This is a genomic window from Streptomyces sp. NPDC018031, from assembly GCF_044327625.1.
GTDB lineage: Bacteria > Actinomycetota > Actinomycetes > Streptomycetales > Streptomycetaceae > Streptomyces.
Map to the genome: position 1 here is coordinate 145208 of NZ_JBIRFT010000012.1, position 57671 is coordinate 202878.

Genomic DNA, 57671 nt, shown 5'->3' on the forward strand with positions numbered 1-57671 from the left:
CTTCGGGGGGCGCCCCGGGGGGGGGGGGGGGGGGGCGGGCCGGGGGCGGGGGGGGGGGGGGGGGCGCCCCCCCCCGCGCCCGGCCCCGCACGGCCCGGTCCGGTCCGGTTCGGCCACCGGACCCCGGGACGCGCCCGGGCTACTTCAGCAGCCGGGACATCCGCCGGTCCGCCAGCGGCTTGCCACCGGTCTGGCAGGTCGGGCAGTACTGGAGCGAGGAGTCCCGGTAGGACACCTCGCGGACGGTGTCGCCGCACACCGGGCAGGGCTGCCCGGTCCGGCCGTGCACCCGCAGCCCCGTCCGCTTCTCCGCCTTCAGCTCCCCGGCGGCGAGCCCGCGGGACCGCTCCACCGCCTCGGCCAGGGTGGTGCGCAGCGCCCGGTACACGGTGGCGGTCTCCGCCTCGGTGAGGTCCGCGGCCACCCGGAACGGCGACATGCGGGCGGCGTGCAGGATCTCGTCGGAGTAGGCGTTGCCGATGCCGGCGACGACGGACTGGTCGCGCAGCACTCCCTTGATCCGGTGGCGCACTCCGCGCAGCAGCCCGGCGAACACCTCCTGGGTGAACGCCTCCTCCAGCGGGTCCGGGCCCAGCCGGGCGATCCCCGGCACCCGCCCGGGGTCGGGCACGCAGTACACCGCGAGCCCCTTCCTGGTACCGGCCTCGGTGAGATCGAAACCGCTGCGCTCGGCCGGCCCCCGCCCGGAACCACCCCCGGCCAGCACGGTGCGCAGGGCCAGCGGGCCGCGGCCGGGGCGCGGCGGGGCCGCCGGCAGGTCGGTGCGCCAGCGCAGCCAGCCGGCCCGGGCCAGGTGGACCACCAGGTGCGGCCCGCCGTCGGTGGCGAGGTCCAGGAACTTGCCGTGCCGGGCCACCGCGGCGATCGTCCGCCCCTCCAGGGCGGTGAGCGGCGGATCGTAGGTCTTGAGCACGCTCACCGCGACCGGGTACACCCGCTCGATCTCCCGGCCGGCCGCGTGCTCGGCGAGGAACCGGGTGAGGGCCTCGACCTCGGGCAGTTCCGGCATGGCACCAGTGTGCCGCAGCGGGCCGCCCCGGCAACCCGCGCGCCACGGCGGCACGGGCACCGGCACCGGGTCGGCGGACCGTCGTCCGGTGGGCATGGCCGCGCGGTACCGCGCGGCGGCTTCACTCGGCGTCCGGGCTGTTCCATCATGAGCCGCCGTCAGCAGTCGGCGTCGGCGGTGAGGACACATATGCCCGGGTTCGGAAGCCCCCCTGATCGAAGTCTGGAGCACGGCCGGGGGCTGATGCGCCGCAAACCGATCGAGCACATCGAGGAACCGGAGGGCGCGACCACCGAACGGCTGACCCGGACCCTGGGGCTGTGGCAGCTGACCGCCATCGGGGTGGGCGGCATCATCGGGGCCGGGATCTTCACCCTGGCCGGCGCGGTGGCCAACGGCACCGCCGGCCCGGCGGTGCTCATCTCCTTCCTGATCGCGGGCGTGGCGAGCGCGGCGGCCGCGTTCTCCTACGCGGAGTTCGCCGGGCTGATCCCGAAGGCGGGTTCGGCGTACACCTACGGCTATGCGGTGCTGGGCGAGTTCGTGGGCTGGTTCATCGGCTGGGACCTGCTGCTGGAGTACACCGCGATCGTCGCGGTGGTGGCCATCGGTATCTCCGGCTACTTCTCCTTCCTGGTGGAGGAGGCGGGCGCCGAGCTGCCCGCCTGGATGCTGGGCGCGCCGGGCACCGGGGCGGGGCACAAGGTGGACCTGTTCGCGGTGGTGCTGTGCCTGTTCGTGGCCTACCTGCTCAACCTGGGCATCCAGAGCGCGGCCCGCTTCGAGATGGTGGTCGTGGTGCTGAAGGTCGCGGTGGTCCTGCTGGTGATCGTGGTGGGCTTCTTCCACATCGAGACCGACAACTACACGCCGTTCTTCCCGTACGGGGTGGGCGGTGCGTTCACCGGCGCGGCGACGGTGTTCTTCGCGGTCTTCGGCTACGACGCGATGAGCACCGCGGCCGAGGAGTCGAAGGACGCCCAGCGGCACATGCCCAAGGCGATCCTGTACTCGCTGGCCATCTCCATGGTGCTGTACGTGCTCGCCTGCCTGGTGCTGACCGGGATGCAGCACTACACGGAGATCGACCCGGAGAGCGGGTTCTCCACCGCGTTCAAGTCGGTGGGCCTCACCGGGGTCGCCGACGTGATCGCGGTCGGCGCGATCATCGGCATCCTCACCGTGATGTTCACGTTCATGCTGGGCGTCACCCGGGTCTGGTTCTCCATGAGCCGCGACGGGCTGCTCCCGCGCTGGTTCGCCAAGACCCACCCCACCCGGCACGTGCCCACCCGGGTGACCTGGATCGTGGGGGTGGGCTCGGCGGCCATCGCCGGCTTCGTGAAGATCGGCGAGGCGGCGGAGCTGACGAACATCGGCATTCTGCTGGCGTTCGCGGTGGTGTGCGTGGCGGTGATCCTGCTGCGCTACCGCCGTCCGGACCTGCCGCGTGAGTTCCGCTGCCCGTGGATGCCGTTCGTGCCGCTGGTCGGGGTGGGCTCCTCCATCTGGCTGATCACCTATCTGCAGTGGGAGACCTGGGTGCGGTTCGTGGTGTGGTTCGCGTTGGGCACGGTGATCTACTTCGGCTACGGCTACCGGCGGTCGGTGCTGGCGGTGGCCGAGCGCGAGCGGAGCGCCGCCGACAAGTAGCCGGCGGTGGGGCCCGCCGCGCCGCGGGCGACGTCGGCGGGGGTGCCGGTGGCCACGACGCGGCCGCCCTCGTCACCGCCGCCGGGCCCCATGTCGATGACCCAGTCGGCGCCGGCCACCACGTCCATGTCGTGCTCGACCACCACCACGGTGTGGCCGGCGTCCACCAGGGCGTGCAGCTGGCGCAGCAGCAGCTCGGTGTCGGCCGGGTGCAGACCGGTGGTGGGTTCGTCGAGCAGGTACAGGGTGTGGCCGCGGCGGGTGCGCTGGAGTTCGGTGGCGAGCTTGATGCGCTGGGCCTCGCCGCCGGACAGCTCGGTCGCCGGCTGGCCCAGCCGGAGGTAGCCCAGGCCGACGTCGCGCAGGGTGCGCAGCGCGCGGGCCGCGGCCGGGACGTCGGCGAGGAACCCGGCCGCCGTGTCCACGGTCATCGCGAGCACCTCGGCGACGGTCGCTCCCCGGTAGGTGATCTCCAGCGTCTCCGGGTGGTAGCGGGACCCCCGGCAGTCGGCGCAGGGTGCGTAGGTACCGGGCAGGAAGAGCAGTTCGACGGCGACGAAGCCCTCCCCCTGGCAGGTCTCGCAGCGGCCGCCGGCCACGTTGAAGGAGAAGCGTCCGGCGGTGTAGCCGCGGGCACGGGCGGCGTCGGTGGCGGCGAACACCTTGCGCACCGCGTCGAAGAGTCCGGTGTAGGTGGCGAGGTTGGAGCGCGGTGTGCGGCCGATGGGCTTCTGGTCGACCCGCACCAGCCGCTGGACCGCGTCCAGCCCGGTGGCGGCCGTCAGGTCCGCGGCCGTGGTGGGCGGCGGCTCGTCGGCCGGGGCGTCCTCCGGCCCGGGGCCGCCGGGCGCCTCGCCCAGGTGGGCGGCGAGCACCTCGGCGAGCACCTGGGAGATCAGCGTCGACTTGCCGGACCCGGAGACGCCGGTGACGGCGGTGAGGACCCCCAGCGGCACCTCGGCGTCCACCCCGCGCAGATTGTGCCGGGTGACCCCGTGCAGGCCCAGCCGGCCCACCGGGGCGCGCGGCGCGGGGGCGGCGGGGGCGGCGCGGCCGGGGAAGAGCCAGCGGCGGGTCGCCGAGGCCTCCACGGCGGCCAGCCCGGGGACCGGTCCGCTGTAGAGCACCTGCCCGCCGTGCTCCCCGGCGAGCGGGCCGACGTCCACCACCCAGTCGGCACGGCGCACCACGTCGAGGTGGTGCTCGACGAGGAAGAGCGTGTTGCCGGCCGCCTTCAGCCGGTCCAGCACGGTGAGCAGCGCGTCGGTGTCCGCCGGGTGCAGTCCGGCCGACGGCTCGTCGAGGACGTAGACCACGCCGAACAGCCCGGAGCGCAACTGGGTGGCCAGCCGCAGCCGCTGCAGCTCGCCGTCCGACAGGGTCGGGGTGGGGCGGTCGGTGGCGAGGTGGCCCAGGCCCAGCTCGGTGAGCACCTCGATACGGGCGAGCAGGTCGCGGGCGAGCGTGGCGGCGGTCTCGTCGTCCCCGTCGGCGGCCGGGCGCAGCGTCTCGGCGAGGCCGGTGAGCGGCAGGGCGGCCAGCGTGGCGATGTCGTGCCCGGCGAAGGTGACCGCCAGCGCCTCGGGGCGCAGCCGCTTGCCGTGGCAGGCGGGGCAGGGCGCGCTGACCATGAAGCGCTGGACGCGGGCGCGCAGCGTCCGGCTCCTGGAGTCGGCGAAGGTGTGCAGCACATAGCGCCGGGCGCTCATGTACGTGCCCTGGTACGGGCGCTGGATGCGGTTCGCCTCGCGCACCGGGTGGACCGTGACGACCGGCTGGTCGTCGGTGAACAGGATCCACTCGCGGGACTCGGCGGGCAGGTCCCGCCAGGGCCGGTCGACGTCGTGGCCGAGCGCGGCCAGGATGTCCCGCAGGTTCTTGCCCTGCCAGGCGCCTGGCCAAGCGGCGACGGCCCCCTCCCGGATGCTGAGGGCGGGGTCGGGGACGAGTGACTCCTCGGTGACCCGGTGGACGCGTCCCAGACCGTGGCACTCGGGGCAGGCCCCGGCCGCGGTGTTCGGCGAGAAGGCGTCGGAGTCCAGTCGCCCGGCTACTCCTTCCGGGTGGCTTCCGGCCCGGGAGAACAGCATCCGCAGCGAGTTGGACAGGGCGGTGACGGTGCCGACGCTGGACCGCGTGGTGGGGGCGGAGCGCCGCTGCTCCAGCGCCACGGCGGGCGGCAGTCCGGTGACCTCCTCGACCTTGGGCGCGCCGACCTGGTGGATCAGCCGGCGGGCGTACGGCGCGACGGACTCCAGATAGCGGCGCTGCGCCTCGGCGTAGAGGGTGCCGAAGGCGAGCGAGGACTTCCCGGATCCCGACACCCCGGTGAAGACGACCAGGGCGTCGCGCGGGATGTCCACGTCGACGCCCCGGAGGTTGTGCACCCGGGCGCCGCGCACCCGCACGAAGGGGTCATGTGGTGGCATCCAGGCGATCTTAGGCGATGCGGGTAACCTGCGCGGGGGCGGTGTTCCGGCCGTGCCGGGCGCGCTCGCGCCGCGGCAGCCCAGGAGGGGACCGATGACCGAGCAGCGTGTGGTGACCTGGGCGGTCACCGGGAGCGGTGGGTACGAGACGGCCTGGATCGACCTGTCGGCCACCGGGCTGCGGGCGACCGGCCGGGTGGTCGGGCTGAAGCCGGAGCCGTACTGGCTGGCGTACGAGCTGGAGACCGGGCACGGCCATGTGACCCGGCGACTGCAGGTGACGGCCGAGACGCTCACCGGCCGGAACCGCCTGGACCTGCGGCGCGACGGCGGCGAGTGGAGCATCGGCGGCAGGCCGCTGCCGGAGGTGGTGGGGGCGCTCGACTGCGACCTGGGGATGTCCCCGCTGACGAACACCATGCCCACGCTGCGCCACCAGTTGCAGACGACGCCGGGCGAGCGGGAGTTCCTGATGGCCTGGGTGTCGGTCCCCGATCTGACGGTCCGGCCGTCCCGGCAGACCTACACCCACGTCGGGCTGACCGAGCGCGGCGCCCGGGTCCGGTACGCGTCGGGCGACTTCACCAGTGACATCGAGTTCGGCCGGGACGGGCTGGTGCTCACCTACCCCGGGGTCGGCCACCTGCTCCGCGCGGACTGAGCCGGCCCGCGGCCGGGCCGGCCCGGGGAGCCGGCGTCGCCGGACGCCCGGCCCCCGGGGCGCGCCCGGGGGCACGGCCGGAAGGGGCGCGGGGACCGGTGCGGCGAGGGCGGGGCGGTCAGGCGCCCGGGACCGCACGGCCCGCCGACGCCGCCGCCACCAGCCGCGCGGTGAACGGGTGGGCGGGCCGGGCGAGCACCCGGGCGGCCGGGCCCTGTTCGACGATCTCCCCGCCGTCGAGCACGGCGACCCGTCCGGCCGGTGCCGCGGTGTCCAGGTCATGGGTGATGAGCACCACCGCCATCTCGCGGTGCTCCCGGCGCAGCCGGTCCAGCAGCGCGAGGACCTCGCGCCGGGTGACCGCGTCCAGGCCGGAGGTGATCTCGTCGCAGATCAGCACCCGGGGCCCGGCCAGCAGGGCGCGGGCCAGCGCGGCGCGCTGGAGTTCGCCGCCGGACAGCTCACCGGGCCGCCGCCGGGCGGGTCCCGCGCCGAGACCCACGCCGTCCAGCGTCCGCAGCGCCTCGGCGGTCGCCTCGGCGCGGGGCCGGCCGCGCAGCCGTACCGCCGTACGGGCCACCTGGTCCAGCACCGGGCGGTACTCGTCGAAGGCGGCCCTGGCGTCCTGGAAGACGTACTGCACCGCGGCGAGCTGTTCACGGCTGCGGCGGCGCAGGGCGGGCGGCAGCGGACGGCCGTCCAGGGTGAGCTCGCCCTTCTGGTCGCGGTGGAGCCCCGCCATGCACCGGGCCAGGGTGGTCTTGCCGCTGCCGGACCGTCCGACGACGGCCAGGAACTCCCCCGCCCGCACCGTGAGGGTGGCGTCGCGCAGTACGGTCGCCCGGCCGTGCCGCGCGGTGACGCCGCGCAGCCTCAGGACGGCCGGGCCCGGGGCGCGCGGCGGGTCCGGCGGCCGGGGCCCCGGCCGTTCGGCGGCGAGGAGTTCCCGGGTCCACGGGTGCCGCGGGGCGAGCCGGATCCGCTCCGCCGGGCCGGACTCCACCACCTTGCCGTCCCGCATCACCAGCACGTCGTCGGCCAGTTGCCGGACCACGTCCAGGTCGTGGCTGAGCAGGACCACCGCGATGCCCCGCGCGGCGACCGCCGCGAGTTCCCCGACGATCCGCTGCTTGGTCAGCGCGTCCTGACCGGTGGTGGGTTCGTCGGCGACCACCACCCGGGCGCCGAGCAGCAGCGCCTGGGCGATGACCACGCGCTGCTGCTGGCCGCCCGAGAGCTGGTGGGGGTGGCGGCGCAGCAGTTCCTCGCCGTCCGGCAGCTGGGCGGCCCGCAAGGCGCGCAGCACGCTGTCCCGGGCCGCCGTCCGCCGCCGGCCGCGGGGCAGTCCGCGCGTTCGGGTCCGGGCGATGTCGTGGAGCAGCGCGCCCACCCGCCGGGTGGGGTTGAGCACCGCCGCGGGATGCTGCGGCACGTAGCCGACCGCGCCGTCCGCCACCCGGACCCGGCCGGAGACCCGGGCCCCGGGCGGGTACTCGCCGAGCAGGGCCAGGCCGGTCGTCGTCTTGCCGCTGCCGGACGCACCGACCAGGGCGGTCACCGTGCCCGGCCGGACGGTCAGGCTCACTCCGTCGACGATCGCCCGGCCGCCGATCTCCACGCGCAGGTCCGTGACCCGAGCCACCTCGCTCACCGGCGGGTCTCCTCTCGTTCGTCTGCCGGACGGTTTCCGCCCGGTCCCCGGTCACCGCCCGGGGCCGCGGTCCGCGGGTCCCCGGCCGTCCCGCCCGGTGCGGGCCGGGCGGCGCCGGCCGCGGGCTCCTGCCGCCGGGTGGCGTCCCGGCCCGCCAGTGCGGCGTCGAAGAGCAGGTTGGTGCCCATCGAGAGGGCCACGATCAGCAGGGCGGGCACCACGACCGCCCAGGGCTGCACGAACAGGCCGGTCCGGTTGCGGTCCACCATCACCGCCCAGTCGGCGGCGTCCGGTTCCACCCCCACCCCGAGGAAGGCCGCGGTCGCCACCAGGTAGAGCACACCGGTGAGGCGGACGCCCGCGTCGGCGGCCACGGTGCGCAGCATGGTGCGTCCGACGTAGCCGAGGGCGATCCGGATCCGGCTCTCCCCCTGCATCCGCAGTGCCTCCACGGCCGGCCGGGCCGCGGCCTCCGCGGCGGTGGCCCGGACGATCCGGGCCGCGTCGGGGACGTTGACCACGGCGACCAGCAGGACCAGGCCGGCCGTCCCGGGCGCGTAGACCGAGGCGACGAGCAGCACCGCCAGCAGCGAGGGCACGGCCAGCAGCACGTCGAGCGGCCGCATCAGCACCTCCTCCAGCCACCGCCGGTGGGTCAGGGCCGCGGCCAGGCCCAGCGGCAGCGCCACGGCGTAGGCGAGCACGGTCGCGGCCAGCGCGACGAGGACCACCGACTGGCCGCCGAGCAGCACCTGCCGGAGCACGTCGCGGCCGACGAAGTCGGTGCCGAGCCAATGGCCGCCGCCGAGGGTGAAGGAGGTCGCGCGCTTCCCCGGCTCGCCGGCGAACAACGGGCCCAGCAGGGCCAGCAGCAGCGGTACGCCCGCGAGACCGGCACCGAGCGCGTAGCGGCCCGGCCCGGACGGCCAGCGCCCGGACCGGCCGGTCCGCGCCGGAGTGCCGGGGGCGTCCGGCCCGGGCCGGTGCCGCAGCCCGGCGCGGATCACGCGGCCACCCCCGCCCGGGGCGCGAGGCGGCGGGTGACCAGGTCGGCGCCGAGGTTGAGCACGACCGCGAACACGCCGAAGACCACGGCGAGTCCTTGCACCACCGGCACGTCCCGGGCGGCCACCGCGTCCATCAGGACGGTGCCGAGGCCGGGAATGGCGAACAGCGCCTCCACCACGATCACTCCGCACAGCAGCCAGTCCACGGTACGGGCGAGTTGCTGGGCGGCCGGCACCACCGCGTTGGGCAGGGCGTGGGCGTACCGCACGCGCGCCCCCGGGATGCCGTAGCGGCGCGCCTGGGCGACGTACGGCGAGGCCAGTGCGTCGATCATGCCGGCCCGTACCAGGCGGCTGATCGAGCACACCGGCCGGGAGAGCAGGACGAGCACCGGGAGGACCAGCACCGCCGGGTGGGCGGCCAGGTCGGTGCCGTAGCCGACGGCCGTGGGCGGCAGCCAGTCCAGACGCAGCGCGAACACGGTCACCAGCAGCACGCCGAAGGCGAACTCGGGCACCGCGTAGACGCCCAGGGTGACGGAGCTGATCAGCCGGTCCGCCCGGCCGCCCTCGTGGCGGGCGGCCAGCACTCCGAGTCCGACCGCCACGGGCACCAGCAGCGCCAGGGTGAGGGTGGCCAGCAGCAGGCTGGGGCCGAAGCCGCCGGACAGGTATCCGGTGACCGGGCGGCCGGAGGCGAGCGAGGTGCCGAGGTCGCCGCGGAGCAGTCCGGCCGCCCAGTCGGCGAACCGCTCGTGGGCGGGCCGGTCCAGCTCCAGCGCCCGGCGGAGCGCCGCGACGCGTTCGGGGTCGGGCTGGTCGGCGGCGAGCGAGGTGGCGGCGTCACCGGGCAGGGCCTCGGTGAGCGCGAAGACCAGCAGCACCACGGCCGCGATCTGCAGCACCCCGAGGACCAGCCGGCGCACCAGCCAGGAGCGCAGATCGCTCACCCGAGCCACACCGTGTCGAAGCGGGCCCAGTCCAGGGTGTTGGCCGGTGCGTCCCGCCGGACGCCGCCGACGTTGCGCGCGGTGCCGACGATCCAGTCGGCGAAGCCCCAGACCAGGAAACCGCCTTCGGTGTGCAGACGGCGCTGCATCCGCTCGTACACCCCGGCCCGTTCCCGGGCGTCCTCGGTGGACTGCGCCTGCTGGTAGAGGGCGTCGAAGTCCCGGTGCTTCCAGTGGGTGGCGTTGGTGGTGGAGCCGGTGAGCAGCCGCTGGGAGATGTGCGCCTCGATGGGCATGGCGCCGGAGCGGTAGCAGCACATGGTGCCGGAGTCGAGGATGTCGCTCCAGTAGCTGTCCTTGCTGCCCGTCCTGACCTTGATCCGCACGCCGGCCTTGGCCGCCTGGTCGCGGAAGATGCCGGCCGCTTCGGTGAATCCGGCGGCCACGGTGGAGGTGTCGAGGGTGACGCGCAGGTCTTCGGCGCCCGCCTGCCGGAGCAGGTGGCGGGCCCGGTCCAGGTCCTGTTCGCGCTGCGGCAGCGCGTCGGCGTAGTACTGGTACCCCTTGCCGAACAGGTCGTTGCCGATCTCGCCGGCTCCGGACAGGGCACCGGCGACCAGTTCCGCGCGGTCGGCGATGAGGAAGAACGCCTGCCGGACCCGCCTGTCGTCGAAGGGGGCGCGGTCGGTCTTGAGGGCGAACGCCTGCATGGAGCTGTTGCGGAGCCGGACGATGTCGATCCGGCCGTTGCCCTCGTGGGCACGGGCGGTGGCCGGGTTGAGTTCGTGGGCGTACTCCACCTGCCCGCCCAGCAGCGCGTTGACCCGGGCGGATTCCTCGTTGGCGACGATGAACTCCAGCTCGTCCAGGTGCGGGGCGCCGTCCCAGTAGTCGTCGTTGCGCCGGAGGAGGGTGGACCGGCCCGGAGCGAAGGAGACGAAGCGGAACGGCCCGGAGCCGATGGGCCGGCGGTCGAACTCCTCGGCGCCCTCGGGGACGATGTAGGCGCCGAAGGCCGCGAGGACGTTGGGGAATTCGGCGGTGGGGCGCTTCAGCCGGAACTCCACGGTGCGGGGACCGGTGGCGCGGCTGGCGTCCAGGTCGATGGGTTCCAGCGACGCCCTGGCCCGGTAGGTCTTCTTCGGGTCGGCGATGCGCCGGTAGCTGTACAGGACGTCCTCGGCGGTGACCGGCTTGCCGTTGTGGAAGGTGGCCGCGCGCAGGGTGACGGTCCAGCGGTCCAGGGTGGCGCCGGGCTCCCAGCCGGACGCGAGCCGGGGCACCGCGGCCATGTCGGACCCGTGGTCGGCGAGCTTGTCGAAGAGCGCCTTGGCGCGGGCGGCGTCGGCGAACAGGTTGGTGAGGTGCGGATCGAGTGTCTCCCCGGCGCCGCCCCCGGCGAACGCGGCGCGCAGCCGCCCGCCGCGCCGGGGCTTGCCGGCGCCGGCACCCCCGGAGGCGCGGTCGGGGCCGCCGCACCCGCTCAGGGCGAGGGCGCCGAGTCCGGCGGCGCCGGTCGCGGCGAGGAAGCCGCGGCGGTGCACTCCGGGCAGCTGCCGGGCCTCTTCGGCGGACGGGGCGGGGGCTTCGGGGTTCCGGTTCATGGGTTCGTCCTCACGGGGTGGGTGGTGCGTGGTGGGGCGGCGCCGGTCGCGCGCGGCGTACCGGCGGCCCCGGCGGCGGTGCTTGGGGAGTCAGAGGCCGGAGCGGGTCGCCGCTCCTCGCGCGGGGGCCGGCTCGGGCGGCGGGGCGGCCGGCAGGGCGCGCAGCCGGTGCAGCCGGGCGACGGCCGCCGCGGAGACCAGCCCGGAGCAGGCGCAGCACAGCCATGGCAGCCAGGGGGCGCCGGTCCGGCCGGCGTCCATCGCCCAGCCGACCGCGGTGTTGCCGGCCGCCGCGGCGATCCCGGACACGACGTAGAAGACGCCGAAGTAGGTGCCGGTGAGCCCGGGACGGCCGAAGGCCGGTATCAGCTCCATCACGAACGGCTGGGCGATCATGACGCCGAGGTAGAGCAGCAGCGTGCCCAGCAGCACGGGCAGCAGCGCCAGCGCGGCCCGGCCCGCTCCGTCGGGTTCCCGGACGCCGGCCACGGCCATCGGGGGCAGGAAGGCCAGTCCCATCACGGCCAGTCCGCAGGCGATCCAGCGGGGCCGGGGGCCGCGGTTCTTCAGCGCGCGGGTGGTCCTCATCTGGAGGGTGAGGTTGGCGACGGTGCCGGTGAGGAAGACCAGGCCGGCCGCGCCCTCCCAGCCGGTGGCCCGGCGGGCTCCGTCGGGCAGCAGCAGATAGAGCTGGTTCTCCATGGTGAACAGGGGGACCATGGCGAGCGAGAAGGCCAGGAACGCCCGGTCGGCGAGGACTTCGCGCCAGTCGGCGAGCACGCTGCCGGTGGCCGGCGGAACCTCCCGGGCGGGCAGTACCAGGGCCTGCCCGACGGTGAGGACGGCGAAGATCCCCGCGGCGGTGAGCGCGGCGGCGCGGAAGTCCACCAGCAGCAGGGCGCTGCCGAGCAGCGGGCCGAGCAGGGCGCCGGTGGTGGCGAAGACGTTGAACAGCGCGAACACCTCGGCCTTGCGCTCCCCCGCCTCCTGGGCCAGGTAGACGCGCACGGCCGGGTTGAACAGCGCGCCGGCCAGACCGCTGAGCACCGAGGCGGCGAGCAGCACCGGCAGCCCGTCGCCGAGGGCGAACAGCGTGAAGCCGACGGTCCGCAGCGCGCACCCGGCGATGATGACGCCGCGCGCGCCGAGCCGGTCGGCCGCCGATCCGCCCACGATGAACAGCCCCTGCTGGCTGAGGTTGCGGACGCCCAGCACGATGCCGACCACGGCCGCGGACATGCCCAGGTCCTGGCCGAGGTGCGTGGCGAGGTACGGGACGAGCAGGTAGAAGCCGGTGTTGACGCCGAGCTGGTTGATCAGCAGGAGGCGGATGGCGCGGGGCTGGCGGCGCACCTCGCTCCAGGTCTTCACGGTGTGGTCGCTCCCTGCCGGTGGGTGGGGGCTCCGGCGCCGGCGGGGCGCACGCCCGGTCCGGCGTCGTCGCTGACGCGTTCGGTGCCGTGGGCGCCGGCGGTGCCGTCCCGCGGGTGGCGGGGCCGTGGATGCCCGCTCCGGTCGACCCGGTCGACCTGGTGGGCGCGGTCGGCGCGGGCGTCCGCGGAGTGGCCGCCGGGGGCCACGGTGCGGGTTCCGGCGGCTTCGGCCCGGCCCGGTGCCCCGGCCCGGCTCGCGACCATCGGCGGATGACCCACGGCTCTCCTTCGTCTCGGTGCGGTGTCGGAGGTCGGGTTCCGGGCATGCCGGAGGAACCCCTCGGGGGTGCGGACCTCGTGTCGATCGATGGCCAACGTTATCGATAATCATTTTCATTGTCATCTGACGGGATGGACCCCAGGCCCCACCGCCCTCCGCTCTCACCTGCGAAACCGCCGGCCCGGCCGCCCGCCGGGGCCACGGGGGCCCCGGCGTGCCGCGGCGGCACCCGGTTCCGGGATCCCCGGAGGGCCGGGGCCGCGGGTGCCGCGTTCGCCCGGGAGGGTCAACGCCCCGGGGCCCGGCCCGCGCCCCGCCGTGCCGCCAGGCACCGCCGGTGGTAGGGATGACCGGACGGCGCAGCACAGGTGCCCCGAGGAGCGGCCGGCATGGAGTGGTTCACCTCGTCCGACTACTGGCTGAGCCGGCTGGTCTTCCAGCGAGGGCTGGCCGCCCTCTACGTGGTGGCCTTCCTCGCCGCGGCACTGCAGTTCCGGGCGCTGATCGGGGAACGCGGGATGCTGCCGGTGCCGGAGTTCACGGCGCGGGTGCCGTTCCGCCGCTCCCCCAGCCTCTTCCAGCTCCGCTACTCCGACCGGCTGTTCGCCGGGTGTGCCTGGCTGGGCGCCGCGCTCGGAGCCGCGGTGGCGGTGGGGGCCGCCGACGCCGTGCCGCTGCCGGTGGCGATGGGCATGTGGCTGCTGCTGTGGCTGCTGTACCTGTCGATCGTCAACGTGGGGCAGCTCTGGTACGGCTTCGGCTGGGAGTCCCTGCTGCTGGAGACCGGGTTCCTGGCGGTCTTCCTGGGCAACGACGAGGTGGCGCCGCCGGTGCTGGTGCTGTGGCTGCTGCGCTGGCTGCTGTTCCGGGTGGAGTTCGGCGCCGGACTGATCAAGATGCGCGGGGACCGCTGCTGGCGCGATCTCACCTGCCTGTACTACCACCACGAGACGCAGCCCATGCCGGGCCCGCTGAGCTGGTTCTTCCACCGTCTGCCGCGGCCGCTGCACCGGGTGGAGACGGCGGCCAACCATGTCGCCCAACTCGTGGTGCCCGTCCTGCTGTTCACCCCGCAGCCGGTCGCGGGCGCGGCGGCCGGGCTGATCGTCGTCACCCAGTTGTGGCTGGTGCTGTCCGGGAACTTCTCCTGGCTGAACTGGCTGACGATCCTGCTGGCGCTCTCCGCGGTCGACGGACGCCGGGCGGCCGACGCTCTGGGACTGCCCGGTCCACGCGACCTGCCCGGTCCCCCCGTGTGGTACGAGGTGCTGGTGTGGGCCCTGGTGGCGCTGGTGGCGGTACTCAGTTACTGGCCGGTCCGCAATCTGCTCTCCGGCCGGCAGCTGATGAACTACTCCTTCACCTCGCTCCACCTGGTCAACACCTACGGGGCCTTCGGCAGCATCAGCCGCACCCGGCAGGAGATCGTGATCGAGGGGACGGCCGACCGGGTCGTCACGCCGGGGACGGTGTGGCGGGAGTACGAGTTCAAGGGGAAGCCCGGCGACGTGCGCCGGATGCCCCGTCAGTACGCGCCCTACCACCTGCGGCTGGACTGGATGATGTGGTTCGCCGCACTCTCCCCTGCCTACGCCCGCCCGTGGTTCGAGCCGCTGGTCGGCAGACTGCTGGAGAACGACCGGGACACCCTGCGCCTGCTGCGCGTCAATCCGTTCCCCGGGACGCCGCCGTCGCAGATCCGGGCCCGGCTGTACCTGTACCGCTTCACCACCTGGCGGGAACGGCGCGCCACCGGCGCCTGGTGGCACCGGACCCTGGTGCGGGAGTTCCTGCCGCCGGTCCGGGCGGGGCGCGTGCGGCGCTAGTCCGGGCGCCGCGGGACGGGCCGGGGCGCCGCGGGCGCACGGCGGTGCTTCAGCCCGCGTCGGGGGGCAGGTCGCGCGCGCCCAGCCGCAGGTGTTCGATGTGGTAGACGGCCTCGTCCAGCAGTTGCGCGACATGGTTGTCGTAGAGGCTGTAGACGATCCGCCGCCCCTGGCGCGACCCGGTGACCAGGCCCAGGGCTCGCAGCAGCCGGAGCTGGTGGGAGACCGCCGACTGCTCCATGCCCACCGCGTCGGCGAGTTCGGTGACCGCGCACGGCCCCTGGCGGAGCCGGGTGAGGATCATCAGCCGCGACGGGGTGGCCAGCGCCTGCAAGGTGGCGGCGATGGTGGCCGCGGAATCCGCGTCCAGCAGTACGGCCGGAGTGGTGCGGCCATCGGCTCCGTGTCCCATGCAGGTCATCGTATCTGTGTCAACACTTGAAGACCTCTTCATATGTTCCGCTATGGTGGTGCCCTCCCCCGCCTCAGCAACCGGAAAGAGGTACGCCGCGATGACAGCCGAGCTGGTCGAGGACCGGCCCACCCCCGCCCCGGACCGTCCGGTGCCGGGCGGTGCGCACCGGGCCCGCCCCACCGCTCTCCCCGAGGTGCGCTGGGCCGCGCTGTCCGCGCTGGCCTTCCTGCTCGCCTTCCCGCTCGACCTGGCGGGCGCCCCGGCCTGGGCCTGGGGCCCCCTCTACGCGCTGTGCTACGCGGCCGGCGGGTGGGAGCCGGGCTGGGCCGGGCTGCGCGCGCTGCGGGAGCGGACGCTCGACGTCGACCTGCTGATGGTCGTCGCCGCGCTCGGCGCCGCGGCGATCGGCCAGTTCCTCGACGGCGGCCTGCTCATCGTGATCTTCGCCGTCTCCGGTGCGCTGGAGGCACTGGCCACCGAGCGGACCGCCGCCTCGGTGCGCGGCCTGCTGGACCTGGCGCCCGCGATGGCGGTCCGGATCACCGGCTCCGGCGGCACCTCCACCGAGGAGACCGTCCCGGTGGCGCGGCTGCGGGTGGGCGACACCGTACTGGTGCGCCCGGGCGAGCGGCTGCCCGCCGACGGCACGGTGACCGGCGGGGCCGGCGAGGTGGACCAGGCCGGCATCACCGGCGAGCCGCTGCCGGTACCCAAGAGCGTCGGTGACGAGGTGTTCGCCGGCACCCTCAACGGCACCGGGGCGCTGCGGGTGCGGGTCGGCCGGGACGCCTCGGAGTCCGTCATCGCCAGGATCGTGGCGATGGTGGAGGAGGCCGGCGCGACCAAGGCGCCCACCCAGCTGTTCATCGAGCGGATCGAGCAGCGCTACTCGGTCGGCGTGGTCCTCGCCACCCTCGCGCTGTTCACGGTGCCGCTCGCCTTCGGGGCGGACTTCACCCCCACCCTGCTGCGCGCCATGACGTTCATGATCGTGGCGTCCCCGTGCGCGGTGGTACTGGCCACCATGCCGCCGCTGCTGTCCGCCATCGCCAACGCCGGACGCCACGGTGTGCTGGTGAAGTCGGCGGTGGTGATGGAGCGGCTGGGCGAGGTGACCCGGGTCGCGCTGGACAAGACCGGCACGCTCACCGAGGGCACGCCGCGGGTCACCGAGGTACGGGTGGTGGCCGGCTCGGGCTTCGACGAGGCACGGGCGCTGGCGCTCGCCGCCGCCGCCGAGCACCCCAGCGAGCACCCGCTGGCCCGCGCGGTGGTGGCTGCCGCCCGGGAGCGCGGCCTGGCCCCGGCGGACGCGGCGGAGTTCCGTTCGGTGCCCGGCCGCGGGGTCTCCGCGGTGGTCGGCGGCCGCAAGGTCGAGATCGGGCGGCCGGCCGCCGTGCTGGCCGAGGAGGACGGCGCGCCGGACCCCGGACCGGGCGGGTCGCTGCGCGAACCGGCCCGGCGGGCGGTCGCCGAGGCCGAGGCGGCCGGCCACACGGCCGTCGTGCTGCTGGTCGACGGCGCACCGGTGGCCGTGCTCTCGCTCAGCGACCGGCTCCGGCCCGGCGCGGCCTCGGCCGTGTCCGCGCTGGAGCGACTGACCGGCACCCCGCCCGTTCTGCTGACCGGTGACCACGAGCGGGCCGCGGCGGGCGTCGCCGCCGAGGCGGGCATCGGCCGCGTCCGCGCCGGGCTGCTGCCCGAGGACAAGGTGACCGCGGTCCGTGAATGGACCGCGGCCGGCGAGAAGGTGCTAGTGGTGGGGGACGGGGTCAACGACGCCCCGGCACTGGCCGCTGCGCACAGCGGTGTGGCGATGGGCCGGGCGGGCTCGGACCTCGCCCTGGAGACCGCCGACGCGGTGGTGGTCCGCGATGAACTCGCCACCGTGCCCGCGGTCGTCGCGCTGTCCCGGCGGGCCCGCCGGCTGGTCGTCCAGAACCTGGTGATCGCCTCGGTGTGCATCGGCGTCCTGGTGGTGTGGGACCTGGCCGGGCACCTGCCGCTGCCGCTCGGCGTCGCGGGCCACGAGGGATCGACGGTGCTGGTCGGGCTCAACGGGCTGCGGTTGCTGCGGGAGTCGGCGTGGCGCGGCGCGTGCGCGGCCCCGGATCCGGTCCACCGGGCGGTGTGACACCCCGGCGGCGTGCTCCCGGGACGGCGGACGGGCCCCGCTCGTGCTGAGCGGGGCCCGTACCGGTACCCGTCCGGGGGCCGGAGCCCGGGCCGGTCAGCCGGCCGGGGAAGCCGCCGCCGCCCGGTGCACCGGCCCGTGCGCCGCGGGGCAGTGCGCCGCGTCGGTCCCGGCGTCGGCCGGCGGAGCCGGTGTCCACTCCACGGCGTTGTCCCGCACATGGTCCACCTGCAAGGTGGTGTGGGTGATGCCGTACTCGGCCCGCAGCAGGGTCTCCAGTTCCTGGCGCACCGCGTGGCAGTCGCCGTCCGGGGCGACCAGGACATGGGCGGACAGCGACACCTCACCCGACGTGATCTGCCAGACGTGCAGGTCGTGCACCTCCGCCACCCGGGCGTGGCCGACCATCCGGTCACCCACCTCGTCCGGCTCCACCTCGGCCGGGGCGGCTTCCAGCAGGATCCGGCCGGACGCGCGGACCAGGTCCAGCCCGGCCTTGAGCATCAGGGCGACCACGACCAGGGAGGCGATGGCGTCGGCGCGGGCGAATCCGGTCAGCAGCACCACCAGGCCGGAGATCGCGGTGCCGATGAAGGCGTAGAGGTCGTTGAGGACGTGCTGGAAGGCGCCCTCGACGTTGAGCGACGAGCGGTTGGCCCGCGACAGGCACCAGGCGGCGGCTATGTTCACCGCCACCCCCGCGAGCCCGGTCGCCAGCACCATGGCGCCGTTGACCTCGGGGGGATCCATCAGCCGGGTCACCGATTCATAGCCGAGAAAACCGCCCAGCAGCAGCAGCGACAGCCCGTTCGCCTGGGCGGAAAGAATCTCCGCCCTTTTGAGGCCGTAAGTGAATCCTCCGCGGGCGGGCCGGGCGGCGAGCCGTATCGCGATGAGCGCCAGCACGATGGCCACCGCGTCGGTGAGCATATGGGCGGCGTCCGCCATGAGGGCGACCGAACGGGCGAGCAGGCCGATGACGACCTCCACCGCCATGAACCCGGTGATCAGAGCGAGCGCGAGACCCAGCCAGCGGCGGTCCGCGTCCGCCGCGACGCCATGCGTGTGACCTGCGCTTCCATGCGGACCATGGCCATGCTGGTGGCCGCTTCCGGAGCCCTTCGGATGACCTTTTCGGGTTTCCCGCCGGGCCGCCGGCCCCTGGCCGTGCGGGTCTTCGTGCGGGTGAGCGCCCACCCTCGCCTCCTTGAATCGCCATCAGGACAGCGTCAGTGAACAGCATTTCCCGGAGTTCTTCAAAGGCTGCAATGGAGACGGTTATCGATAAAGGTTATGGAACCCCGGGAATTCAGGAACGAGAATTGTTTTCATTCTCGTGTGCCAGGCGGGTGAACCGGCGCCCCGGTGCCCGGCGGCGGAGCCGGGGCCCGGACGCACCAGGGGGTGCGGGGTGCGGATGCCGGGCGGCCCGGGCCCGCGCGGGATGGGCGGCCCCGTCGCCGACCCGTCCGGAACGCCGCCGGACCGGGCGGCCCGGGTCCACGGTGGACGCTCCTCCCCGGGTGGTGGTACCCCGGTGTGACGTGCGGCGCGCCGCCCTCGGCGCGGACGGGCGTGGCACATGCGGGCATGGCACCTGCGGCCGTGGCACATACGGGCGTGGCGCCTGCGGGCACGGCACATTGCGGGCACGGCACAAGCGGGCGTGGCGTGGCGCCGGCCGGTGCGCCGCACGTCAGGGGCGCCTCTCCTCCCCGGCCGCGCGCCGGTCACCCGGCCGGGCGGTACCCGGGCACCACGACCGGGCAGGGCACGGGCACGCCCCCTGAGGAGCCTGTCCGGCCGGGCGGCGACGCCGGACAGAACGGCGCCGGGTGATCTCCCCGGCCACCGCCCCGTCCGGCGCCCGGCCACCACTGTGCCCGGCCCTCGACCGCCGGATCCGGCCGCCTTCGCCGGGGCGTTCGGGGCCGCCACCGCCGAATCCCCGGGTGGCGGCCGGCCCGCCCCGCGCTCGTCCGCGGGGCGTTCGGCCCGTCAGGCGATGGATCCGGCACGGGGGTGCCGGGCCCCGGCGCCCTCCGCGGACGTGCGGCGGACCGGCGGCCCGGCCGGGCCCGGTCAGTCCTCGCCGCCCTCCAGCTCCCCTTCGGTCTCCAGGTACAGGTCGCGCACGGCGGCCAGCACCTCCGGGTCGGGCTTCTCCCACATGCCGCGGCTCTCGGCCTCCAGCAGCCGCTCGGCCATGCCGTGCAGCGCCCAGGGGTTGGCCTCCTCCAGGAAGGCCCGGTTCTCCGGGTCCAGCAGATAGCTCTGCGCCAGCTTGTCGTACATCCAGTCGGCGATCACACCGGTGGTGGCGTCGTAGCCGAACAGGTAGTCCACGGTCGCGGCGAGCTCGAAGGCCCCCTTGTAGCCGTGGCGGCGCATCGCCTCGATCCAGCGCGGGTTGACCACCCGGGCACGGAAGACGCGCGAGGTCTCCTCGTGCAGGGTGCGGGTGCGGACCGTCTCCGGGCGGGTGCTGTCACCGATGTAGGCGGCCGGGGCGGTCCCCTTGAGCGCCCGTACGGTGGCGACCATCCCGCCGTGGTACTGGAAGTAGTCGTCGGAGTCGGCGATGTCGTGCTCGCGGGTGTCGGTGTTCTTCGCCGCGACCGCGATCCGCCGGTAGGCCGTCTCCATCTCCGCGCGCGCCGGGCGGCCCTCCAGACCGCGGCCGTAGGCGTAGCCGCCCCAGACGGTGTACACCTCCGCCAGGTCGGCGTCGGTGCGCCAGTCGCGGCTGTCGATCAGCTGGAGCAGTCCGGCGCCGTAGGTGCCCGGCCGGGAGCCGAAGATACGGGTGGTGGCCCGGCGCTCGTCGCCGTGCTCGGCCAGGTCGGCCCGGGTGTGCGCCCGGACGTGGTTGTCCTCGTCCGGCTCGTCCAGGCCGGCGGCCAGCCGGACCGCGTCGTCCAGCAGCCCCACCACGTGTGGGAAGGCGTCGCGGAAGAACCCGCTGATGCGCAGGGTGACGTCGATCCGGGGACGGCCCAGCTGGTCCAGCGGGACCGGCTCCAGACCGGTCACCCGGCGGGAGGCGTCGTCCCACACCGGGCGGACGCCCAGCAGTGCCAGCGCCTCGGCGACGTCGTCGCCGGAGGTGCGCATCGCACTGGTGCCCCACAGCGAAAGCCCCACCGACCGGGGCCACTCACCGGTGTCGGTGCGGTAGCGCTCCAGCAGCGAGTCGGCCAGCGCCTGGCCGGTCTCCCAGGCGAGCCTGCTCGGCACCGCCTTGGGGTCCACCGAGTAGAAGTTGCGGCCCGTCGGCAGCACGTTGACCAGGCCGCGCAGCGGGGAGCCGGACGGGCCGGCGGGCACGAAGCCGCCGTTCAGGGCGTGCACCGCGTGGTCGATCTCGTCGGTGGTGGCGGCCAGCCGGGGCACCACCTGCCGGGCGGCGAAGTCCAGGATCGCCGCGACGCCCTCCCGCTGGGTGTCCGGGACGCCCAGGCAGACCCGCTCGACCGCCGACGGGTCCCAGCCGGCGTCCTCCATGGCCTGCACCAGGGCGCGGGCCCGCTCCTCCGCGTCGTCGGCGCCGCTGCGGGTGGCCGCCGACTCGTCCAGGCCGAGCGCCTCGCGCAGCCCGGGCAGGGCGGAGGTGCCGCCCCAGATCTGCCGGGCGCGCAGGATCGCCAGGACCAGGTTGACCCGCTCGGGGCCGCTCGGGGCGACGCCGAGGACATGGAGGCCGTCACGGATCTGCGCGTCCTTGACCTCGCAGAGCCAGCCGTCGACGTGCAGCAGGAAGTCGTCGAAGCCGTCGTCGTCCGGGCGCGCCTCGAGGCCGAGGTCGTGGTCGAGCCTGGCGGCCTGGATGAGGGTCCAGATCTGGGCGCGGATGGCGGGCAGCTTGGCCGGGTCCATCGCGGAGATCGACGCGTACTCGTCCAGCAGCTGCTCCAGGCGCGCGATGTCGCCGTAGGAGTCGGCCCGCGCCATCGGGGGGACCAGGTGGTCCACCAGCGTGGCGTGCACCCGGCGCTTGGCCTGGGTCCCCTCCCCCGGGTCGTTGACCAGGAAGGGGTAGATCAGCGGCAGGTCGCCGAGGGCGGCGTCCGGTCCGCAGGCCGCGGAGAGGCCCGCGTTCTTGCCCGGCAGCCACTCCAGGTTGCCGTGCTTGCCCAGGTGCACCATGGCGTCGGCGCCGAACCCGCCGTCGGCCTCCGCGGCGGCGATCCAGCGGTAGGCCGCCAGGTAGTGGTGCGAGGGCGGCAGGTCCGGATCGTGGTAGATGGCGATCGGGTTCTCGCCGAAGCCCCGCGGCGGCTGGATGAGGATGAGGAGGTTGCCCCGGCGCAGGGCCGCGAGCACGATGTCGCCGTCGGGGTTCCGGCTGGTGTCGACGAACATCCCGCCCGGCGGCGGGCCCCAGTGCTCCTCGACCGCGTCCCGCAGCTCCTGGGGCAGTTGCCCGTACCAGCGGCGGTAGTCGGCGGCCGGGATGCGGACCGGATTGCGGGCCAGCTGCTCCTCGGTGAGCCACTGCTGGTCGTGGCCGCCCGCCTCGATGAGGGCCCGGATCAGCTCGTCGCCGTCGCCGGACTCCAGCCCGGGCACCGGCTCGGAGCCGAAGTCGTAGCCCTCGTCGCGGAGCCGGCGCAGCAGCGCCATCGCACTGGCGGGGGTGTCCAGGCCGACCGCGTTGCCGATCCTGGAGTGCTTGGTCGGGTAGGCGGAGAGCACCAGCGCCAGCCGCTTCCGTGCGGCGGGGACGTGGCGGAGCCGGGCGTGGCGTACCGCGATCCCGGCGACCCGGGCGGCCCGCTCCGGGTCGGCGACGTACACCGGCAGGCCGTCGGGGTCCACCTCCTTGAAGGAGAACGGCACGGTGATCAGCCGCCCGTCGAACTCGGGGACCGCGACCTGGGTCGCGGCGTCCAGCGGCGACAGGCCCTCGTCGTTCTCCTCCCAGGCGGCGCGGGTGCCGGTGAGGCACAACGCCTGGAGCACCGGCACGTCCAGGGCGGCGAGCGCGCCGGCGTCCCAGGATTCGTCGTTCCCGCCCGCGGACGCCTCGGCGGGGCGGGTGCCGCCGGCCGCCAGCACGGTGGTGACCACCGCGTCGGCCGCGCGCAGCGCGTCGATCAGTTCGGCCTCCGGCGCCCGCAGCGAGGCGACGAACAGCGGCAGCGGGCGCCCCCCGGCGGCTTCGACGGCCTGGCACAGGGCTTCCACGAAGGCGGTGTTGCCGCTCATGTGATGGGCCCGGTAGTAGAGCACCGCGATCACCGGGCCGGTGGCGTCCGCGGCGGGCGCGGGCCGCTCGAGCGGGCCCCAGGAGGGTGCGGCGGCGGGCGGCTCGAAGCCGTACCCGGTGAGCAGCACGGTGTCGGAGAGGAAGCGGGCGAGCTGCCCGAGGTTGCCGGGGCCGCCGTGGGCCAGGTAGGCGTGCGCTTCGGCGGCGATGCCGACGGGGACCGTGGAGGCTTCCATCAGCTGGGCGTCGGGGGCCTGTTCACCGGAGAGCACCACGACCGGGCGGTCCCCGGCCAGCAGCGTGTCCAGGCCCTCCTGCCAGGCGCGGATGCCGCCCAGGAGGCGCACCACGACCAGTTCGGTGCCCTCCAGCAGGGCCGGCAGTTCGGCGAGGTCCAGCCGTGCGGGGTTGGCGAGCCGGTACGCGACGGGGCCTTCCGCCGCCCGGGCGCTGAGCAGGTCGGTGTCGGAGGTCGACAGCAGCAGGATGCGGGGGTCTCCCCCGGACGAATGCGGCATTGCGGCAGCAGCCCTTCCTCGGGGTCCGCGCCCCGGGCGGTCGATGGGACGGCGGGAGTTCCTGGCTCACCAGGCCGCGGGGGTGCGGCCGGGCTGACAGTGGCGGGACCGCGCCGGACTCTCACCGGCTTCCTCCCCTGGCGCCGTCGCTGGCGTCCGGCGGTCCCGGTCGGGCCGCCGAGGAGCATAGTAAGGGCTGATCAGTCGGGCGGGCAGGCCACCCGGTGTGATCGTCGGTATGCTCGCCGCCATGCCGCTCACCCCCCCAACCAGCCCAACAGGGGCGCAACCACCCCTTCGCGGGCGCGGTGACGCCTGCCCCGGGGCGCTGCGTCTGCACGCCGCGGACGACGGCGCGCTGGCCCGGGTACGGCTGCCCGCCGGACTGCTGACCGCCCGTCAGGCCGAGGTGCTGGCCCGCGCCGCCGAGGAACTCGGGGACGGCCGGCTGGACATCACCTCACGGGGCAACGTGCAGTTGCGCGGGCTCGGTTCCGACTGCGGCGGCGCGCTCGCGGAGCGGTTGCGCGCGGCCGGACTGCTGCCGTCCGACCGGCACGAGCGGGCCCGGAACATCGTGGCGTCGCCGCTCGCCGGAGTGGACGGCGCCGGCCACGGCGATGTGCGGGCGTGGGCACGGACGTTGGACGAGCTGCTCTGCGCGGAATCCGACACGACCGAACTTTCCGGGCGTTTCCTCTTCGCGGTGGACGACGGGCGCGGGGACGTGGCCGCGCTGGGCGCCGATGTGACATTGATCGCAGCACCGGACGGGCAAGCGGTACTGCGCGTCGGCTCGCCTCCGTCCGGGACGGCGTCGCGCACCCCGGACCGGTCCGGCGGGTCGGGCGCGGCGCGGGGCCCGGACGGCGGGAGTGTCGCCGGGCCGCCGACGACGCCGCCGGGCGGGTCGGTGGCCTCCGGGCCCGGGCCCGCCGGCGAAGCGGGGCGTGTCGTGGAGTTGTGCATCGCGGCCGGCGACGCGCCCCGCGCCGCGGTGCTGGCGGCGACGGAGTTCCTGGCCCTGGTCCGGGAGAGCGGCAGCCGCGCCTGGCGGGTGGCCGAACTCCCCGCCGGGCACCGGCTGTCGGCGCCGCGGCTGCTGGCCCGCCTCGCCCGGGCGGGGGTCCCGGCCCGGGAGCGGACCGACCCCCGGGCGGCGGACGGCCCGGCGGCGCCGCCCAGCCACGCCGGGCATCCGGAACCGCGGCTCGGCCTGATCGGCGGCCCGGACGGCCCGGGCGCGCTGTCGGTCCTGGCGCCGCTCGGCCGGCTGACCGCCGCCCAGTGGCGGCTGCTCGCCGGGATCGCGGCCCGGGACGGGGCCGGTGAGCTGCGTGTGACACCCTGGCGCGGCGTGGTGCTGCCCGGGGTGCCGGGGCACACCGGGCAGCCGCATCTGGCGGCCCTGGCCGGCGCGGGACTGGTGGTGGACCGGGGTTCGCCCTGGTACGGCGTCGGCGCGTGCACCGGCCGGACCGGGTGCGCCAAGTCGCTGCGCGACGTACGGGCCGACGCGGCGCGCGCGGCGCGCCGGGCGGGGCCCGCGGCGCTGCCGGTGTACTGGTCCGGGTGCGAGCGACGCTGCGGCCGGCCGGGCACCGGGGACTGGGTCGACGTCCTGGCCACCGGCGAGGGCTACCGGGTGTCGGTACGCGGCGCTTCGGGATCGGAGCACACCGCCACGGCGGTATCAGCGGAAGAGGCGGCCGGCGCGGTTGCGGCGGCACGGGCAACGACATGATCGAGGGCACAGTGTTCGACTACGAGAAGGACGGCGCGGCGATATACCGCCAGTCCTTTGCCACCATCCGCGCCGAGGCGGACCTCGCCGGGCTGCCGGCCGACGTGAGCCAGGTCGCGGTGCGGATGATCCATGCCTGCGGCATGGTCGACCTGGTGCGGGACCTCGGCTACACCCCCGAGGTGGTCTCCCGCGCCCGGGCGGCGCTGCGCGCCGGGGCGCCCATCCTGTGCGACGCGCAGATGGTCGCCAGCGGCGTGACCCGCAAGCGGCTCCCCGCCGACAACGACGTGATCTGCACGCTGTCGGACCCGTCGGTCCCGGAGCTCGCCGCCGAGCTGGGCACCACCCGCTCCGCCGCCGCGCTGGAGCTGTGGCGGGACCGGCTGGACGGCGCGGTGGTGGCCGTGGGCAACGCGCCCACCGCGCTGTTCCGGCTGCTGGAGATGATCGAGGAGGGCGCGCCGCGTCCGGCCGCGATCATCGGGGTGCCCGTCGGGTTCATCGGCGCGGCCGAGTCCAAGGAGGCGCTGGCCGGTCATCCGGCGGCGCTGCCGCACCTGGTGGTGCGCGGCCGGCGGGGCGGCAGCGCCATCGCCGCGGCCGCGCTCAACGCGATTGCGAGCGAGGAAGAGTGAGCGAGCAGCAGACCGGCGGGAACGGTCGCGGCGGGACCGGGCGGCTCTACGGGGTCGGGCTCGGCCCCGGCGACCCGTCGCTGATGACGGTCCGGGCGGTGGAGGTCATCGGCGAGGCCGAGGTGATCGCCTACCACAGCGCCCGGCACGGCCGGAGCATCGCCCGCTCCATCGCCGAGCGGTACCTGCGGCCGGACCACATCGAGGAGCGGCTGGTCTACCCGGTCACCACCGAGACCACCGACCACCCCGGCGGCTACCGGGGCGCGATGGAGGAGTTCTACGCCGAGGCCGCCGCCCGGCTGGCGGCGCACCTGGACGCGGGGCGCACGGTGGCCGTGCTGGCCGAGGGCGACCCGCTGTTCTACGGCTCGTACATGCACATGCACAAGCGGCTGGCCGACCGCTACCCCACCGAGGTGGTGCCCGGCGTCACCTCGGTGAGCGCGGCGGCCGCCCGGCTCGGCAAGCCGCTGGTGGAGGGCGAGGAGATCCTCACCGTCCTGCCCGGCACGCTGCCGGAGGAGGAGCTGACGGCGCGGCTGGCCGCGACGGACTCGGCGGCGGTGATGAAGCTGGGCCGCACCTTCCCCACGGTCCGCCGGGCGCTGGAGCGTTCCGGCCGGCTCGCGGACGCGCTGTACGTGGAGCGCGCCACGATGGGCGCGGAGCGCACCGCTCCGCTCGCCGAGGTGGACCCCGAGTCGGTGCCGTACTTCTCGATGGCGGTGCTGCCGAGCCGGGTGGACGACGCGCCGAAGGCGGCGCGGGGCGAGGTCGTGGTGGTCGGGCTGGGTCCGGCGGGCCCGCTGTGGCTCACCCCGGAGGCCCGGGGCGAGCTGGCCGCCGCGGAGGACCTGGTCGGCTACACCACCTACCTGGACCGGGTGCCGGTGCGGGCCGGGCAGGCGCGGCACGCCTCGGACAACAAGGTGGAGGCGGAGCGCGCCGAGTTCGCGCTGGACCTGGCCCGGCGCGGCCGGCGTGTCGCGGTGGTGTCCTCCGGCGACCCGGGCGTGTTCGCCATGGCCACCGCCGTGCTGGAGGCCGCGTCCCAGGACCCGTACCGGGAGGTGCCGGTGCGGGTGCTGCCCGGGATGACCGCGGCGCACGCCGCCGCCGCGCGGGCCGGTGCGCCGCTGGGCCACGACTACGCGGTGGTGTCGCTCTCGGACCGGCTCAAGCCGTGGGAGGTCATCGCCGAGCGGCTGGCCGCGGCGGCCGCCGCGGACCTGGTGCTCGCCCTGTACAACCCGGGTTCGCGCAGCCGGATCTGGCAGGTCGGCAAGGCGCGCGAGCTGCTGCTGGCGCACCGCACCCCGGACACGCCGGTGGTGCTGGGCCGGGACATCGGCGGCCCGGCGGAGAGCGTGCGGATCGTGCGGCTGGGCGACCTCGACCCGGCGCAGGTCGACATGCGCACCATCCTGCTGGTGGGTTCCTCGCAGACGCGGACCGTCCGGCGCGGCGACGGCACGCAGATCGTGTGGACGCCACGCCGGTACCCCGAGCGCTGACCGTCCGGCGGCCGCCGCGGCGATCACGGCGGCGGCCGCCGGACGTCCGGGCCGGGGCGGCGTTCGGCCCGGGGCCGTACCGGACCGGGCGGCCGAGGCGGGCGGGCCGTCCGCCGCCGGTCCGGGCCGCCCGCCCCACGATGCCCGGCGCGGCGACGCCCGCCGTCCGGGGCGGCCCCGGTCGGCGGGCCGGAACGGCTCACCCGAGAGTGGCGCGCAGCCAGTCGGCCGCCCCGGCCGGGTCCTCGGCCACCGGGACGCCCGCGGGCACCGCGGGCCGGCGTACCACCACCACCGGCAGCCCCGCCTCGCGCGCCGCGGTGAGCTTCGCGGCGGTGGCCGCACCCCCGCTGTCCTTCGTCACCAGCACGTCGATCCGGTACCGGCGCAGCAGCTCCGCCTCCCCGTCCACGGTGAACGGGCCGCGGTCCAGCAGCACCTCCATCCGGGGCGGGAACGGCGGTTCCGGGGCGTCGACGGAGCGGACCAGGAACCACGGTCCGGTCAGGTGGGCGAAGGCGGCGAGCCCCATCCGGCCGGTGGTGAGGAACACCCGCTCCCCGAGGCCGGACAGCAGCCCGGCCGCCCCGGCCAGTGAGTCCGCGTGGTGCCACCGGTCACCCGGACCGGCGACCCACCCGGGGCGCCGCAGGGCCAGCAGGGGAACATGGACCGAGGCGGCGGCCCGCGCCGCGTGGAAACTGATCGTTCCGGCGAAAGGATGGGTGGCGTCGATGACCGCGTCCACCTGGTGCTCGCGCAGCCAGCGGGCCAACCCCTCGGTACCTCCGAAACCGCCGACGCGCACCTGCCCGGCGGGCAGCCGCGGCTCGGCGACCCGGCCGGCGAGGGAACTGGTGACCCGCAGCCGTGCCTCGGCGGCCAGCTCCGCGGCGAGTCGGCGGGCCTCGGTGGTGCCGCCCAGGATGAGCACATGGCGGGAACCGGTCGGGACGTCGGTCATCGGGAACCTCTCGTGGTGCGGGCACCGGCGGGTACCGGGCGCCGGGCGGCGGGCGGACCGTCGCCGGAGCCCGGGCGGGGACCGGACCGCCGGCCGGTACGCGCCCCGCCTGGATCATGCCAAACCCCGACCGGCGGCCGCACCGGGCACCCCACCGGCCGTCCGCCGCCCCGCCGCGTGCGGCGCCGGCCGGGTACGGCGGGACGGCGGTGTGCCCCGTGGCTGAGATCTCGGTGTCCGGGCGTGAGGCGCAACTGGCGCGAACCGGACTGCGGCCCGGGTGGACCACCGGGGCGTGCGCGACGGCCGCCACCACGGCCGCCTGCACCGCCCTGTTCAGCGGGGAGTTCCCCGACCCGGTGACCATCACCCTGCCCAAGGGGCAGCAGCCGGCGTTCGCGCTCGCCGACGAGCGGCTGGAGCCCGGCCGGTCCGCGATGGCCGCGATCGTGAAGGACGCGGGCGACGACCCGGACGTGACGCACGGCGCGCTGGTGCGGGCCACGGTCCGGCCGCTGCCGCCCGGCAGCGGCGTGGTCTTCCGGGCCGGCCCCGGGGTCGGCACCGTCACCCGGCCCGGGCTGCCGCTGCCGGTCGGCGAACCCGCCATCAACCCGGTGCCCCGCCGGATGATGCGCGAGCACGTCGCCCTGGTCGCGGCCCGGCTGGGCGGCAGCGGCGACGTGGAGGTGGAGATCTCCGTGGACGACGGGGCGGAGATCGCCCGCAGCACCTGGAACCCGCGGCTGGGCATCCTGGGCGGGCTGTCGATCCTGGGCACCACCGGCGTCGTGGTGCCGTACTCCTGCTCCGCCTGGATCGACAGCATCCGGCGCGGTGTGGACGTCGCCCGGGCGGCGGGACGCCGGCACGTCGCCGGGTGCACCGGCTCGACGTCCGAGAAGGTGGCGGTCGCGGTGCACGGGCTGCCCGAGGACGCCCTGCTGGACATGGGCGACTTCGCCGGAGCGGTGCTGAAGTACCTGCGCCGCCACCCGGTGGACCGGCTGACCATCGCCGGCGGCTTCGCCAAACTCTCCAAACTGGCCGCCGGGCACCTGGACCTGCACTCCTCGCGCTCCCAGGTGGACAAGGGCTTCCTGGCCGGACTGGCCCGCCAGGGAGGGGCAGGCGAGGAGCTGGCCACGGCGGTGGCCGCGGCCAACACCGGTCTGGAGACCGTGCAGTTGTGCGCGGCGCACGGTGTGCCGCTCGGCGATCTGGTGGCCGCCGCGGCCCGCGACCAGGCGCTCGGCGTGCTGCGCGGGGCACCGGTGGCGGTCGACGTCATCTGCATCGACCGGGCGGGCACCATCGTGGGCCGCGCCGAGGCCCGCGGGCCCCGCTGACCCGGGAGCGCGCCGACCGCGGGGTGCGCCGGGCCATGGGGCGCGCCGAACCGCGGGGTGCCCTGGACAGCGGGGCGCGCCGGACGGCGGTGTGCCCTGAAGCACGGGGTGCGCTGAAGCACGGGGTGCGCTGGAGCTCGGGGTGCGTTGAAGCAGGGACTCGCCACGCCGCCGGCCGGGCGGTGCGGCCGGAGGCGGAGGTGCCCCCGGAACGCCCTCGGTACCCGCCGGCACGCCGCCGCCCGCTTCACACCCCGGGCGGGTGTGCCGCACACCTCATTGCAGGAACGTGCCAAAAAGATCAACGGCGCCCGCGCCTGGGCATGTCTTCGGCGTTCTTCAGCGTTCTTCAGCGTTCTTCAGTAGTTCACTCCCCCAACGAACCGGTTGATCACCGGCCGACGGAAAAGGACCCCATGAGAGTTGTCCGCACCAGTGTGCTGAGCATCGCCGCGATGGCCCTCGCGTTCCCGGTCGTCACCTCCGGCGCCGCCGCCGCCGAAGAGCCGACCGGCACCGAGATGCTCGGCAACACGACCTTCGACAACGGCCTGACCGACCCCTGGTCGGGTAACGACCTCGACCCGCGCGTCGAGAACGGCGAACTGGTCACGCGGGTGCCCACCGGCCGCGCCGACGGCAACCCGGGCGGGGCACCCTCCTGGGACCGGTCCGTGAACCACTCCGGCCTGGCGTTCACCGCCGGACAGCAGTACAAGCTGTCCTTCGACGCCCGGACCTCGCGGGACGTGGCGATCGTCGCGTCCGTCTACACCTTCAACGGCCGGTACATCCCCGAGTGGGACAGCCCGGTCGCGCTGTCGCCGGAGACCCGGCACGTCGAACTGACCGTCACCCTCCACCAATCGGTGAGCGACGTGTCGTTCGGCTTCCAGCTGGCCCACTCGGGGGCGGCGTACGACATCGCGCTGGACAACGTCTCGCTCACCCCGGTCACGGAGGGCTGAGACGCCCGCCGCCGGGACCGGTCCGCACCGGGTCCCGGCGGCGGCCCCGCGCGTCACCGGCGACCGGCGGCGGCCCGCGGCGCCCGGCCGTCCGCGCCCGGCGTCAGACCCCCGCGGCCGGGGCGGGTGCGCACGGCCCGTGCGGCCGGTCCCGCTCCGCCGAGTACAGATGGCTGTCGCGGAACTGCTCCGCGCCCAGGGTCCGGCCGACCAGGATGACCGCGGTGCGCACCACGCCCGCCGCCTTCACCTGGTCCGCGATGTCCGCCAGGGTGCCGCGCAGCACGAGTTCGTCGGGGCGGCTGGCCATCGCGACGACGGCGGCCGGGCAGTCGGCGCCGTAGTGCGGCAGCAGTTCGGCCACCACCCGGTCCGCGTAGCGCGCCGCCAGGTGGAGGACGAGCAGGGCGCCGCTGCGTCCCAGCGTCGCCAGGTCCTCGCCGTCCGGCATCGGGGTCGCCTGCTGGGCGACGCGGGTCAGGATGACGGTCTGGCCGACGGTGGGAACGGTCAGCTCCCGCTTCAGCGCGGCGGCCGCGGCGGCGAACGCCGGCACCCCGGGCACCACCTCGTACGGCACCCCCGCCGCGTCCAGCCGGCGCATCTGCTCGGCCACCGCGGAGAACACCGACGGGTCACCGGAGTGCAGGCGCGCCACGTCCTGCCCGGCCGCGTGGGCGCGCACCAGTTCGTCGGTGATCTGGTCCAGGTTGAGCTGCGCGGTGTCCACCAGCCGGGCCTCCGGCGGGCATTCGGCGAGCAGTTCCCGGGGCACCAGGCTGCCCGCGTACAGGCAGACCCGGCAGCGGCCGAGGATCCGCGCGCCGCGCAGCGTGATCAGGTCGGCGGCCCCCGGGCCCGCGCCGATGAAGTACACGGTCATCGTTGTCTCCTCAAGCCGTTCGGTGGTCCGCGCCCATCGGCTGGTGGCCTCCGCGGGTCGTTCGCCGGTCCGGGGCCCGGTCCGGGGTGTTCGCTTCGCTCATGACGGTTTGACCACGGCCCACTGGGTGACCGGCATGGCCTGCCGCCATCCGGTGAACCCGCCGACCGGCACCGCGTGGGCGACGGCGATCCGCACCAGTTCGCCGCCGTGCCGCCGGTACCGGTCGGCGAGCAGCGCCTCGGACTCCAGCGTCACGGTGTTGGCCACGAGCCGGCCGCCGGCCGGCAGCGCCGCCCAGCAGGCGTCCAGCAGTCCGGGGGCGGTGAGCCCGCCGCCGATGAACACCGCGTCGGGCGTGGGCAGTCCGGTCAGCGCCGCGGGTGCCGCGCCGGTGACCACCCGGAGTCCGGGGACGCCCAGCGCGGCGGCGTTGCGTCCGATCCGCCCGGCCCGCACCGGGTCGCGTTCGACGGTGACCGCCCGGCAGGTGCGGTGCGCGCGCAGCCACTCCACCGCGATGGAGCCGGACCCGCCGCCGACGTCCCACAGGAGTTCGCCGGGGCGCGGCCCGAGCGCGGCGAGAGTGGCCGCCCTGACATGACGCTTGGTCAGCTGGCCGTCGTGTTCGTAGGCGTCGTCGGGGAGGCCGGGGACGGTGGACAGCCGGGGCGCCCCGGGCCCGGCGGCGCACTCCACCGCGACCAGGTTGAGCGGGTCGCCGGGCGGGTGCGGCCAGTCGTCCGCGGTGCCGTCGAGCAGGCGCTCCCGCTCGCCGCCGAGCTGCTCCAGGACCCGCATCCGGCTGCCGCCGTACCCGCGCTCCCGCAGCAGCCCGGCCACCACCTCCGGGGTGCCGGCGCCCGCGCTCAGCACCAGCAGCCGGCGGCCCGGGTACAGGGCCCCGGCCAGCCGGGCCGGCGACCGCCCGACCAGGCTGACCACCTCGGTCTCCTCCAGCGCCCAGCCCAGCCGCGCACAGGCGTAGGAGGCGGACGACGGATGCGGCAGCACCCGCAGCGCCTCCGGCCCCAGCACCTCGACCAGCGTGCGCCCGATGCCGAAGAACATGGGGTCCCCGCTGGCGAGTACGGCGATCCGCCGTCCGGCGTGCTCGGCCAGCAGCGCGGGGACGGCGGGCCGGAGCGGGGACGGCCAGCGGACGCGTTCGGCGGTGCACTCCGCGGTCAGCAGGTCCAGTTGGCGGGGGCCGCCCAGCACCACCTCGGCGTCCCGCAGCGCGTCGCGCCCGGCGGCGCCCAGCCCGGACCACCCGTCGGCCCCGATGCCCACGACGGTCACTTCGGGACGTGCGGGGCTCACGGCGGTTACCTCTTCACTGGGGATCCGGCGCACCGCGGTGGGGGGCCGGGGTGCGGCAGGGTGGGGACAGCGACCAGAACTCTACTTCGCCCGGGCCGCACAGCGCTCCGCCGGGGTACGGCCGGAACACCGGCCCGGCGCGCGGCCCCCGGCAGGCGGTCAGCCGGGACGGCGGGGCAGCGCGCAGTCCCCGCAGAGTCCGCCGCCCGGCACCCGGTAGTACAGGCAGCAGCTGCGCCGCCGGAAGTCCCGTTCCGGGCCGCGCTGCCAGTGACCGGCCGCGCGCAGGGGTGGTTCGGCCAGCAGCGCCGCCGCCAGGGTGACGGCCCGGCGCGCGGCGTCCGGCCGTTCCCGGCCGAGGCACCAGCCGTGCAGCACCCGCAGCGAACCGGCCAGCGCCGAGGCGGCGTTGCCCCACAGCAGCGCGCCGGACACACCGCTCGCCTCCACGGTGGCCCGGTGCAGGGGCAGCAGATGGTCCGAGAGGACGGTGCGGCGCAACCGCGGCGCGGCACCGTCCGGGCCCGGGACCTCCCGGACGGGCCCGGGCAGCCACAGGTCGTCGGGCGCGAGCCGGTCCGGGTTCCACCACAGGGCGTCCGGACGGAGGTCGGGCACCTGCCCGGCCAGGGCCGCCGGGCCGAGGGCCACCGACCACAGCCGGGCGGCCAGCCCCTGGAAGGCGAGGGACCCGGCGACCCGCCGCTCGCCGGTGCCGGTGCTCCCGGCGACCGCGTCGATCCGGGCGGGCAGCGCGGCCGGCGGACCGGCCGCGGGTCCGCCGCCTGCGGCCGGCGCTCCCGGTGCCGCGTGCCGCGACCGGCCCGGGCCGGTCGCGGAGACCGCCCGGTCGTGGGCTGCGCCCCGCGGCGGGGCGCAGCCCACAGCCGGGCGGTACGCCTCGGCCAGCGGGACGTAGCCCTCCGCGCGCGGGCCCCGGCCGTCGCCGGCCGGGCCGGTGCGCACGGCGAAGAACGGCCCCACGGCGGCGCAGGCGCCCAGGGCCCGGTCGACGGTCACCTCAGTCGGCCACCGGGGTGCCGAACGCCTCCAGCAGCCGGTCGGCGGCGAGCGTCGCGGTCAGCGTGCCGTCACGGACCTGCTGTTCGAGCCGCGGACCGAGGCGCCGCACCTCGGGGTGTCCGTGGAGCCGCGCCAGCACCTGGTCGCGGACCATGGACCAGGTCCATTCGACCTGCTGGTCACGGCGCTTGGCCGCCAGCGCGCCGGTGGAGTCCAGCACCTTGCGGTGTTGTTCCACCCGCTCCCACAGCACCTCGAGCCCGGTGCTCTCCCGGGCGCTGCAGGTGAGCACGGGAGGGTTCCAGGGGGCGTCGGCCGGCTGCAGCAGCCGGAGCGCGCCCGCCAGTTCCCGGGCCGCGGACCTGGCGTCCCGTTCGTGCGGACCGTCGGCCTTGTTGATGGCCACCACGTCCGCCAGCTCCAGCACGCCCTTCTTGATGCCCTGCAACTGGTCGCCGGTGCGGGCCAGGGAGAGCAGCAGGAAGGTGTCCACCATGCCGGCGACGGTGGTCTCGGACTGGCCGACGCCGACCGTCTCCACCAGGATCACGTCGTAGCCGGCCGCCTCCATCACCACCATCGACTCCCGGGTGGCCCGCGCCACCCCGCCGAGGGTGCCGGCGCTGGGCGAGGGCCGGACGAACGCGGCCGGGTCGACGGCCAGCCGCTCCATCCTGGTCTTGTCGCCCAGGATGGAGCCGCCGGTGCGGGTGGAGGACGGGTCGACGGCGAGCACCGCGACCCGGTGGCCGAGCCCGGTGAGCATGGTGCCCAGGGCGTCGATGAAGGTGGACTTGCCCACCCCGGGCACGCCGCTGATGCCCACCCGCCGCGCCTTGCCGGTGTGCGGCAGCAGCTCGATCAGCAGCCGCTGGGCGAGTTCGCGGTGGTCGGCCCGGGTGGACTCGACCAGGGTGATCGCACGCGCGATGTGCGCGCGCGATCCGTCGAGCACGCCCTTGGCGTAGGCGTCCGTGTCGATCTGTCGCCTGGCTGGTCGCATGGGCTCACAACTCGTGGCCGAGGTCCGCGGCGAGCGACCTGACCAAGTCGTGGGCGGCGTCCGGGATGACCGTACCGGGCAGGAAGACGGCGGCGGCGCCCATCTCGCGCAGCGGCTCGACGTCCTGCGGCGGGATGACACCCCCGACCACGATGGTGATGTCCTCCCGGCCCGCCTCGGCCAGCTGCTCGCGGAGCGCGGGCACCAGGGTGAGGTGGCCGGCCGCGAGCGAGGAGACGCCGACGATGTGCACATCGGCCTCGACGGCCTGTCGCGCGACCTCCTCCGGCGTCTGGAACAGCGGGCCGACGTCCACGTCGAATCCCAGGTCGGCGAAGGCGGTGGCGATCACCTTCTGGCCGCGGTCGTGGCCGTCCTGCCCCATCTTGGCGACCAGGATGCGCGGCCGACGGCCCTCGGCCTCCTCGAACTCGTCGACGAGCTTGCGGGTCCGCGCCACGGACGAGGACGGTCCTGCCTCTTCTCGGTACACACCGGAGATGGTACGGATCTGGCCCGCGTGCCGTCCGTACACCTTCTCGAGTGCGTCGGAGATCTCACCGACGGTGGCCTTGGCCCGGGCGGCGTTCACCGCGAGCGCCAGCAGGTTGCCCTCCAGACCCGCGCCGGGGCCCGACTCGGCGGCGGCGGTGAGCGCGCGCAGCGCGTCCTGGCAGACCGCCTCGTCGCGCTCGGCGCGGAGCCGGCGGAGCTTGTCGATCTGCTGGGCGCGGACCGAGGAGTTGTCGACCTTGAGGACGTCGATGGCCTCGTCGCTGTCGACCCGGTACTTGTTGACCCCGATCACCGGCTGGCGGCCGGAGTCGATGCGCGCCTGGGTGCGGGCGGCGGCCTCCTCCACGCGGAGCTTGGGGATGCCCGCGTCGATCGCCTTGGCCATCCCGCCGGCGGCCTCCACCTCCTCGATGTGCTGCCAGGCGCGGCGGGCCAGGTCGTGGGTGAGCTTCTCCACGTAGGCGCTGCCGCCCCACGGGTCGATCACCCGGCAGGTGCCCGACTCCTGCTGGAGCAGGATCTGGGTGTTGCGGGCGATCCGGGCGGAGAAGTCGGTGGGCAGCGCCAGCGCCTCGTCCAGCGCGTTGGTGTGCAGCGACTGGGTGTGGCCCTGGGTGGCGGCCATCGCCTCCACGCAGGTGCGGGTGACGTTGTTGAACACGTCCTGGGCGGTCAGCGACCAGCCGGAGGTCTGCGAATGGGTGCGCAGGCTCAGCGACTTGGGGTTCTTCGGGTCGAACTGCCGGACCAGCTTGGCCCACAGCAGCCGGGCCGCGCGCAGCTTGGCGATCTCCATGAAGAAGTTCATGCCGATCGCCCAGAAGAACGACAGCCGTGGCGCGAACGCGTCCACGTCCATCCCGGCGGCCATGCCGGCGCGCAGGTACTCCACGCCGTCCGCGAGGGTGTAGGCCAGCTCCAGGTCGGCCGTCGCACCGGCTTCCTGGATGTGGTAGCCGGAGATGGAGATGGAGTTGTAGCGCGGCATCTTCTGCGAGGTGTACGTGAAGATGTCGGAGATGATCCGCATCGAGGGCTGCGGCGGATAGATGTAGGTGTTGCGGACCATGAACTCCTTCAGAATGTCGTTCTGAATGGTTCCGGCCAGCTTCTCGGGCGGTACGCCCTGCTCCTCGGCGGCGACGATGTAGAGCGCCAGGACCGGCAGCACGGCCCCGTTCATCGTCATCGACACGCTCATCCGGTCCAGCGGGATGCCGTCGAAGAGCTGCCGCATGTCGTAGATCGAGTCGATGGCCACGCCGGCCATGCCGACGTCACCGGTGACCCGGGGGTGGTCGCTGTCGTAGCCGCGGTGGGTCGGCAGGTCGAAGGCGACGGACAGTCCCTTCTGGCCGGCCGCGAGGTTGCGGCGGTAGAAGGCGTTGGACTCCTCGGCGGTGGAGAAGCCCGCGTACTGCCGGATGGTCCAGGGCTGGTTGACGTACATCGTCGGGTAGGGGCCGCGCAGATAGGGCGCGATGCCCGGGTAGGTGCCCAGGAAGTCCAGCCCGGCCAGGTCCTCGGCGGTGTAGAGCGCCTTGACGCCGATCCCCTCGGGGGTGTCCCACACCAGGTCGTCGGCGTCCTTGCCGGTGCTCTCGCGGACCGCGTCGCGCCAGGCCGCCGTGCCGGGCGAGGGGTGCGTCCCCGCCAGGTCGACGGTGGTGAAGTCCGGGATCATCGCGCCACTCCCATGATGTCGAGAGCCGAGGTGAGGACCTCGACCGCGTCGCAGCCCGCGTGGACGAAGGCGTCCACTCCGGCCCGCTCCAACTCCTCCCGCAGATCGCCGGGGCGGCCCGCGAGGTAGACGTGCCGCGCGCCGGCGGCCTTCAGCTCCGCCGCCACCTGGGCCGCCTGCTCGGCGTAGAGGGCGTCGCTGGAGCAGACGCAGGCCACCTGGGCGCCGCTGGCGGTGAACGCCTCGGCCGCGGTCTGCGCGGTGACGGTCACCGGGTCGTGCACCGCTTCGATGCCGCCGGCCTGGAAGAGGTTGGTGGCGAAGGCGGCGCGGGCGGTGTGCGCGGCGGCCGGGCCGAGGGCGGCGAGGAAGATCCGCGGCGTGCCGCCGGCCGCGGCGGCGGCCTCGGCGCGGGCGCGCAGCCGCTCGTACGCCTCGTCGCGGCGCACGGTGGGCAGGCCGCCGCCGAGCGGGGCCGGGGCGCTCTCGCGCTCGACGGGCTGCTCGGCGAGGTTCGGGTACTCGCTGACGCCGGTGATCGGCTCCTTGCGGCGGGCCAGGTCCCGGGAGCGGCGCTCCCAGGTGGCGGCGAGCCGGTCGGCGACGAACCCGCTCTCCAGCGCCTTGGCCATGCCGCCGGCGCCCTCGATCTCCTGGAACCAGGCCCAGGCGGCGTGTGCCACCTCGTCGGTGAGCCGTTCCACGTACCAGGAGCCGCCGGCCGGGTCGACGACGCGGGCCAGGTGGGACTCCTCCAGCAGGATGGTGGAGGTGTTCCGGGCGATCCGGCGGGCGAAGTCGTCGGGCAGGCCGATGGCGTGGTCGAAGGGCAGCACGGTCACGGCGTCGGCGCCGCCGACACCGGCGGCCAGGGCGGCGACGGTGGTGCGGAGCATGTTCACCCACGGATCGCGGCGGGTCATCATCACGCGCGAGGTCACGGCGTGCTGGCGCTGGGCGCCGGAGGCGCCGGTGGCTCCGCTGGCCTCGGCGACACGGGCCCACAGGCGCCGGGCGGCGCGCAGCTTGGCGATGGTGAGGAACTGGTCGGCGGTGGCGGCGTAGCGGAAGTCGAGCTGGGCGCAGGCCTCGTCGACGGAGAGCCCGGCGGCGGTCAGTTGCCGCAGGTAGGCGACCGCGGCGGCCAGTGAGCAGCCGAGCTCCTCGGCGGTGGAGCCGCCGGCCTCGTGGTAGGGCAGGGCGTCCACGGTCAGCGCGCGCACCCCGGGGTGGTCGCGGCCCACCAGGCGCGCCAGCTCGGTGGCGGCGGTCAGGTGGCCGGCGAGGTCGGCGTGCCGGCCGGTGCGGGCGGCGAGCCCGAGCGGGTCCGCGCCGAGGTTGCCGAGCGCGGACCCCGGCGGCACCTGGCGCTCGGCGTACAGCCGCAGCAGGGCCCGGGCGGCGGGCTCGAAGTCCGCTCCGGCGTCGAGGACCACGGGCGCCAGGTCGAGGTAGACGCCGTCGAGGGCCTGGCCGAGCGCGTCGGCCGGGACGCCTTCGGCGCCGACCGCCAGCCACACCGAGGAGACGCCGTGCTCCAGGTCGGCGAGGACCGCGGCGTTGGTGCGCCGGGGGTCGGGGTGGGCGTGGCGCTGGCGTACGTCCCAGCCCGCGACCGCGGCCCCTTCCGGCCGCGCACCACGGACATAGGGGGCGAAACCCGGATATCCCGCATCGGCGGGGGCATCCTGCGCGGTGTACAGGGGGCGTACGGACACGCCGTCCTGCAGCGCGGTCGCCAATGCTCGTTCGGCGTCCGCGCCGGAGGCATCCGTGGTGCCAGACTTGCGCAGTACGCCTTCCACAAGGTGTTGCCACTGTTCCCGGGTAGCGTCCGGGAACTCCGCGGCCAGGGGAAGCCCGTCGGGGAGGACCGTCATGGTGGGACAGGCTAGTGTGCGCCGCTAAAGCGGCAGCAGAGGGGCCGCCTGTGACCTTCAACTCGTTGGCCGGGCGACGTGTGTCACGCCGTCCGCCGGCCGCCGGTCCGGCCTCGCGGAAGACCCCCGCAGAAGAGCGGCCTGCCCGGTGCGACGGGGGATGCACACCGGGCAGGCACGAGGACCTTTTTACCGCATGACACGGGGGCTATGCATCAAAAAGGTGTTCGCTTCCACGTTCAACAGATGACGGGCAGCGAGATCAAGCCACGCGTGCGAATCGGCGGGCACCGGCGGAGTTCGCCCCGGGAAAAGCCGGCGAAAGACCGGGAAGTCGCTCCAGCAGCGCGGTCAGGGCAATCTCCGTCTCCAGCCGGGCGAGCGACGCCCCGAGGCGGTAATGGAGAACGTGACCCGGCGCAAGGTACCCGGAATGGCCACGATACGGATCGAGACGATCCGCATCCGGAAATCGGTGCGGGTCCCGACCGGCGGAGCGAGCGAGAGCAGCACGGTCTCCCCCGCCGGCACGGTCACCCCGCCGATCTCCACGTCCTCCGGCGGGAAGCGCGGGAAGCGCCGGATCGCCGGATCGCCGGCAGGAAGCGCGGGAAGCGCCGGATCGCCGGCGGCGCCGGTCCGTCGTGGCGGGCGACCCCGTCCACCGCTCCGGCGATCCGCCCCGGCTCGCCCGCCCCTCCCGCAGCAGGCCGGGACGGTCCAGCGGGGCCGGCACCGCGTGGCCGACGAGGCGCACGGTGTTCTCGTAGCCGGCGAAGAGGATCAGGAAGGCGAGTGAGGTCGGCTCGCCCGCGCCGAGCCGGTCGGAGCCGGGCAGCGCCGGATCGCCGCCGCGCCCGTCCCTCGGCGCACCGGGGCCGCCGCGGCCGGCGGGCACCTCGCCGGACGGTCGGCACCCGCGACGGCGGCTCCCGGACACAGGGGCCGGCGGCGCCGGGACCCAGGGGCCAGCGGCCGCAGGGGCGGCGCCGGGTCGCCCCGGCGCCGCCCTGTGCCCCAGGTGGCCCCGACCCCCGTCCAGGGCCACCTCGACTACGGTCCCCCGTTCATCCCCCGCGCGTGGCGCCCGCGGCGGCGCCCAGCTCGGCGAGCACCTCGTCGACGAGCGGCAGGTGGTACACGTCGGCGACCCTGGCCAGGTGCTCGTGCTCCTCGGCCAGTTCGGCGCCGGTGGCCAGCACCACGCTCTCGGCGCTGCGCGCCGGCCGGTGTCCCACCGCCTGGTTGTGCAAACCGCGGCGCAGCGCGACGGCTTCCACGACGGCAGCAAGTTGCCAATCGGTGAATTCCGCTTCACGTGCCTTGACACGGGCGATGTCCAGGGCGTTCGCCTCCACGTGGCATCTGATGCCGCGCTGCACGTCGCGGATCTCCGCCATCTGCCGGTTGGCCCGCCACTCCAGGTCGGCCAGCGGCCACCAGGCCGACCAGCGAGCGGGGCCCATGGCCACCTCGGGGACCCGTGCGGTGACGTCCCGCCAGAGCGGCCGGAGCCGGCGCAGCCGGCGCCAGGCGGCCACCCGGGGGCCCGCGGCGGGGATGGCGAACCCGGAGAGCACCAGCAGGGCGGCGACCGAAGCGGACAGCGGTGCCACCCCGTTGGACAGCCAGCGCTGTTCGTGCCCGGCCCAGGAGAGGACGAAGCCCACCAGCTTGCAGGCGCAGTAGACCAGCCCCAGCCGGCAGCCGGCGGCGAGGACCCGCAGGCCCCGGGCGAGCCACGAGCCGCCCAGGCGCGCCGCGTAGCGCGGGCACAGGGTGCCCAGTCCGGCGAGCGCGGTCCCGAAGATCAGCAGGTAGAGGACGAGGAAGAGCACGACGCCGGGGGCGTCGGCGTACGCGGTGCTGAAGTCCCGGGGGTGCTCCACCGCGTCCGGCCGGCCGACGGCGAACCCGGTGACGGCGACCGCCCACACCGCGGCGACGACCGCCACCAGGGTCCGGGGCCGGATCGCCGACCCGGTCCAGCGCAGCAGCAGCACCAGCGCGCCGGTGGCGAACACGATCACGGACGAGTAGAGGAGGGCCATCGCCAGATTGGCGACCCCCGCCAGTCGGTCCAGCCACCGGTAGACGCTGGGCGCCGAGAGCAGGAACACGTTCGCCACGCCGCCGGTCATCAGGCAGGCCAGCCCCAGGTCGGCGTTGGCCCGGTCGCGGAACCAGGCGCGCGACTTGTAGGCCACGATCGTCCAGGCGACGGCTCCGAAGGAGAGGTAGACGACGTCAAACACGGCCGCCCCCGCCGAGGCCGCCCCCGGTGCCCGAGCCGTTGCCAGGGTCGTCTTCCGTGTCCGCGCCGCCTCCGAGGCCGCCCCCGGTGCCCGCGCCGTCCCCGGGGCCGGCTCCGTCCCGGCCGCCCCCGGTGTCCGCGCCTTCCCGGCCGCCCCCGGTGTCCGCACCGTCCCCAGGGCCGTCCCCGGTGTCCGCGCCGCCTCCGGGGCCGTCCCCGGTGCCCGAGCCGTCCCGGATCTCCCCGGCCGGGGTGTCCCCGGCACCGCGCGGCCCGTCCGCCCCGGACGGGCCGCCGGTGGCGCCCGCCACCTCGGTGCGGCGGTCGTGCCGCAGCGCGGGGCCGAGGGCCGCGGCCAGCTCCGCCGCCCGTCCGCACAGCGGCGGGCCGTCGTCCGGGGCGGTGGGCACCACCCGCTCCATCAGCAGCGTGCCGAGCACCTCGGTCTCGCGTTCGGTGAGCCTGTCGTAGCAGTGGTGGCGGGCGAAGCCGGGGGCCAGCCCCATCCGGCGCATCGCGGTGGCGACGTCCATGCTCGGCGCCCACAGCCGCAGCGCCTCCTCGGTCACGGCCGGGTCCTGGTCGTGACCGAGCAGCAGGTGGCCGAGTTCGTGCAGCACGATGTGGATCTGGTGCCAGGGCGAGGTCCTGGACTCGTAGAAGACCCAGAACTCCTCGTCGGTGACGGCCGTCATGCCGGAGACCACGCCGCCCAGGCTCATCGGCACCAGCCTGACCGGGCGGCCGGTCCGGCGCGCGACGGTCTCGCTCAGGCCGTGCAGATCGGTCGACGCGGGCAGGCCGAGCTCGTCGATGAGCCGCTTGCACCGTCGGCGTATCCGCCCCACTCGCATGCTCGCACCGTCCTCGGTCCCGGTCCGCTGCCAGAAGCGGAACAGCTGGTCCAGATCACCGCCGGGGGCGATCACGTGGTGCCTCGCCGTCCGGCGCACCCGCCTCCGGGGGATCCGGCGGCAGGTTCATCTGTTGCCGGAACTGGGAGATGATCGTGGTGAGACTGTCCTGCACCTCGGGCGGGAGCCCCACGGCGCGCAGCGCGATGCCCCGCACCCGCCGGTCGCGCATGGCGACGAGGAACCGCACCTCCTCCTCGACCCGTTCCGCCTGCGACGCGGAGAGGTCGCCGAGCAGATAGCCCACCGGCACGGCGAAGAACCTCGCGAGCGCGCGCAGGACGTCCGGACTCGGGTTGGTGCGCCTGCCGTTGCGCAGCATCGACAGGTACTGCTCGGTCAGCGTGACGTCACCGTACTCGGCGCCCCCGCTGATCTCGTCGGCCACGTGCGCGTTGGTGTACGGGGTGCCGGGCGGGTGCATGTGGGCGAAGAGGTAGTTGAGCCGGTCCGCCAGGGGACTGCCCGCGGCGTCCGTTGACCGTCCGGTGCCGAGCGCCATCCCGACCTCCCCTCGATCTCACGGCCCGTTAAGGCAGCACGATGCGTGGGGGGCATCCTGCCACGGTGGAACGGGCCGCACCAGCCCGCCGGAAGCCACCCCGGCCTGCGGACTTAACCCGTGGTTGGTACCCGCTCACCGCTCGCCTCCCCCGCCGGGCGGAGCACCGGTCCACGGCGCTGCACCGAAGGATCCACCCGGTGTTCGGCCCGGCGGACGACGCGGTCCGCGGGCCGGCGGAGAAGGGTGGTCGGTGATCCCCGAACCCCCTCCCCGGCGCGTCCGGGTTCCCGGAAGGACTCGACATGATCATGCGCAAGGCGGCGGTCGGTGCGCTGGTGTGCGCCGCGGTGCTGGCGACGGCGCTTCCCCCGGCGGCGGCGCGGACCGCTCCGGCCGGGACGCCGTCACCACGGCTGCGGGCGGACAGCGACGTGTTCCTGCCCAACCTCGACGACGACTCCCGGCGGTGCGCACTGCGCCCCGGCGACCTCGACCGGCTGGACATCGCCGTGGACCGGCGGCTGGCCGGGTGCCACGATGCGGCCGACGAGATCGTCAACGGCCCCGCGGACGCGGCGGACCTGGCCCCGCTGCGGGTGCTGCCCACCGCGGTGAGCGAGGAGGCCACCGGCCGGCTGACGCTGCCCGCGGCCGAACTCCGCCGGGTACGGCTGTTCGTGGACCGCAGCGGCCGGACGGTTCCGCTGGGCTCCGGCGGCGCGCTGACCGCCGGGGAGCTGCGGTCCGGCGTCACGCTGCGACTGGAAGGCCGGGACATCGTCCGGGACCCGGCCCGCTGGGACGGCTCGGTCACCCTGACCCTGTCGGTCACCGATCACGGCCGCACCGGAACCGACCGGTTGCGGATGCGGGTCGCCCCGGTCCTGCTGCAGCACGACCTCCAGCGGGCCCGGACGGTGTTCGCGGCCGCGCCCGGCCCGGGCGAGGGCCGGCCCGCCGAGGTACCGCTCGCCGACCACCGCCCCACCCAGTGGCCGGAGTTCGCGTCCTCGCTGCGCGCGGCGACCCGCGCCGCCGGCCTGCCCGGCCGGGCACTGACCTTCACCCCGGGCACCGGGCAGTGGTGGCGGGACATCTGGCGGCAGGACATCGCCGAGCCCGGCTACGTGCGGATGCGCACCGCGCACGGGGAGCAGACGATGCGGCTGCTGCTGCGCTCGCCGAATCACTGGAGCTCCGCGGGCGGGCGCGCGGAGAGCCTGCGCCGGTCCGGGCGGCTGCTGTACCGGGATCTGCGCGGCCCCGGCGTCGGGGTGGTCCAGCAGTACACCGCGGACCGCGACCCCGGGGTGGACGAGCTGCTCAACTTCACCGGCAACGTGGAGGCGCTGCCGCCGTACCGGGGCCACCCGCACGGCCGGGTGGTCTACGGCGCCACCGAGCAGCGGCACCCGGATCGTTCGTTCACCACGATGCTGCGGGCCCAGGGGGCGCAGCCGCCGGTCGTGCTGGACACCTCCTGGCTGCTGGCCGGGCACGTCGACGAGACGGTGCACGTGGTGCGCTCCGGCAACGCGCGCGGCTGGACGCTGGCCGTCGCCGACCCGCGGCTGGCGCTGCGCCTGCTGAGGCAGGCGCGGGACGCCGGGGAGGGTGGGCAGCGGATGCAGGCGGACACGGTGTCGCCGCACAAGCCCACCGTCGAGGAGTTCCTGGCCGGCGAGCGGCGGAGCGGGTTCAACGAGGAGGTGGCCCGGCGCATCGACGGGCAGTTGGCGGTGCTGGCCCGGGAGACCGGGCTGCGGTCCGCGGAGCTGGTACGGCTGCCCGTGCTCTACGCGGACGTCCCGCCCAGCGGTGAATTCCGCGGCGGCGCGGTCGCCTTCACCCCTTCTCTGGTCAACGGGCTGTCGCTGGACGCCCGGCACTACGCGGCACCCGACCCGCACGGCCCCACGGTGGCCGGCCGTGACCTGTTCCGCGAGGTCACCCGGGAACGGCTGGCCGCCAACGGGGTGCGGGTGCACTGGGTGGAGGACTTCGGCTGGGCCCATCTCAGCGGCGGCGAGGTGCACTGCGCGACCAACGCGCTGCGGGAGATCGGTGCCGGCCCGGGCGCCGGGCGTCCGGGCCCGGCCGGCCCGGCGGCGGGCTGAGGCGCCCGGGCCGGACGGCACACGAGCCCGCGGGCGCCGGGTGGCGCGGGGGGAACTCCGGGGGTGTGCGCGGGGCGGAGGCGGGCCGGCCGCCCGTGGAGCCCGAACCGGCCGGCTCGGGCTCCACGGGCGGGGCCGGATCGTCACCCGGCGCGGCCCCGAGCGCGGATCAGTCCACGCCCTGCAGGATGTGCGGCTCGGCGAGGTCCTCTTCGTAACCGGCGAGCCGGATGGGCGCGGACCGCGCCCAGACCTCCAGGCTGCCCAGTTCACCATCCCGGACGGCGTGTTCCTCACGCTCCGTCGCCGTTTCACCACGCTTGGTCTGATCGGAAGTCACCGCACACTCCGTTCGTGTCGGGTCCGGTCGTGCCGACGCACACGTCACCGGGCGCCGGACGCCCGGTGGGGCTCAAGGTCGAAGCACGTCGGACGCTGTGGCGGTCCGCTCCGCCCCAGAGTAACGACACCGTCCGCTCGGCGCGCGTCGATTTCCGCACTCCGGACCGGGCCCGGCCGCCCCGCGGGCCGCGGCACCGGGGCGGGCACCGGGCGGCACCAGGGCCGCACGAGGGGCGGCACCGGGGGTGCGCACCGCATCCGCGCATGGTCTTCTGGACCGCAAGGACCCGGCTCCGGACCACGGGGACCCGGCTTCTCGACCGCAAGGACCCGGAAGACCGGAAGAGGTGACGGCCGTGCGGGGCGATCGGGGCATGAGCGCCAGGACCAGGAGGCTCGCCCTGCTGGCGGCGGCACTGCTGATGGCGGTGCCGGCCTGCGACAGCGGGGACGGGGGCGGCGACGGCATGGTGAACGGCAGGTCGCCGTTCACCGGGGCCGAGGCCGATGCCGGACCGGTGCTGGCGGTGAAGGTCGACAACGTCGGGCCCGCCCGGCCGCAGACCGGTGTGGACCAGGCCGACATCGTCTACGTCGAGCAGGTCGAGGCGGGACTGAGCCGCATCATGGCCGTCTTCTCCGCCCGGCTGCCGTCCTCGGTCGGCCCGGTGCGCAGCGCCCGGGAGACCGACCTGGAGCTGCTGCGCCAGTTCGGCAAGCCGGCGCTGGCCTACTCCGGGGTGCAGGCCAGGCTCCAGCCCGCCATCGACGACGCCCCGCTCTACCCGGTGCCGCTCGGCCGCGCGCCCGGCGCCTACTACCGCAGCGACGACCGGGTACCCCCGCACAACCTCTACGTCCGCCCGGCGGACGCGTTGCGCGCCGCCCCCGACGCCGACGGGCCCAGGGACATCGGGTTCCGCTTCGGCGCCGCCCCGGCCGGCGGGCGGGAGACCCGGGAGCAGCGGGTCCGCTACCCGGCCGCCGAGTTCTCGTTCACCTGGTCGGCGGAGCGGAAGCGGTGGCTGGTGTCGATGGACGGCGACCCCGCGGTCACCACGACCGGGCAGCGGCTGGCTCCCGCGACCGTGGTGGTGCAGTACGTGGACATCGAGTCCTCCCGCTTCCGCGACAGGCTGGGCAGTGTCTCCCCGTTCACCGAGACCACCGGGTCCGGCACCGCGCTGGTGCTGCGCGACGGCAGGTCGTATCCGGCGCGCTGGGAGCGGCCGGACGCCGAGGACGGCACCGAGTTCACCACCGAGGACGGCGCCCGGCTGCGCTTCGCGACCGGCCAGGTGTGGGTGGTGTACGCGGCCCGGTGAGGTCCGCACGGCGCGGCGGCCGTCCCGGTCCGCGCGGCGGGCCGGCCGGTTGAGGATTTCCTCACTTCTGATTTCCAATTTCCGGACCGGCGGGGCAAACAGATCAAAACGGCGCAACGAAGACGGTCGTGAATATGCGCGCTGAATGACGTGTGCATTATTGATGTATTACTCAAAAGTCCACCCCGGCCGGTGCGGCGGCGGGTGCGGGAATCCGCGCTTGCAGTTCCGCGCCGGGCTCGGTATATCATGCAGGCAGCCGACCAAAGTGAGCCTTAAGTCCGCTGCCGAACCTGCCCGCATACGCACGCCGAATGCGGCCTGAATTTCCATGGAAAGGTCGGCCGGCGCGGACATGTCCATTTCCGGAAGAGATCCGTCGACTTGATCTCGGAATGGGCAGCTGCAGACAACGGGGGATGTCGATGAGGTACGAGATACTCGGGCCGCTGCGTGTGGTGGACGGTACGGAGATATCGTCCATCAGGGCGCACAAGGTCCGGCTCTTATTGGCCACGCTGCTGATCCGGGCGGACCGGCAGGTATCGGTCGACCAGCTCATCACGGAGATCTGGGGCGACAGTCCGCCGCGCCGGGTCCTCGCCGGTCTGCACGTCTACGTGTCGCAGGTCCGGAAGTTCCTGCACCGGCCCGGGGACACCGAGAGCCCGATCGTCACCCAGCCTCCCGGGTACTGCCTGCAACTGGGCACTGACGAGTACGACCTGCACGAGTTCGAGGCCCTGACCCGGGAGGGCCGTGCCCTCGCACAGGCGGGACGGCACCCGGAGGCGGTCGCCGCGCTGGAGTCGGCGGTGCGGCTGTGGCGCGGGCCGGTGCTCAGCGGGATGCGGGACGGCCCGATCGTCAGCAGCTTCGTGATGTGGCTGGAGGAGGCCCGGCTCGAGTCCACCGAGATCCTCATCGCCTCGCGTCTCGCCCTCGGCCAGCACCGCCAGCTGGTCCCCTACCTGTACTCGCTGGTGGGGGAGTACCCGCTGCGTGAGAGCTTCTACCGGCAGCTGATGGTCGCGCTGTACCGCTCCGAGTGCCAGGCGGAGGCCCTGAAGGTCTTCCAGTCGGCCCGCCGGGCGATCAACGACGAGCTGGGGCTGGAGCCGTGCCGGGCGTTGCAGCACACCCACCGCGCGGTGCTGGCGGCCGACGACGAACTCCTGGAGCGGGCCGGGGCACCGGCCGGCTGACCCGGCGTGCCGCCGGTCATCTCCGCCGGGCACGGCCGCCGACGTAGGATGCACTGGCCATGGGACACCTTGCTGAGCTGGACAAGCGTCTTTTCGCACGGGTAGCGGCCGGGCGGCTGCGCGCCGCCCACCCGGTACTGCCCAAGTTGAGCCGGGCCGCCAACCACGGTCTGCTGTGGTTCGGTTCGGCGGCCGTGCTGGCGGCGGTGGGCGGCCGCACCGCGCGCCGCGCCGCGCTCCGCGGGGTCGGCTCGCTCGCCGCCGCGTCGCTGGCGACCAACACGGTGGCCAAGTGGACCATCGACCGGCGACGGCCCGCCATCGACGCGGTGCCGCTGATCCGGCGCCTCGGGCACCAGCCGTGGACCAGCTCGTTCCCGTCCGGGCACGCGGCCTCCGCGGCGGCCTTCGCCACCGGCGTCGCCCTGGAGTCCTCCCGGTACGGGGCGCTGGTCGCCCCGGTCGCGGCGGGCGTCGCGGCGTCCCGGGTCTACGTCGGCGTCCACTACCCCAGCGACGTGCTGGCCGGGATCGCGCTGGGGGCCGGTGCCGCCGCGCTGACCTGCCGGTGGTGGCCGCCGCGCCCGGCGACCCCCGCCCAGGCGCCCCGCCATGTGTCGGCCCCGGCGCTGCCCGAGGGCCGGGGGCTGGTGGTGGTCCTCAACTCCAGTGCCGGGACCGGGCCCGGCCCGGTGCTGACCGCCGCCGACCAGCTGCGCAGCCTGCTGCCCGCCGCCGAGATCCTGGAGTACGGGCCGGACGACGACCTCGGCGCGCTGCTCGACCGGGCCGCGCGGCGCGCGGCCGAGCTCGACGGCGCACTGGGGGTCTGCGGCGGGGACGGCAGCGTCAACGCCGCCGCGGAGGTGGCCGCCGAACGCGCCCTGCCGCTGGCCGTCTTCCCCGGCGGCACGCTCAACCACTTCGCGCTGGACGTCGGTGTCCCCGACTTCGAGGACACCGCGCACGCGGTGACCCACGGCGACGCGATCGCGGTGGACCTGGCGCTGGCCGCGCCGACCGACGGCCGCTCCCGGCGCGCCGTGCACTTCCTCAACACCTTCAGCATCGGGATCTATCCCGAACTGGTGCACCGGCGCGAGCGGCTGGAGAAGCGGCTGGGCAAGTGGCCGGCCGCGGCCGTCGCCCTCGCCCGGGTGCTGCGCACCTGCGAGCCCATGGACATCGAGATCAACGGCCGCCCGCACCGGCCCTGGCTGGTGTTCGTGGGCAACGGGCAGTACTCCCCCGAGGGGTTCGCGCCCGCCTACCGGACGCGGCTCGACGACGGCCTGCTCGACGTCCGGGTGATAGACAGCGAGCCGCGGCTGGCCCGGACCCGGCTGGTCCTCGCCGCGCTCACCGGCACCCTGGGCCGGTCGCACGTCGCCACCTCGGTCCAGGTCCGGCGGCTGCGCCTGTCCAAGCTGCACGATGTGGAGGTGCGGGCCCAGGACGGCGAGGTGTTCCGCGCGCCCGACTCGCTGGTCATCGACAAACTCCCCGGGGCGCTCACCGTCTACCGCCCCGCGGTGGTCCGCAACGAGGTGCTGCAGCGTGCCCGGGCGGCCGCCGCGGCCGCCCGGCATCTGCGGTCCGGCCCCACCCCGGTGCCGCCGGAGCGCGCCGCGGACTGACCGGTCCGCGGGGTGGCGCCGGGCCCGGGAGTACGACCGTGGGTGGGGGTTCCCCGCCCGGCCGGTGTACGGCCGGGAGCGCCGTACTCCTCCGGCAGTACATGAAAGTGCGTGCTCAGGTACGACGACGTGGCGGCGATCTCCCGTCATCGTGGGTGCATGGACGATGATCTGACACCGCGGCTGGTCCGGACGTGACCGCACTCGCGCTGTCCGTGCTGCTGGCCCTGGTCTCGTCGGTCTGCTACGCGGCCGGGGCCATACTGCAGGAGCGGGTCGCGGCGACCGCCCCGCAGGAGACGTACGCCCCGCTGCGCCGGGGCGGTTGGTGGGGCGCGGTCTCGCTCAACGGCGGTGGCGCGGTGCTGCACGTCCTCGCGCTGGCCTACGGACCGCTCAGCGTGGTCCAGCCGCTGGGCGCCCTCACCATCGTCTTCGCGCTGCCGATGGCGGCCCTGTTCGTACGCCGCGAGGTGGGCGCCGCCGGCTGGCGCGGGGCCCTGCTGGCCACGGCCGGGCTGGCCGGGCTGCTGTCGCTGACCGGCTCGGCGCCCGGCGGGGCGCTGGCCGGCGCGGAGCGGGTCGCGGTGGCGGTGGCCACCGCCGGTGCCCTCGCCGCACTGGCCGCGGCCGCGCGCTTCGCCCGCCGGCCCGCGGCGCGGAGCGTGCTGCTTGCCACCGCGGCGGGCACCGCCTTCGGCATCTCCTCGGTCTTCACCAAGGACGTGGCCACCGCCTGGTCCTGGGACTCCTGGGGCGGTGGGACGCTGCCGGGCCTGGTCATGATCGCGCTGCTCGCCGCGGCCGGGGTCTTCCTGTCCCAGGCGTCCTACCGGGGTGCCGGACTGGCCGCCCCGCTGGCCACCGCCACGGTGGTCAACCCGGTGGTGGCGACGGTGGTGGGGATGACCGCCCTCGGCGAGCACTTCCGCCACGGGGTGCCGGGCACCCTGCTGGCCGTGGCGGCCGCGGTGGTGGCGAGCGCCGGGCTGGCCCTGCTGGCATCGCACGGCGCGGAGGGGGCCGGCGGGACGGCCGGGAGCGATCCGGCGGGGACCGCCGCCCCGGTCCGCTCCTCCGGGGACGCCGGCCCGGACCCGGCGCCGCGGGCTCCGGAGCGCCCCGGCGGGCGCCCGGTCCTCCCCGCGGTCCCGGCGCAGCCCAGGGTGGTCCGACAGGTCAGGCGCGCCGGCGCGGGCCCGGCCGACATCGGAGTCCTCCCGCCGGGGTCCGCCGCGGACACCCCGCCGGCCGACACCACCGGGCCGGTGTCACGGGCGGCGGCCGGGCCCCGGTCGGGCGGCGTGCCGACGGCCTTCCCCGGTGCCGCGGCGGGGGTGGTCGGCGCCGTCCCCGGCCGCCGGACGGTGCCGCCGTCCGCGGTGGTCGTCGGGGCCGGCTCGCCCCGTTCGATGCCCACCGGAGCGGCGTCCCGCGGCGCGGTGGGCCGCGGGACGCCGGTGGGCGGGGTCCGTTTCGCCCCGGACGGCCGGGCCCGCGGCCAGGGGATGCTCCAGCCGCAGTCGCACGGCTGACGCCGGCCGCCCCGGCACGGCGGGGCGGCCGGCGTCCGGCGGGTCAGCGCGACAGATGCGCGTGGAGATGTGTGACCTCTTCGATGTCGACGCCCGCCTTGTCCAGCAGCTGCTTGGAGAGGTCGTTCAGCGCCCGGGCGGCGGCGATCTCCTCACCCACGCGCTGCTGCGCCGGGTCGTCGGGGTGCCGGTGGGTGACACCGTGCGCCTTCAGCTCCGTGCCGTCGTGGAGTCGCACCCGCACGGCCGCCTCGGTCTTCGAGTCGATCTCGTGGAACTCCATCTCGATGTTGCATCCGACGATCGTCTCCATGGCAACCACCTCCTGTCTCGTCCTTCAAGGATGCGCGCGGAACCAGTCCAACGCGAGGTCGGCCACCGCGCTCAGCCGCCCGGGCTCCTCGAAGAGGTGTCCGGCCCCGGGTACCACGGAGATCCTGCTTTCACACCGCAGCCGCGCCTCCGCCTGCCGGTTGAGGTCGAGCACCGTCTCGTCCCGGCCGCCGACGATCAGCAGGGTCGGGGCGCGGACCGCACCGAGCCGGTCCCCGGCGAGGTCGGGGCGGCCGCCGCGGGAGACCACCGCGGAGATCCCGGCGTCCGGCTCGGCCGCCGCGCGCAGCGCCGCGGCGGCCCCCGTGCTGGCTCCGAAGTAGCCCACCGGCAGACCCACCTCCCGCTTCACCCAGCGGGTGACCTCGGTGAGCCGGGCGGACAGCGTCCCGATGTCGAAGACGTTGGCCCGGTCGGTCTCCTCCTCGGCGGTGAGCAGGTCGAACAGCAGGGTGCCGAGGCCCGCCCGGTTGAGCGCCTCGGCCACCGCGCGGTTGCGCGGGCTGTGCCGGCTGCTGCCGCTGCCGTGCGCGAACACCACCACGGTGGCGGCGCCCTGGGGCACGGCGAGGTCGCCGGGGAGCCGTACCGTCCCGCCCTCGACCGGGATGCGGTGCTCGCCGTCGGCGGGGCGGGGACCGGGCGGGGCGGGGTCACCGCCCGCCGCCCCCGGAGTGTCCGGGGACGCGGGGGAACCGGCCGGGGACGGCGGGGGGTCGTCCGGGTCGCGGGAGCCGCCCGGGGCCCGCCCCGCGGCCCCGGCCAGCAGCCCGATCACGGTCTCGTCCGGAGTCTGGCCGAAGTCGCGGTACCACTCCCCCACCGCGAAGAAGGACTCCGGTGTGCTCAGGCACACCACTTCGTCGGCTTCCCGGCGCAGTGCGCCGGCCGCGCCGGGCGGTGAGACCGGCACCGCGAGCACGACCCGCCGGGCGCCCTGGGCCCGGGCGACGCGGCAGGCCGCCTCCGCGGTGGCGCCGGTCGCGATGCCGTCGTCGACCACGACGACGGTGCGGTCGCGCAGTTCCATCCGGGGCCGTCCGCCGCGGAACCGTTCGGCCTGGCGGGCGAGTTCGGCCGTCTCGCTCCGCTCGACCTCGGCGAGGTCGTCCTCGTCCACCCGGCTCATCCGGACGATGTCGTCGTGGATCACCCGGGCCCCGCCTTCGCCGATCGCGCCGAACCCGAGTTCCCGGTGGTACGGGACGCCGAGTTTCCGCACCAGGATGACGTCGAGCGGCGCGCCGAGGGCGCGGGCGACCTCGTGGGCGACCGGGACACCGCCCCGCGGCAGCCCGACGACGACCGGATCTTCGCTGCGCAGGTACTCCAGGCGGGCGGCGAGGCGCCGCCCGGCATCCGCGCGGTCGGTGAACATCATGGTGCGCCCCCAACCCGGGGAGAGATGTCTGAGCCACCTCCTACCCTTCCGAATCAATCCGAAATGCGACGATTTGGCAAATGGGCAGGTGGCCCGGGCCGCCGGAGTGGGCCGGGAGGTCAGCCGGCTCCGCCGCGCAACCCGGCACGGAAGCCGCCCGGGGTGCGCCCGGTGCGCGCCTGGAAGAACTTGGAGAAGTTGGCGGGGTCGGTGAACCCGGTCTGGGCGGCCACCGCGGCCACCGGCAGGTCGCTGTGCGCGAGCAGTCGTCTCGCCTCCAGCACCACCCGCCGGTCCAGGAACTCCTTGGCGCCCACACCGGACACCCGGGCGGTGGCACGGGAGAGGGTGCGCGGGGAGTAGCCGAGGGCCTGCGCGTAGTCGGCGACCCGGTGGGTGCGCGCGAAGTCCCGCTCGACGGCGTCCCGGAACCGCAGATACGCCTCGGAGGGCTCGGCGCCCCGGCCCGCCGGGGGCGTCTGGTGCGCCAGCCGCAGCACCAGGACCGCCAGCAGATGCCGCAGGGTCTCGGCGTGCACCTCGGCCGGCAGTCCCAGCCGTGACTCGTAGGCGCAGGCCAGGTGGCGCACCGCGGCGAAGACGGCCGTCCGCTCCGCGCCCTCGGTCTGCCACCAGGTGCCCCCGAAGCGGTCGTCCAGCCCGGCGTTCCGGGCGGTCGCCGGGGAGAGGAAGCCCGGCCGGAAGAGCACCAGGGTGCCCTCCACCGCCGACAGGTCGCCGACCTGCTGCACCTGCCCGGGGCGGACCCACAGCACGCCGCCCTCGCCCAGCGGGTACGCGGTGAAGTCGACGGTGTGCGTGACCGCCCCCCGCTCGATCGCGAACAGGGAGTGGAAGCGCGGCCGCTGCGGTGCGTCGAACTCGCCGGCGGGCGCGCGGCGGCGCAGTTCGCGCAGCGACATCACCTCCACCCCCTCCGGTGTTCCGGGCGGCGGCTGGTAGGGAATCTCGGGAATCTCGGTGACCCCGCGACGCCCGGGGATCTCTTCGTGTCGCTTTTTCACCATGACAAGTCACCAGGCTACCTCGCTGAGCTGGGAGCCGCGCCGTAGCGTGGGAACAGCTGGCGGAAAAGGAAAGCCGCCTGCGATACCCACCCTTCTTGTCACAGGAGACCTCCCATGGCGAAGATCGCCCTCTTCGGTGCCGGTGGCACCATCGGTCAGCGGGTGCTGGACGAGGCGCTGGCGCGCGGACACCGGGTCACCGCGGTCGTCCGCGATCCGTCCCGGTTCGACCGGAAGCACCCCGCGCTGACCGTGATCACCGGTGACGTGCTCGACCCGGAGTCGGTGGCGGCGGCCGCCACCGGCCAGGACGTCCTGGTCAGCGCCGTCGGCCGGCCGGACGGGCCGGCCAGCCAGGCGCTCATGGCACCCTCCGCCCGTGCCCTCGTCGCGGGCCTGCGGAAGCTCGGCCCCGCGGCGCCGCGGCTGATATCGGTCGGCGGCGCCGGAAGCCTGGAGACCGCGCCGGGCGTGAAGGTCTGGGACGCCCCCGGGCTGCCGGAGTGGCTGCTGCAGATCATGCACGCGCACGGGGACGCCCTGGAGGTGTTCCGCGGCGCCGACGACGTCCGGTGGACCAGCCTCAGCCCGGCGGCGACCATCGAGCCCGGCGAGCGGACCGGGAACTACCGCACCGGCACCGAGCGGCTGGTGACCGCCGCCGACGGCAGCAGTCGCATCTCGGCCGAGGACTACGCCGTGGCCCTGGTCGACGAGATCGAGGACCCGCGGCACATCGGCGAGCGCTTCACCGTCGCCCACTGAACGGGGCGCCCGCCGGCCGGGCCCGCCCGGGCGCTCCGGCCCGGCGGAGGGGCCGCCGCGTTCCCGGGCCGCTCCCCCGCCCCCGGGAGGCGCCCCGCCCGGTCCGGCCCGCGGCCCCGAGTCCCCTGCCCCGCCGCCCAGTGGGCTCGGCCCCGAAAGGACACCCGCCCGGCACCCGCCGGCGAGCGGGCCCGGCCCCTCGGGCGCCGGCCGGCGCGGCGGGTCCCGGCGCGGCCGGACCGGCGTCCGGCACCCGGCACGGGCCGGCGGCCCGGTGAGGCGTGCCCGGAAGCGGGAGCCCGGGGCGCAGCGGCCGGTCCCGCCCCGGTCGGCGGACCGCAACGTTAGCCGCAGGTTAGCTCTCGGGCCCGGACCTGTACCCGGACCTCGCTCGGACCTCAGGCTGCGACCTGCGGCGACGCCCCCTTCGGCAGGAGGCCGCCGCGGCCCGCACATCCGAAGGAGGCCCCCGTGTCCACGACCGCACCCGCGCCCGCGCGCCGCGACCGCACCCCCTGGAAGGCGGTGATCGGCGGCTCGATCGGCAACCTCGTCGAGTGGTTCGACTGGTTCGTCTACGCCAGCTTCGCCACCTATTTCGCCGGCGCGTTCTTCCCCAAGGGCAACGACACCGCGCAGCTGCTCAACACCGCCGGCATCTTCGCCGTCGGGTTCTTCATGCGCCCGGTCGGCGGCTGGCTGCTCGGCCGGTACGCCGACCGGCGCGGCCGCAAGGCGGCGCTGACCCTCACCGTGACCCTGATGTCGGCCAGCGCCCTGCTGATCGCCGTCGCCCCGACCTACGACCAGGTCGGCTACTTCGGCGCGGCGGTGCTGCTGGTGGCCCGGCTGCTGCAGGGCGTCTCGGTGGGCGGGGAGTACGCGGCGAGCGCCACCTACCTCACCGAGGCGTCCCAGCCCGGGCGCCGGGGATTCGTCGCCAGCTTCCAGTACGTCTCGATGACGCTGGGGCAGCTGTGCGGGCTGGGCCTGCTGATCCTGCTCCAGCGGACCATGTCGGACGAGGCGCTGCACTCCTACGGGTGGCGCATCCCGTTCCTGGTCGGCACCGCGGGTGCCGCGGTGGTCTTCTGGCTGCGGCGGAACCTGCTGGAGACGGAGGTGTACGAGGAGACCGGCACCGCGCGGGAGCACCCCGGCGCCGCGGCCGAGCGCGGCACGATCCGCGGACTGCTGGCGCACCGGCGGGAGTTCGTCCTCGTCATGGCGCTGACCATGGGCGGCACGGTGGCCTACTACACCTACACCACCTATCTGACCAAGTACCTGTCGAACACCGCCGGCATGAGCAAGTCCGACGCGTCGCTGGTGAGCTTCTGCGCGCTGTTCGTGTTCATGCTGCTGCAGCCGGCGGCCGGGGCGCTGTCCGACCGGATCGGGCGCCGTCCGCTGCTGATCGGGTTCGGGATCGGGTCCATGCTGTGCACCGTGCCGATCATGAGCACGCTGGCGCACACCGGCACCTTCGGCGGAGCGCTGCTGCTGTCCCTGGCGGCCCTGGTCATCGTCACCGGGTACACCTCGATCAACGCCGTGGTCAAGGCCGAGCTGTTCCCCACGCAGGTCCGGGCGCTGGGCGTGGCCCTGCCGTACGCGCTGGCGAACGCCCTGTTCGGGGGCACCGCGGAGTATGTGGCGCTGTGGTTCAAGAACGCGGGAGCGGAGTCCGGCTTCTACTGGTACGTCTCCGGCTGCGCGGCCGTCTCCCTGGTGGTGTACGCGACGATGCGGGAGACCCGGGACGCCGTGCTCACCCGGGGCGCCGCGGGCCCGGACCGGTCCACCCCCGCCGCCGCGACCGAGAAGGCGGGCGTCTGACGGCCGGGCGGGGCGCCGGGGACACCGCTCTACCCTGGTCGCCGTGAACGTTCTCCTGGTCGAAGACGACGACCGGCTGGCGGCCGCGCTGACCGCTTCCCTCGCGCGCCACGGGCACCAGGTGATCCGTGCCGCGCGGGCCGACGACGCGCTGCGGCTCAAGGACCGGGCCGACTTCCTGCTGCTGGATCTGGGCCTGCCCGACATGGACGGGCTGGAGGCGCTGCGCCGGCTGCGGCGGGTCTCGACGGTCCCGGTGATCGTGGTCACCGCGCGCACCGAGGAGCGGGACGTGCTCCGCGGTCTGCGCGGTGGCGCCGACGACTACCTGGTCAAGCCGTTCCGCACCGCCGAGCTGATCGCCCGGATGGAGGCGGTGCGGCGGCGGGGCACCCGGCCGCTCACCGCCGCCGGGCCGGTGGTGGTGGCCGGCGCGGGCGGGGTGCGCATCGACCTGGCGGGCCGGCGGGTGGAGGCGGACGGCAGGCCGGTGGCGCTGACCCGCCGCGAGTTCGACGTCCTGGCGCTGCTGGCGCGCGAACCCGGGGTGGTGCGCGGCCGGGAGGAGATCCTCGACGCGGTGTGGGGGGACACGCTGCTGTCCGCCTCCCGGTCACTGGACGTCCACATCGCCGGGATCCGCGCCAAGACCGGGTGCCCCGGGATCGTCGAGACGCTGCGCGGCACCGGCTACCGGCTGGGGACCTGACGGATGCGCCGCCGGATCCTGACCGTCCAGGCGGTCCTCATCGGCTGCCTGGTCATCGCGCTCGCCGTGCCGCTGGCGCTGGCGTACTCCTCGCACCGCACCGGGCAGCTGCTGCTTCAGCGGCGCGCGGACGCCACCCGGCTGGCCGAGCTGGCCGACCAGGCGGTGCGGGACGGCGACACCTCGGGCCTGGCCGCGGAGGTGAGCCGGTACGCGGAGCTGTACGGCACCGCGGTGGCGATCCGGGGCCGGGACGGCGAGCCGGTCACCGGCGGCGGGGTGTGGGACGCCGCGGCCGCCGACCGGGCGCTGTCCGGCCGGACCACCGGCGGGCTGCCGCTGGTCACCCCGTTCGGTCCCGGCTCGGCGGTGGTCGCCGAGCCGGTCGGCCGGGACGCCCAGGTGTCCGGTGTGGTGCTGCTGCGGGTGACCACCGGTGCGGCGCGGCGGGACGTGGCGCTGGTGTGGGCGGCGATCGCGGCCGGTGCGGTGGTGGCGGTGGGCTGCGCCCTGTTCGCCGCCCGCCGGCTGGCCCGCTGGATCCTGCGCCCGGTGACCGAGCTGGACGCCACCACCCGGGCGATCGCGGAGGGGCGGATGGACGCCCGGGTGGGCGCCGGCCGGCGGGGCCCGGCGGAGCTGCGGCTGCTGGAGCGGCGGTTCAACGCAATGGCCGACGCGGTGTCCGCGGCGCTGGACCGGCAGCGTGCCTTCGTCGCCGACGCCTCACACGAGCTGCGGACCCCGCTGACCGTGCTCTCGCTGCGGCTGGAGAACCTGGAGCCGCATCTGACGGAGTCCGGCGGGGCTGACTACGCGGAGGCGCTGGCGGAGGTCGACCGGCTCGCCAGGCTGCTGGCGGACCTGCTGGCGCTGGCCAGGGTCGAGGCCGACGCGGGGGCGCCGGAGCCGGTCACCCGTGCCGAGTTGCACGGCCGGCTGTCCGCCTGGCGGGAGGTGTTCGCGGCGCGCGGGCTGTCGCTGGCCGTAGTGGTCCCCGAGGGCGGCGGGGAGGCCGCCGTGCTGCCCGCCGCGGCCGCCAGGATCGCCGACATCGCGCTGGACAACGCGGCCAAGTTCGTCCCCTCCGGCGGCTCGGTGACGGTCTCGGCCGGGACCGGGGTGCTGCGCGTCTCCGACGACGGGCCGGGGCTCGCGCCGGAACAGCGCGCCGCGGCGCTCGGCCGCTTCTGGCGCTCGCCGGGGCACGGCAACGTGCCCGGCAGCGGTCTGGGGCTGGCGATCGCGGCGGAGCTCGCCCGGTCCTGCGGCGGCACACTCGCGCTGCTGCCCGCCGAACCGCACGGTCTGGTGGTCGAACTGCGGCTGCCGGAGGCGTCCGGCAGCCGCGGCGCGGAACCCGCGCGGGCCGCCCTCGGGCCGGACGCCGGTCAGCCGTAGACCGAGCGGTAGTGGGCGGCGGCCCCCGGGTGCAGCGGGACGTCCCCGGTGCCGATGGCGTAGCGCTCGTCGAGCCGGCTGCCGGGCGCGTCGGGCACCGGCAGCCGGTCCCGGTGCGTGAACAGCACCCCGGTGACGGCGCGGGCGGC

At 75.3% G+C, this 57671-nt stretch carries 44 protein-coding genes and 1 riboswitch (1 of these 45 cut by a window edge); of the genes, 18 read left to right on the plus strand and 26 right to left on the minus strand.

Annotation, left to right across the window (positions count from 1 at the left end; all coding sequences use genetic code 11):
* Window positions 1-139: 139 nt before the first annotated feature.
* Entirely contained in the window at window positions 140-1030 is an 891-nt protein-coding gene (locus ACH4B3_RS24450; RefSeq protein WP_398466027.1) for an Fpg/Nei family DNA glycosylase, read from the minus strand.
* 189 nt (window positions 1031-1219) lie between these two features.
* Here ACH4B3_RS24450 and ACH4B3_RS24455 point away from each other — a divergent pair, with 189 nt between their 5' ends.
* Window positions 1220-2683, plus strand: a complete 1464-nt coding sequence (locus tag ACH4B3_RS24455; protein WP_398466029.1) for an amino acid permease — start codon at window positions 1220-1222, stop codon at window positions 2681-2683.
* Here the strand turns inward: ACH4B3_RS24455 and ACH4B3_RS24460 are convergent.
* The gene (locus tag ACH4B3_RS24460; RefSeq protein ID WP_398466031.1) at window positions 2626-5112 is read right to left on the minus strand and encodes an ABC transporter; all 2487 of its coding nucleotides are present in this window, start codon (window positions 5110-5112) and stop codon (window positions 2626-2628) included. The two genes, ACH4B3_RS24455 and ACH4B3_RS24460, sit on opposite strands and share 58 nt — an antisense overlap.
* Before the next feature lie 94 nt (window positions 5113-5206).
* Between ACH4B3_RS24460 and ACH4B3_RS24465 the strand changes: the two genes are divergently transcribed.
* A complete protein-coding gene (locus ACH4B3_RS24465; protein WP_398466033.1) occupies window positions 5207-5773 on the plus strand; it encodes a putative glycolipid-binding domain-containing protein in 567 nt (188 codons plus the stop codon).
* Window positions 5774-5891: 118 nt separating this feature from the next.
* Here the strand turns inward: ACH4B3_RS24465 and ACH4B3_RS24470 are convergent, their stop codons facing one another.
* From ACH4B3_RS24470 to ACH4B3_RS24495, 6 genes are all read right to left on the minus strand, one after another.
* Window positions 5892-7424, minus strand: a complete 1533-nt coding sequence (locus ACH4B3_RS24470; protein WP_398466035.1) for an ABC transporter ATP-binding protein — start codon at window positions 7422-7424, stop codon at window positions 5892-5894.
* Entirely contained in the window at window positions 7421-8299 is an 879-nt protein-coding gene (locus ACH4B3_RS24475; protein WP_398466152.1) for an ABC transporter permease, read from the minus strand. The genes ACH4B3_RS24470 and ACH4B3_RS24475 overlap by 4 nt, the downstream gene beginning before the upstream one ends.
* A 128-nt stretch (window positions 8300-8427) precedes the next feature.
* A complete protein-coding gene (locus ACH4B3_RS24480; protein ID WP_398466037.1) occupies window positions 8428-9381 on the minus strand; it encodes an ABC transporter permease in 954 nt (317 codons plus the stop codon).
* Window positions 9378-10985 carry an ABC transporter substrate-binding protein gene (locus tag ACH4B3_RS24485; RefSeq protein WP_398466039.1) on the minus strand — a complete coding sequence of 536 codons (1608 nt, stop codon included), beginning with the start codon at window positions 10983-10985 and terminating at the stop codon, window positions 9378-9380. The genes ACH4B3_RS24480 and ACH4B3_RS24485 overlap by 4 nt, the downstream gene beginning before the upstream one ends.
* Before the next feature lie 90 nt (window positions 10986-11075).
* Window positions 11076-12356 carry an MFS transporter gene (locus tag ACH4B3_RS24490; protein WP_398466041.1) on the minus strand — a complete coding sequence of 427 codons (1281 nt, stop codon included), beginning with the start codon at window positions 12354-12356 and terminating at the stop codon, window positions 11076-11078.
* Window positions 12353-12637 (minus strand): hypothetical protein, encoded by a 285-nt coding sequence (locus ACH4B3_RS24495; RefSeq protein ID WP_398466043.1) that lies wholly within the window; start codon window positions 12635-12637, stop codon window positions 12353-12355. The genes ACH4B3_RS24490 and ACH4B3_RS24495 overlap by 4 nt, the downstream gene beginning before the upstream one ends.
* Window positions 12638-13027: 390 nt before the next feature.
* Here ACH4B3_RS24495 and ACH4B3_RS24500 point away from each other — a divergent pair, with 390 nt between their 5' ends.
* Window positions 13028-14464 (plus strand): lipase maturation factor family protein, encoded by a 1437-nt coding sequence (locus tag ACH4B3_RS24500; RefSeq protein WP_398466045.1) that lies wholly within the window; start codon window positions 13028-13030, stop codon window positions 14462-14464.
* Between the two features lie 49 nt (window positions 14465-14513).
* Here ACH4B3_RS24500 and ACH4B3_RS24505 read toward each other — a convergent pair whose 3' ends face one another.
* On the minus strand, window positions 14514-14876 hold the full coding sequence (locus tag ACH4B3_RS24505; protein ID WP_398466047.1) for an ArsR/SmtB family transcription factor: 363 nt from the start codon (window positions 14874-14876) through the stop codon (window positions 14514-14516).
* Between the two features lie 100 nt (window positions 14877-14976).
* Between ACH4B3_RS24505 and ACH4B3_RS24510 the strand changes: the two genes are divergently transcribed.
* Complete coding sequence (locus tag ACH4B3_RS24510; protein WP_398466049.1) at window positions 14977-17013, plus strand: heavy metal translocating P-type ATPase; 2037 nt, start codon at window positions 14977-14979, stop codon at window positions 17011-17013.
* A 96-nt stretch (window positions 17014-17109) separates the two neighbouring features.
* On the opposite strand, the gene ACH4B3_RS24515 is transcribed toward ACH4B3_RS24510, so the two are convergent.
* Together ACH4B3_RS24515 and cobN are read right to left on the minus strand one after the other, a co-directional pair.
* Complete coding sequence (locus tag ACH4B3_RS24515; RefSeq protein ID WP_398466051.1) at window positions 17110-18210, minus strand: cation diffusion facilitator family transporter; 1101 nt, start codon at window positions 18208-18210, stop codon at window positions 17110-17112.
* An 885-nt stretch (window positions 18211-19095) separates the two neighbouring features.
* Window positions 19096-22740 (minus strand): cobaltochelatase subunit CobN, encoded by a 3645-nt coding sequence (gene cobN / locus ACH4B3_RS24520; protein ID WP_398466053.1) that lies wholly within the window; start codon window positions 22738-22740, stop codon window positions 19096-19098.
* A gap of 55 nt (window positions 22741-22795) precedes the next feature.
* Window positions 22796-22875, minus strand: a riboswitch (cobalamin riboswitch).
* A gap of 115 nt (window positions 22876-22990) precedes the next feature.
* Here cobN and ACH4B3_RS24525 point away from each other — a divergent pair.
* Genes ACH4B3_RS24525 through ACH4B3_RS24535 form a run of 3 tightly spaced genes read left to right on the plus strand, consistent with a single transcriptional unit; the run spans window position 22991 to window position 26639 of the window.
* Window positions 22991-24484: a nitrite reductase gene (locus ACH4B3_RS24525; protein ID WP_398466055.1), complete on the plus strand. Its 1494-nt coding sequence runs from the start codon at window positions 22991-22993 to the stop codon at window positions 24482-24484.
* Between the two features lie 11 nt (window positions 24485-24495).
* The gene (locus ACH4B3_RS24530) at window positions 24496-25122 is read left to right on the plus strand and encodes a precorrin-8X methylmutase (RefSeq protein WP_398466154.1); all 627 of its coding nucleotides are present in this window, start codon (window positions 24496-24498) and stop codon (window positions 25120-25122) included.
* Window positions 25119-26639, plus strand: a complete 1521-nt coding sequence (locus tag ACH4B3_RS24535; protein WP_398466057.1) for a precorrin-2 C(20)-methyltransferase — start codon at window positions 25119-25121, stop codon at window positions 26637-26639. Before ACH4B3_RS24530 ends, ACH4B3_RS24535 begins: the two co-directional genes overlap by 4 nt.
* A gap of 199 nt (window positions 26640-26838) precedes the next feature.
* On the opposite strand, the gene ACH4B3_RS24540 is transcribed toward ACH4B3_RS24535, so the two are convergent.
* Window positions 26839-27603 carry a cobalt-precorrin-6A reductase gene (locus ACH4B3_RS24540; RefSeq protein WP_398466059.1) on the minus strand — a complete coding sequence of 255 codons (765 nt, stop codon included), beginning with the start codon at window positions 27601-27603 and terminating at the stop codon, window positions 26839-26841.
* Between the two features lie 218 nt (window positions 27604-27821).
* On the opposite strand from ACH4B3_RS24540, the gene ACH4B3_RS24545 reads away from it, so the two are divergent.
* Both ACH4B3_RS24545 and ACH4B3_RS24550 read left to right on the plus strand, forming a co-directional pair.
* Window positions 27822-28952 carry a cobalt-precorrin-5B (C(1))-methyltransferase gene (locus tag ACH4B3_RS24545; RefSeq protein WP_398466061.1) on the plus strand — a complete coding sequence of 377 codons (1131 nt, stop codon included), beginning with the start codon at window positions 27822-27824 and terminating at the stop codon, window positions 28950-28952.
* Between the two features lie 416 nt (window positions 28953-29368).
* A complete protein-coding gene (locus ACH4B3_RS24550) occupies window positions 29369-29920 on the plus strand; it encodes a carbohydrate binding domain-containing protein (protein WP_398466063.1) in 552 nt (183 codons plus the stop codon).
* A 103-nt stretch (window positions 29921-30023) separates the two neighbouring features.
* Here ACH4B3_RS24550 and cobM read toward each other — a convergent pair whose 3' ends face one another.
* The 9 genes from cobM to ACH4B3_RS24595 form a co-directional block, all read right to left on the minus strand.
* The gene (gene cobM, locus ACH4B3_RS24555; RefSeq protein ID WP_398466065.1) at window positions 30024-30803 is read right to left on the minus strand and encodes a precorrin-4 C(11)-methyltransferase; all 780 of its coding nucleotides are present in this window, start codon (window positions 30801-30803) and stop codon (window positions 30024-30026) included.
* 99 nt (window positions 30804-30902) lie between these two features.
* The gene (gene cbiE, locus ACH4B3_RS24560) at window positions 30903-32126 is read right to left on the minus strand and encodes a precorrin-6y C5,15-methyltransferase (decarboxylating) subunit CbiE (RefSeq protein ID WP_398466067.1); all 1224 of its coding nucleotides are present in this window, start codon (window positions 32124-32126) and stop codon (window positions 30903-30905) included.
* Window positions 32127-32285: 159 nt separating this feature from the next.
* Window positions 32286-33146 (minus strand): (2Fe-2S)-binding protein, encoded by an 861-nt coding sequence (locus ACH4B3_RS24565; protein WP_398466068.1) that lies wholly within the window; start codon window positions 33144-33146, stop codon window positions 32286-32288.
* Window position 33147: 1 nt separating this feature from the next.
* Complete coding sequence (gene meaB / locus ACH4B3_RS24570) at window positions 33148-34152, minus strand: methylmalonyl Co-A mutase-associated GTPase MeaB (RefSeq protein ID WP_398466070.1); 1005 nt, start codon at window positions 34150-34152, stop codon at window positions 33148-33150.
* A gap of 4 nt (window positions 34153-34156) precedes the next feature.
* A complete protein-coding gene (gene scpA, locus ACH4B3_RS24575) occupies window positions 34157-36352 on the minus strand; it encodes a methylmalonyl-CoA mutase (RefSeq protein WP_398466072.1) in 2196 nt (731 codons plus the stop codon).
* Window positions 36349-38232 (minus strand): methylmalonyl-CoA mutase small subunit, encoded by a 1884-nt coding sequence (gene mutA / locus ACH4B3_RS24580; protein ID WP_398466074.1) that lies wholly within the window; start codon window positions 38230-38232, stop codon window positions 36349-36351. Before mutA ends, scpA begins: the two co-directional genes overlap by 4 nt.
* A 1067-nt stretch (window positions 38233-39299) precedes the next feature.
* Window positions 39300-40487: an MAB_1171c family putative transporter gene (locus ACH4B3_RS24585; protein ID WP_398466076.1), complete on the minus strand. Its 1188-nt coding sequence runs from the start codon at window positions 40485-40487 to the stop codon at window positions 39300-39302.
* A complete protein-coding gene (locus tag ACH4B3_RS24590; RefSeq protein WP_398466078.1) occupies window positions 40480-41415 on the minus strand; it encodes a hypothetical protein in 936 nt (311 codons plus the stop codon). Before ACH4B3_RS24590 ends, ACH4B3_RS24585 begins: the two co-directional genes overlap by 8 nt.
* A complete protein-coding gene (locus ACH4B3_RS24595) occupies window positions 41396-41902 on the minus strand; it encodes a helix-turn-helix domain-containing protein (protein ID WP_398466080.1) in 507 nt (168 codons plus the stop codon). Before ACH4B3_RS24595 ends, ACH4B3_RS24590 begins: the two co-directional genes overlap by 20 nt.
* Before the next feature lie 305 nt (window positions 41903-42207).
* Here ACH4B3_RS24595 and ACH4B3_RS24600 point away from each other — a divergent pair, with 305 nt between their 5' ends.
* On the plus strand, window positions 42208-44022 hold the full coding sequence (locus tag ACH4B3_RS24600; protein ID WP_398466082.1) for a protein-arginine deiminase family protein: 1815 nt from the start codon (window positions 42208-42210) through the stop codon (window positions 44020-44022).
* Between the two features lie 169 nt (window positions 44023-44191).
* Here the strand turns inward: ACH4B3_RS24600 and ACH4B3_RS24605 are convergent, their stop codons facing one another.
* Complete coding sequence (locus tag ACH4B3_RS24605) at window positions 44192-44362, minus strand: hypothetical protein (RefSeq protein WP_398466084.1); 171 nt, start codon at window positions 44360-44362, stop codon at window positions 44192-44194.
* Window positions 44363-44738: 376 nt separating this feature from the next.
* Between ACH4B3_RS24605 and ACH4B3_RS24610 the strand changes: the two genes are divergently transcribed.
* From ACH4B3_RS24610 to ACH4B3_RS24625, 4 genes are all read left to right on the plus strand, one after another.
* Window positions 44739-45689, plus strand: a complete 951-nt coding sequence (locus ACH4B3_RS24610; protein ID WP_398466086.1) for a DUF3048 domain-containing protein — start codon at window positions 44739-44741, stop codon at window positions 45687-45689.
* A gap of 425 nt (window positions 45690-46114) precedes the next feature.
* Window positions 46115-46894 carry a BTAD domain-containing putative transcriptional regulator gene (locus ACH4B3_RS24615; protein ID WP_398466088.1) on the plus strand — a complete coding sequence of 260 codons (780 nt, stop codon included), beginning with the start codon at window positions 46115-46117 and terminating at the stop codon, window positions 46892-46894.
* 59 nt (window positions 46895-46953) lie between these two features.
* On the plus strand, window positions 46954-48531 hold the full coding sequence (locus ACH4B3_RS24620) for a bifunctional phosphatase PAP2/diacylglycerol kinase family protein (protein ID WP_398466090.1): 1578 nt from the start codon (window positions 46954-46956) through the stop codon (window positions 48529-48531).
* A gap of 194 nt (window positions 48532-48725) precedes the next feature.
* Entirely contained in the window at window positions 48726-50066 is a 1341-nt protein-coding gene (locus ACH4B3_RS24625; RefSeq protein ID WP_398466092.1) for a DMT family transporter, read from the plus strand.
* 43 nt (window positions 50067-50109) lie between these two features.
* Here ACH4B3_RS24625 and ACH4B3_RS24630 read toward each other — a convergent pair whose 3' ends face one another.
* The 3 genes from ACH4B3_RS24630 to ACH4B3_RS24640 form a co-directional block, all read right to left on the minus strand.
* Window positions 50110-50379, minus strand: a complete 270-nt coding sequence (locus ACH4B3_RS24630; protein WP_398466094.1) for a DUF1876 domain-containing protein — start codon at window positions 50377-50379, stop codon at window positions 50110-50112.
* Window positions 50380-50403: 24 nt separating this feature from the next.
* Window positions 50404-51780, minus strand: coding sequence for a phosphoribosyltransferase family protein (locus ACH4B3_RS24635; protein ID WP_398466096.1), 1377 nt, complete (start codon window positions 51778-51780; stop codon window positions 50404-50406).
* A gap of 119 nt (window positions 51781-51899) precedes the next feature.
* On the minus strand, window positions 51900-52808 hold the full coding sequence (locus ACH4B3_RS24640) for an AraC family transcriptional regulator (protein WP_398466098.1): 909 nt from the start codon (window positions 52806-52808) through the stop codon (window positions 51900-51902).
* Between the two features lie 114 nt (window positions 52809-52922).
* Here ACH4B3_RS24640 and ACH4B3_RS24645 point away from each other — a divergent pair, with 114 nt between their 5' ends.
* The 4 genes from ACH4B3_RS24645 (at window position 52923) to ACH4B3_RS24660 (ending at window position 57522) form a co-directional block, all read left to right on the plus strand.
* Entirely contained in the window at window positions 52923-53573 is a 651-nt protein-coding gene (locus tag ACH4B3_RS24645; RefSeq protein WP_398466100.1) for an NAD(P)-dependent oxidoreductase, read from the plus strand.
* Window positions 53574-54044: 471 nt separating this feature from the next.
* The gene (locus tag ACH4B3_RS24650; protein WP_398466102.1) at window positions 54045-55412 is read left to right on the plus strand and encodes an MFS transporter; all 1368 of its coding nucleotides are present in this window, start codon (window positions 54045-54047) and stop codon (window positions 55410-55412) included.
* A 43-nt stretch (window positions 55413-55455) separates the two neighbouring features.
* A complete protein-coding gene (locus ACH4B3_RS24655) occupies window positions 55456-56121 on the plus strand; it encodes a response regulator transcription factor (protein WP_398466104.1) in 666 nt (221 codons plus the stop codon).
* A 3-nt stretch (window positions 56122-56124) separates the two neighbouring features.
* Window positions 56125-57522 carry a sensor histidine kinase gene (locus ACH4B3_RS24660; protein ID WP_398466106.1) on the plus strand — a complete coding sequence of 466 codons (1398 nt, stop codon included), beginning with the start codon at window positions 56125-56127 and terminating at the stop codon, window positions 57520-57522.
* On the opposite strand, the gene ACH4B3_RS24665 is transcribed toward ACH4B3_RS24660, so the two are convergent.
* Window positions 57513-57671 carry the end of a TAXI family TRAP transporter solute-binding subunit gene (locus ACH4B3_RS24665; RefSeq protein WP_398466107.1) on the minus strand. Its footprint extends 825 nt past the window's final position, so the window shows 159 of its 984 coding nt (coding positions 826-984); its start codon lies off the right edge, out of view — the gene reads right to left on this strand; its stop codon occupies window positions 57513-57515. The two genes, ACH4B3_RS24660 and ACH4B3_RS24665, sit on opposite strands and share 10 nt — an antisense overlap.

Excerpts from the sequence above, each read along its gene's own strand:
- ACH4B3_RS24540 (WP_398466059.1), bottom strand. The coding sequence starts at position 27,603 with ATGACCGACGTCCCGACCGGTTCCCGCCATGTGCTCATCCTGGGCGGC.
- ACH4B3_RS24450 (WP_398466027.1), bottom strand. The coding sequence starts at position 1,030 with ATGCCGGAACTGCCCGAGGTCGAGGCCCTCACCCGGTTCCTCGCCGAG.
- ACH4B3_RS24485 (WP_398466039.1), bottom strand. The coding sequence starts at position 10,985 with ATGAACCGGAACCCCGAAGCCCCCGCCCCGTCCGCCGAAGAGGCCCGG.
- ACH4B3_RS24615 (WP_398466088.1), top strand. The coding sequence starts at position 46,115 with ATGAGGTACGAGATACTCGGGCCGCTGCGTGTGGTGGACGGTACGGAG.
- ACH4B3_RS24660 (WP_398466106.1), top strand. The coding sequence starts at position 56,125 with ATGCGCCGCCGGATCCTGACCGTCCAGGCGGTCCTCATCGGCTGCCTG.
- ACH4B3_RS24635 (WP_398466096.1), bottom strand. The coding sequence starts at position 51,780 with ATGATGTTCACCGACCGCGCGGATGCCGGGCGGCGCCTCGCCGCCCGC.
- cobN (WP_398466053.1), bottom strand. The coding sequence starts at position 22,740 with ATGCCGCATTCGTCCGGGGGAGACCCCCGCATCCTGCTGCTGTCGACC.
- ACH4B3_RS24550 (WP_398466063.1), top strand. The coding sequence starts at position 29,369 with ATGAGAGTTGTCCGCACCAGTGTGCTGAGCATCGCCGCGATGGCCCTC.
- ACH4B3_RS24600 (WP_398466082.1), top strand. The coding sequence starts at position 42,208 with ATGATCATGCGCAAGGCGGCGGTCGGTGCGCTGGTGTGCGCCGCGGTG.
- cobM (WP_398466065.1), bottom strand. The coding sequence starts at position 30,803 with ATGACCGTGTACTTCATCGGCGCGGGCCCGGGGGCCGCCGACCTGATC.
- ACH4B3_RS24620 (WP_398466090.1), top strand. The coding sequence starts at position 46,954 with ATGGGACACCTTGCTGAGCTGGACAAGCGTCTTTTCGCACGGGTAGCG.
- ACH4B3_RS24510 (WP_398466049.1), top strand. The coding sequence starts at position 14,977 with ATGACAGCCGAGCTGGTCGAGGACCGGCCCACCCCCGCCCCGGACCGT.
- ACH4B3_RS24505 (WP_398466047.1), bottom strand. The coding sequence starts at position 14,876 with ATGGGACACGGAGCCGATGGCCGCACCACTCCGGCCGTACTGCTGGAC.
- ACH4B3_RS24525 (WP_398466055.1), top strand. The coding sequence starts at position 22,991 with ATGCCGCTCACCCCCCCAACCAGCCCAACAGGGGCGCAACCACCCCTT.
- ACH4B3_RS24460 (WP_398466031.1), bottom strand. The coding sequence starts at position 5,112 with ATGCCACCACATGACCCCTTCGTGCGGGTGCGCGGCGCCCGGGTGCAC.
- ACH4B3_RS24465 (WP_398466033.1), top strand. The coding sequence starts at position 5,207 with ATGACCGAGCAGCGTGTGGTGACCTGGGCGGTCACCGGGAGCGGTGGG.
- ACH4B3_RS24455 (WP_398466029.1), top strand. The coding sequence starts at position 1,220 with ATGCCCGGGTTCGGAAGCCCCCCTGATCGAAGTCTGGAGCACGGCCGG.
- meaB (WP_398466070.1), bottom strand. The coding sequence starts at position 34,152 with ATGCGACCAGCCAGGCGACAGATCGACACGGACGCCTACGCCAAGGGC.
- mutA (WP_398466074.1), bottom strand. The coding sequence starts at position 38,232 with ATGACGGTCCTCCCCGACGGGCTTCCCCTGGCCGCGGAGTTCCCGGAC.
- ACH4B3_RS24645 (WP_398466100.1), top strand. The coding sequence starts at position 52,923 with ATGGCGAAGATCGCCCTCTTCGGTGCCGGTGGCACCATCGGTCAGCGG.
- ACH4B3_RS24630 (WP_398466094.1), bottom strand. The coding sequence starts at position 50,379 with ATGGAGACGATCGTCGGATGCAACATCGAGATGGAGTTCCACGAGATC.
- ACH4B3_RS24610 (WP_398466086.1), top strand. The coding sequence starts at position 44,739 with ATGAGCGCCAGGACCAGGAGGCTCGCCCTGCTGGCGGCGGCACTGCTG.
- scpA (WP_398466072.1), bottom strand. The coding sequence starts at position 36,352 with ATGATCCCGGACTTCACCACCGTCGACCTGGCGGGGACGCACCCCTCG.
- ACH4B3_RS24640 (WP_398466098.1), bottom strand. The coding sequence starts at position 52,808 with ATGGTGAAAAAGCGACACGAAGAGATCCCCGGGCGTCGCGGGGTCACC.
- ACH4B3_RS24500 (WP_398466045.1), top strand. The coding sequence starts at position 13,028 with ATGGAGTGGTTCACCTCGTCCGACTACTGGCTGAGCCGGCTGGTCTTC.
- ACH4B3_RS24595 (WP_398466080.1), bottom strand. The coding sequence starts at position 41,902 with ATGGCGCTCGGCACCGGACGGTCAACGGACGCCGCGGGCAGTCCCCTG.